59 protein-coding genes (1 of these 59 only partly in view) are annotated in these 54,879 nt (G+C 60.3%); 34 read left to right on the forward strand and 25 right to left on the reverse strand.

Annotation, left to right across the window (positions count from 1 at the left end; all coding sequences use genetic code 11):
* Nucleotides 1-273: 273 nt before the first annotated feature.
* Nucleotides 274-711 (reverse strand): Z-ring associated ZapG family protein, encoded by a 438-nt coding sequence (locus tag J1G34_RS04375; RefSeq protein ID WP_003171734.1) that lies wholly within the window; start codon nt 709-711, stop codon nt 274-276.
* Between the two features lie 146 nt (nt 712-857).
* On the opposite strand from J1G34_RS04375, the gene J1G34_RS04380 reads away from it, so the two are divergent.
* The 3 genes from J1G34_RS04380 (at nt 858) to zapE (ending at nt 4,037) form a co-directional block, all read left to right on the forward strand.
* Entirely contained in the window at nt 858-1,487 is a 630-nt protein-coding gene (locus J1G34_RS04380; RefSeq protein ID WP_065883666.1) for an alpha/beta hydrolase, read from the forward strand.
* 16 nt (nt 1,488-1,503) lie between these two features.
* Nucleotides 1,504-2,859 carry a tryptophan--tRNA ligase gene (locus J1G34_RS04385; RefSeq protein ID WP_122737681.1) on the forward strand — a complete coding sequence of 452 codons (1,356 nt, stop codon included), beginning with the start codon at nt 1,504-1,506 and terminating at the stop codon, nt 2,857-2,859.
* Nucleotides 2,860-2,942: 83 nt separating this feature from the next.
* Nucleotides 2,943-4,037 carry a cell division protein ZapE gene (gene zapE, locus J1G34_RS04390; protein ID WP_057724535.1) on the forward strand — a complete coding sequence of 365 codons (1,095 nt, stop codon included), beginning with the start codon at nt 2,943-2,945 and terminating at the stop codon, nt 4,035-4,037.
* Between the two features lie 128 nt (nt 4,038-4,165).
* Here the strand turns inward: zapE and J1G34_RS04395 are convergent, their stop codons facing one another.
* The gene (locus tag J1G34_RS04395; RefSeq protein ID WP_170827557.1) at nt 4,166-5,086 is read right to left on the reverse strand and encodes a GlxA family transcriptional regulator; all 921 of its coding nucleotides are present in this window, start codon (nt 5,084-5,086) and stop codon (nt 4,166-4,168) included.
* Nucleotides 5,087-5,306: 220 nt separating this feature from the next.
* On the opposite strand from J1G34_RS04395, the gene J1G34_RS04400 reads away from it, so the two are divergent.
* Nucleotides 5,307-6,443, forward strand: coding sequence for an acyl-CoA dehydrogenase family protein (locus tag J1G34_RS04400; RefSeq protein WP_065893635.1), 1,137 nt, complete (start codon nt 5,307-5,309; stop codon nt 6,441-6,443).
* A 162-nt stretch (nt 6,444-6,605) separates the two neighbouring features.
* Here the strand turns inward: J1G34_RS04400 and J1G34_RS04405 are convergent, their stop codons facing one another.
* The gene (locus J1G34_RS04405; RefSeq protein WP_128875779.1) at nt 6,606-7,646 is read right to left on the reverse strand and encodes an NADP(H)-dependent aldo-keto reductase; all 1,041 of its coding nucleotides are present in this window, start codon (nt 7,644-7,646) and stop codon (nt 6,606-6,608) included.
* Nucleotides 7,647-7,896: 250 nt separating this feature from the next.
* Between J1G34_RS04405 and rplM the strand changes: the two genes are divergently transcribed.
* The 8 genes from rplM (at nt 7,897) to J1G34_RS04445 (ending at nt 13,692) form a co-directional block, all read left to right on the forward strand.
* Nucleotides 7,897-8,325, forward strand: a complete 429-nt coding sequence (gene rplM, locus J1G34_RS04410; protein ID WP_003171742.1) for a 50S ribosomal protein L13 — start codon at nt 7,897-7,899, stop codon at nt 8,323-8,325.
* Nucleotides 8,326-8,339: 14 nt separating this feature from the next.
* A complete protein-coding gene (gene rpsI / locus J1G34_RS04415) occupies nt 8,340-8,732 on the forward strand; it encodes a 30S ribosomal protein S9 (RefSeq protein ID WP_002555064.1) in 393 nt (130 codons plus the stop codon).
* Between the two features lie 266 nt (nt 8,733-8,998).
* Nucleotides 8,999-9,592, forward strand: coding sequence for a ubiquinol-cytochrome c reductase iron-sulfur subunit (petA, locus tag J1G34_RS04420; RefSeq protein WP_065883673.1), 594 nt, complete (start codon nt 8,999-9,001; stop codon nt 9,590-9,592).
* Nucleotides 9,592-10,803, forward strand: coding sequence for a cytochrome b (locus tag J1G34_RS04425; protein ID WP_003188526.1), 1,212 nt, complete (start codon nt 9,592-9,594; stop codon nt 10,801-10,803). The genes petA and J1G34_RS04425 overlap by 1 nt, the downstream gene beginning before the upstream one ends.
* Nucleotides 10,803-11,582: a cytochrome c1 gene (locus J1G34_RS04430; RefSeq protein ID WP_065893633.1), complete on the forward strand. Its 780-nt coding sequence runs from the start codon at nt 10,803-10,805 to the stop codon at nt 11,580-11,582. Before J1G34_RS04425 ends, J1G34_RS04430 begins: the two co-directional genes overlap by 1 nt.
* A gap of 147 nt (nt 11,583-11,729) precedes the next feature.
* On the forward strand, nt 11,730-12,347 hold the full coding sequence (locus J1G34_RS04435; RefSeq protein WP_065883677.1) for a glutathione S-transferase N-terminal domain-containing protein: 618 nt from the start codon (nt 11,730-11,732) through the stop codon (nt 12,345-12,347).
* Between the two features lie 17 nt (nt 12,348-12,364).
* Nucleotides 12,365-12,784 (forward strand): ClpXP protease specificity-enhancing factor, encoded by a 420-nt coding sequence (locus J1G34_RS04440; protein WP_065883679.1) that lies wholly within the window; start codon nt 12,365-12,367, stop codon nt 12,782-12,784.
* A gap of 158 nt (nt 12,785-12,942) precedes the next feature.
* On the forward strand, nt 12,943-13,692 hold the full coding sequence (locus J1G34_RS04445; protein WP_065896481.1) for a FadR/GntR family transcriptional regulator: 750 nt from the start codon (nt 12,943-12,945) through the stop codon (nt 13,690-13,692).
* An 8-nt stretch (nt 13,693-13,700) separates the two neighbouring features.
* Here J1G34_RS04445 and J1G34_RS04450 read toward each other — a convergent pair whose 3' ends face one another.
* A complete protein-coding gene (locus J1G34_RS04450; RefSeq protein WP_065893630.1) occupies nt 13,701-13,904 on the reverse strand; it encodes a hypothetical protein in 204 nt (67 codons plus the stop codon).
* Nucleotides 13,905-14,347: 443 nt separating this feature from the next.
* Here J1G34_RS04450 and kdgD point away from each other — a divergent pair, with 443 nt between their 5' ends.
* From kdgD to garD, 4 genes are all read left to right on the forward strand, one after another.
* Complete coding sequence (gene kdgD, locus J1G34_RS04455) at nt 14,348-15,259, forward strand: 5-dehydro-4-deoxyglucarate dehydratase (protein WP_065883685.1); 912 nt, start codon at nt 14,348-14,350, stop codon at nt 15,257-15,259.
* 54 nt (nt 15,260-15,313) lie between these two features.
* Nucleotides 15,314-16,759 (forward strand): aldehyde dehydrogenase family protein, encoded by a 1,446-nt coding sequence (locus J1G34_RS04460; protein ID WP_222993433.1) that lies wholly within the window; start codon nt 15,314-15,316, stop codon nt 16,757-16,759.
* 178 nt (nt 16,760-16,937) lie between these two features.
* Nucleotides 16,938-18,302, forward strand: a complete 1,365-nt coding sequence (locus tag J1G34_RS04465) for an MFS transporter (RefSeq protein ID WP_065883689.1) — start codon at nt 16,938-16,940, stop codon at nt 18,300-18,302.
* A 10-nt stretch (nt 18,303-18,312) separates the two neighbouring features.
* Nucleotides 18,313-19,866, forward strand: a complete 1,554-nt coding sequence (gene garD / locus J1G34_RS04470; RefSeq protein ID WP_222993435.1) for a galactarate dehydratase — start codon at nt 18,313-18,315, stop codon at nt 19,864-19,866.
* 14 nt (nt 19,867-19,880) lie between these two features.
* On the opposite strand, the gene J1G34_RS04475 is transcribed toward garD, so the two are convergent.
* The 4 genes from J1G34_RS04475 to J1G34_RS04490 all read right to left on the reverse strand — a co-directional run bounded on the left by J1G34_RS04475 (nt 19,881) and on the right by J1G34_RS04490 (nt 22,073).
* The gene (locus tag J1G34_RS04475) at nt 19,881-20,585 is read right to left on the reverse strand and encodes an HAD-IB family phosphatase (protein WP_065893627.1); all 705 of its coding nucleotides are present in this window, start codon (nt 20,583-20,585) and stop codon (nt 19,881-19,883) included.
* Nucleotides 20,582-21,346: a lysophospholipid acyltransferase family protein gene (locus J1G34_RS04480; protein WP_222993437.1), complete on the reverse strand. Its 765-nt coding sequence runs from the start codon at nt 21,344-21,346 to the stop codon at nt 20,582-20,584. The genes J1G34_RS04475 and J1G34_RS04480 overlap by 4 nt, the downstream gene beginning before the upstream one ends.
* Before the next feature lie 127 nt (nt 21,347-21,473).
* Nucleotides 21,474-21,857 (reverse strand): GNAT family N-acetyltransferase, encoded by a 384-nt coding sequence (locus J1G34_RS04485; RefSeq protein WP_222993439.1) that lies wholly within the window; start codon nt 21,855-21,857, stop codon nt 21,474-21,476.
* 15 nt (nt 21,858-21,872) lie between these two features.
* Nucleotides 21,873-22,073 (reverse strand): hypothetical protein, encoded by a 201-nt coding sequence (locus J1G34_RS04490; RefSeq protein WP_222993441.1) that lies wholly within the window; start codon nt 22,071-22,073, stop codon nt 21,873-21,875.
* A gap of 307 nt (nt 22,074-22,380) precedes the next feature.
* Between J1G34_RS04490 and J1G34_RS04495 the strand changes: the two genes are divergently transcribed.
* Nucleotides 22,381-23,322, forward strand: coding sequence for an AEC family transporter (locus tag J1G34_RS04495; RefSeq protein WP_065883698.1), 942 nt, complete (start codon nt 22,381-22,383; stop codon nt 23,320-23,322).
* Between the two features lie 3 nt (nt 23,323-23,325).
* Here the strand turns inward: J1G34_RS04495 and J1G34_RS04500 are convergent, their stop codons facing one another.
* From J1G34_RS04500 to gatC, 6 genes are all read right to left on the reverse strand, one after another.
* The gene (locus tag J1G34_RS04500) at nt 23,326-23,709 is read right to left on the reverse strand and encodes a carboxymuconolactone decarboxylase family protein (protein WP_065896475.1); all 384 of its coding nucleotides are present in this window, start codon (nt 23,707-23,709) and stop codon (nt 23,326-23,328) included.
* Complete coding sequence (locus tag J1G34_RS04505; protein ID WP_065883702.1) at nt 23,706-24,785, reverse strand: calcium/sodium antiporter; 1,080 nt, start codon at nt 24,783-24,785, stop codon at nt 23,706-23,708. Before J1G34_RS04505 ends, J1G34_RS04500 begins: the two co-directional genes overlap by 4 nt.
* A 26-nt stretch (nt 24,786-24,811) precedes the next feature.
* Nucleotides 24,812-25,183 carry a septal ring lytic transglycosylase RlpA family protein gene (locus tag J1G34_RS04510; RefSeq protein ID WP_065893621.1) on the reverse strand — a complete coding sequence of 124 codons (372 nt, stop codon included), beginning with the start codon at nt 25,181-25,183 and terminating at the stop codon, nt 24,812-24,814.
* 160 nt (nt 25,184-25,343) lie between these two features.
* Complete coding sequence (gene gatB / locus J1G34_RS04515; RefSeq protein WP_065893620.1) at nt 25,344-26,789, reverse strand: Asp-tRNA(Asn)/Glu-tRNA(Gln) amidotransferase subunit GatB; 1,446 nt, start codon at nt 26,787-26,789, stop codon at nt 25,344-25,346.
* A gap of 10 nt (nt 26,790-26,799) precedes the next feature.
* Complete coding sequence (gatA, locus tag J1G34_RS04520) at nt 26,800-28,251, reverse strand: Asp-tRNA(Asn)/Glu-tRNA(Gln) amidotransferase subunit GatA (RefSeq protein WP_065883708.1); 1,452 nt, start codon at nt 28,249-28,251, stop codon at nt 26,800-26,802.
* A gap of 16 nt (nt 28,252-28,267) precedes the next feature.
* On the reverse strand, nt 28,268-28,555 hold the full coding sequence (gene gatC, locus J1G34_RS04525; protein ID WP_003188556.1) for an Asp-tRNA(Asn)/Glu-tRNA(Gln) amidotransferase subunit GatC: 288 nt from the start codon (nt 28,553-28,555) through the stop codon (nt 28,268-28,270).
* Nucleotides 28,556-28,765: 210 nt separating this feature from the next.
* Here gatC and mreB point away from each other — a divergent pair, with 210 nt between their 5' ends.
* The 8 genes from mreB to tldD all read left to right on the forward strand — a co-directional run bounded on the left by mreB (nt 28,766) and on the right by tldD (nt 39,949).
* A complete protein-coding gene (gene mreB, locus J1G34_RS04530) occupies nt 28,766-29,803 on the forward strand; it encodes a rod shape-determining protein MreB (protein ID WP_002555108.1) in 1,038 nt (345 codons plus the stop codon).
* Between the two features lie 139 nt (nt 29,804-29,942).
* Entirely contained in the window at nt 29,943-31,037 is a 1,095-nt protein-coding gene (gene mreC / locus J1G34_RS04535; protein ID WP_083227368.1) for a rod shape-determining protein MreC, read from the forward strand.
* A complete protein-coding gene (gene mreD, locus J1G34_RS04540) occupies nt 31,037-31,525 on the forward strand; it encodes a rod shape-determining protein MreD (RefSeq protein WP_065885772.1) in 489 nt (162 codons plus the stop codon). Before mreC ends, mreD begins: the two co-directional genes overlap by 1 nt.
* Before the next feature lie 50 nt (nt 31,526-31,575).
* Nucleotides 31,576-32,172 (forward strand): Maf family protein, encoded by a 597-nt coding sequence (locus J1G34_RS04545; protein ID WP_065936828.1) that lies wholly within the window; start codon nt 31,576-31,578, stop codon nt 32,170-32,172.
* Nucleotides 32,173-32,243: 71 nt separating this feature from the next.
* A complete protein-coding gene (gene rng / locus J1G34_RS04550) occupies nt 32,244-33,701 on the forward strand; it encodes a ribonuclease G (protein ID WP_065885774.1) in 1,458 nt (485 codons plus the stop codon).
* A gap of 76 nt (nt 33,702-33,777) precedes the next feature.
* Nucleotides 33,778-37,593: a YhdP family protein gene (locus tag J1G34_RS04555; RefSeq protein ID WP_222993443.1), complete on the forward strand. Its 3,816-nt coding sequence runs from the start codon at nt 33,778-33,780 to the stop codon at nt 37,591-37,593.
* A gap of 48 nt (nt 37,594-37,641) precedes the next feature.
* The gene (locus tag J1G34_RS04560; RefSeq protein WP_222993444.1) at nt 37,642-38,490 is read left to right on the forward strand and encodes a carbon-nitrogen hydrolase family protein; all 849 of its coding nucleotides are present in this window, start codon (nt 37,642-37,644) and stop codon (nt 38,488-38,490) included.
* A 16-nt stretch (nt 38,491-38,506) separates the two neighbouring features.
* The gene (tldD, locus tag J1G34_RS04565) at nt 38,507-39,949 is read left to right on the forward strand and encodes a metalloprotease TldD (RefSeq protein WP_065892647.1); all 1,443 of its coding nucleotides are present in this window, start codon (nt 38,507-38,509) and stop codon (nt 39,947-39,949) included.
* Between the two features lie 45 nt (nt 39,950-39,994).
* Here the strand turns inward: tldD and yjgA are convergent, their stop codons facing one another.
* Nucleotides 39,995-40,516 (reverse strand): ribosome biogenesis factor YjgA, encoded by a 522-nt coding sequence (gene yjgA / locus J1G34_RS04570; protein WP_065885777.1) that lies wholly within the window; start codon nt 40,514-40,516, stop codon nt 39,995-39,997.
* 108 nt (nt 40,517-40,624) lie between these two features.
* Here yjgA and pmbA point away from each other — a divergent pair, with 108 nt between their 5' ends.
* The 6 genes from pmbA to J1G34_RS04600 all read left to right on the forward strand — a co-directional run bounded on the left by pmbA (nt 40,625) and on the right by J1G34_RS04600 (nt 45,877).
* Nucleotides 40,625-41,971 carry a metalloprotease PmbA gene (gene pmbA, locus J1G34_RS04575; protein ID WP_222993446.1) on the forward strand — a complete coding sequence of 449 codons (1,347 nt, stop codon included), beginning with the start codon at nt 40,625-40,627 and terminating at the stop codon, nt 41,969-41,971.
* Nucleotides 41,972-42,117: 146 nt separating this feature from the next.
* Nucleotides 42,118-42,513 (forward strand): FagA protein, encoded by a 396-nt coding sequence (locus tag J1G34_RS04580; protein WP_065892646.1) that lies wholly within the window; start codon nt 42,118-42,120, stop codon nt 42,511-42,513.
* Nucleotides 42,506-43,882: a class II fumarate hydratase gene (locus J1G34_RS04585; RefSeq protein ID WP_065892645.1), complete on the forward strand. Its 1,377-nt coding sequence runs from the start codon at nt 42,506-42,508 to the stop codon at nt 43,880-43,882. The genes J1G34_RS04580 and J1G34_RS04585 overlap by 8 nt, the downstream gene beginning before the upstream one ends.
* A gap of 27 nt (nt 43,883-43,909) precedes the next feature.
* On the forward strand, nt 43,910-44,338 hold the full coding sequence (locus J1G34_RS04590) for a hypothetical protein (protein ID WP_065892644.1): 429 nt from the start codon (nt 43,910-43,912) through the stop codon (nt 44,336-44,338).
* A gap of 1 nt (nt 44,339) precedes the next feature.
* Nucleotides 44,340-44,951: a superoxide dismutase gene (locus tag J1G34_RS04595; RefSeq protein WP_065885782.1), complete on the forward strand. Its 612-nt coding sequence runs from the start codon at nt 44,340-44,342 to the stop codon at nt 44,949-44,951.
* A 32-nt stretch (nt 44,952-44,983) separates the two neighbouring features.
* Complete coding sequence (locus tag J1G34_RS04600) at nt 44,984-45,877, forward strand: ZIP family metal transporter (RefSeq protein WP_065936824.1); 894 nt, start codon at nt 44,984-44,986, stop codon at nt 45,875-45,877.
* Nucleotides 45,878-45,914: 37 nt separating this feature from the next.
* Here the strand turns inward: J1G34_RS04600 and J1G34_RS04605 are convergent, their stop codons facing one another.
* The 10 genes from J1G34_RS04605 to J1G34_RS04650 all read right to left on the reverse strand — a co-directional run bounded on the left by J1G34_RS04605 (nt 45,915) and on the right by J1G34_RS04650 (nt 52,924).
* Nucleotides 45,915-46,187 (reverse strand): HPr family phosphocarrier protein, encoded by a 273-nt coding sequence (locus J1G34_RS04605; protein WP_122560664.1) that lies wholly within the window; start codon nt 46,185-46,187, stop codon nt 45,915-45,917.
* Between the two features lie 16 nt (nt 46,188-46,203).
* Complete coding sequence (gene rapZ / locus J1G34_RS04610) at nt 46,204-47,061, reverse strand: RNase adapter RapZ (RefSeq protein ID WP_065885785.1); 858 nt, start codon at nt 47,059-47,061, stop codon at nt 46,204-46,206.
* A gap of 2 nt (nt 47,062-47,063) precedes the next feature.
* Nucleotides 47,064-47,528: a PTS IIA-like nitrogen regulatory protein PtsN gene (ptsN, locus tag J1G34_RS04615; RefSeq protein WP_065897284.1), complete on the reverse strand. Its 465-nt coding sequence runs from the start codon at nt 47,526-47,528 to the stop codon at nt 47,064-47,066.
* Between the two features lie 10 nt (nt 47,529-47,538).
* On the reverse strand, nt 47,539-47,844 hold the full coding sequence (gene hpf / locus J1G34_RS04620) for a ribosome hibernation-promoting factor, HPF/YfiA family (protein WP_003171804.1): 306 nt from the start codon (nt 47,842-47,844) through the stop codon (nt 47,539-47,541).
* Nucleotides 47,845-47,920: 76 nt separating this feature from the next.
* On the reverse strand, nt 47,921-49,414 hold the full coding sequence (locus J1G34_RS04625) for an RNA polymerase factor sigma-54 (protein ID WP_057724573.1): 1,494 nt from the start codon (nt 49,412-49,414) through the stop codon (nt 47,921-47,923).
* Nucleotides 49,415-49,598: 184 nt separating this feature from the next.
* Entirely contained in the window at nt 49,599-50,324 is a 726-nt protein-coding gene (lptB, locus tag J1G34_RS04630) for an LPS export ABC transporter ATP-binding protein (protein WP_004372092.1), read from the reverse strand.
* Nucleotides 50,324-50,857: a lipopolysaccharide transport periplasmic protein LptA gene (gene lptA, locus J1G34_RS04635; protein WP_065885789.1), complete on the reverse strand. Its 534-nt coding sequence runs from the start codon at nt 50,855-50,857 to the stop codon at nt 50,324-50,326. Before lptA ends, lptB begins: the two co-directional genes overlap by 1 nt.
* Entirely contained in the window at nt 50,844-51,416 is a 573-nt protein-coding gene (lptC, locus tag J1G34_RS04640; RefSeq protein WP_065885790.1) for an LPS export ABC transporter periplasmic protein LptC, read from the reverse strand. Before lptC ends, lptA begins: the two co-directional genes overlap by 14 nt.
* An 8-nt stretch (nt 51,417-51,424) precedes the next feature.
* The gene (locus J1G34_RS04645; RefSeq protein ID WP_003171809.1) at nt 51,425-51,949 is read right to left on the reverse strand and encodes a KdsC family phosphatase; all 525 of its coding nucleotides are present in this window, start codon (nt 51,947-51,949) and stop codon (nt 51,425-51,427) included.
* Nucleotides 51,950-52,924, reverse strand: a complete 975-nt coding sequence (locus tag J1G34_RS04650) for a KpsF/GutQ family sugar-phosphate isomerase (RefSeq protein ID WP_065885791.1) — start codon at nt 52,922-52,924, stop codon at nt 51,950-51,952. It abuts the gene before it with no gap.
* Between the two features lie 310 nt (nt 52,925-53,234).
* On the opposite strand from J1G34_RS04650, the gene J1G34_RS04655 reads away from it, so the two are divergent.
* The 3 genes in view from J1G34_RS04655 to mlaD are tightly spaced (each overlapping or abutting the next) and all read left to right on the forward strand, a layout consistent with a single transcriptional unit that may run on beyond the window.
* Entirely contained in the window at nt 53,235-54,044 is an 810-nt protein-coding gene (locus J1G34_RS04655; protein ID WP_057724577.1) for an ATP-binding cassette domain-containing protein, read from the forward strand.
* The gene (mlaE, locus tag J1G34_RS04660) at nt 54,044-54,841 is read left to right on the forward strand and encodes a lipid asymmetry maintenance ABC transporter permease subunit MlaE (RefSeq protein WP_057724578.1); all 798 of its coding nucleotides are present in this window, start codon (nt 54,044-54,046) and stop codon (nt 54,839-54,841) included. Before J1G34_RS04655 ends, mlaE begins: the two co-directional genes overlap by 1 nt.
* Nucleotides 54,841-54,879: the beginning of an outer membrane lipid asymmetry maintenance protein MlaD gene (gene mlaD, locus J1G34_RS04665; RefSeq protein ID WP_065885792.1), read on the forward strand. It continues 429 nt past the right edge of the window; the window shows 39 of its 468 coding nt (coding positions 1-39); the start codon lies at nt 54,841-54,843; its stop codon lies beyond the right edge, outside the window. The genes mlaE and mlaD overlap by 1 nt, the downstream gene beginning before the upstream one ends.

Consider the following 54,879-nt stretch of genomic DNA (forward strand, 5'->3'; position numbering starts at 1 on the left):
GCTAACCCGGCGTCCTGCCGGGTTACCCACGGATTCAAGCCTGCGTTCGGCCAGCGTGGTTTAACGGGGCGCCTAGGATCAAAAGCAGATCAAGATCAAGAGCGACTCGCTTCGCATCGTGGTTACGTTTGGGTGCTACGCAGGTGTGTAGATGCGTATGGCCATCGGGGGCAAGCCCCCTCCCACATTGGAGCTCGATTGTTCTCTGGAGAGAGTCCACAAAAAAGCCCGGCTGATCATCGATCAGCCGGGCTTTTTAATGGCTTGAATGAATTACTTCTTCAAACCGTAATGCTCATCCAGCATGCCGGGGGCGTTCGGCGTTTTTGGCGCGTAGTCCCGCGGCGGTTCCTGGTTTTCCCGGGGCGGGGTCAGGCGTTCCCGTGGGGTTTGCGGTGCATCGGAATGCAGCGCGGCCAGCAGGCGCTGGCGGGTGATGTCGTCGAGGGCCAGGCGGTTTGCGCCATCGGCGAGATGATCCTGTACTTCCTGGTAGCTTTGGGTGAGCTTCTTGACCAGGGTCGCGGTGCTGTTGAAGTGGGTAACAACCTCGTTCTGATAACTGTCAAAACGTTCCTGAATGTCATCCAACTGACGTTGCGTGCGGTTAGGCGCGGCATTCGGCAGCAGGCGAGCAACCAGGAATCCAATGGCGACACCGGCAACCAGGGCAAGAGTCGGCAACAACCAAACTAAGAGCGAGTGTTCCACGAGTCCTTCCTCTATAAACGGCTTTGCTTTACGTTAACGGCTCAAACCTGCGCTGTATACCGCGATTAAGCTCGCAATGATGCCATGCACAGACTTTTAGCTAGACGAGTCGACCCCTTGAGAGGTCACGGAGTTCATCCTTGCTCATGCGTGAAACCCCCGTTTTGATCGATGGCCCGGTGGGCCAACTGGAAGCCCTGTATCTGGATCACCCCGAACCACGTGGCCTGGCGCTGATCTGCCACCCCAACCCGGTGCAGGGCGGGACCATGCTCAATAAAGTGGTGTCGACCCTGCAGCGCACCGCGCGCGATGCCGGTTTGATTACGTTGCGTTTCAATTATCGTGGTGTCGGTGCCAGCGCCGGTTCCCACGATATGGCCAGCGGTGAAGTCGACGATGCCGAAGCGGCCGCCACCTGGTTGCGCGAAAAACACCCGCAGTTGCCGCTGACCCTGCTGGGGTTTTCCTTTGGTGGGTATGTGGCCGCAAGCCTCGGTGGCCGCCTGGAAGCCAAGGGCGAAAAGCTTGCGCACCTGTTCATGGTCGCCGCCGCCGTGATGCGTCTGCGCGACACCGATGTGCTGCCGCAGGGTTGCCCGTTGACCCTGATCCAGCCGGAAACCGACGAAGTGGTCGACCCGCAAGTTGTCTACGACTGGTCCGCCGCCTTGAATCGCCCCCATACGCTGCTGAAAGTGGCAGAATGCGGACACTTTTTTCATGGCAAGCTGACCGATCTCAAGGATCTGGTGCTGCCACGCCTTTCGAATTGACGACAAGCGATCACCCATGACGACCCGTACCCGCATCCTCACCGGCATCACCACCACCGGCACGCCGCACCTGGGCAACTACGCCGGTGCGATCCGCCCGGCGATCCTTGCCAGCGAAGACGCCAATGCCGATTCCTTCTACTTCCTGGCCGACTACCACGCCCTGATCAAGTGCGATGACCCGCAGCGCATCCAGCGCTCGCGCATGGAAATCGCCGCGACTTGGCTGGCCGGTGGCCTGGATGTGAACCGAGTGACGTTCTACCGCCAGTCCGACATCCCCGAGATCCCCGAGCTGACCTGGCTGCTGACCTGTGTGGCCGCCAAGGGCCTGCTCAACCGCGCCCACGCCTACAAGGCGTCGGTGGACAAAAACGTGGAGAGCGGCGAAGACCCGGATGCGGGCATCAGCATGGGCCTGTACAGCTACCCGGTATTGATGGCGGCGGACATTCTGATGTTCAACGCGCACAAGGTGCCGGTCGGCCGCGACCAGATCCAGCACGTGGAAATGGCCCGTGATATCGGCCAGCGTTTCAACCATTTGTTCGGCAACGGTAAAGAGTTCTTCACCATGCCTGAAGCGTTGATCGAAGAAAGCGTCGCCACCTTGCCGGGCCTGGACGGGCGCAAGATGTCCAAGAGCTATGACAACACCATCCCGTTGTTCACCAGCGCCAAGGACATGAAGGAGTCGATCTCGCGGATCGTCACCGATTCGCGCGCGCCAGGCGAAGCCAAGGACCCGGACAATTCCCACCTGTTCACCCTGTACCAGGCATTCGCGACCAAGGCCCAGGAAGAAGAATTCCGTGGTGAGCTGCTGCAAGGCCTGGGCTGGGGCGAGGCGAAGAACCGTCTGTTCCAACTGCTCGACGGCCAACTCGGTGAAGCGCGCGAGCGTTATCACCAACTGATGTCGCGCCCGTCCGACATGGAAGACCTGCTGCTGGTCGGCGCGAAAAAAGCCCGTGCCGTGGCGGCGCCGTTCCTGGCTGAGCTGCGCGAAGCGGTGGGCCTGCGCTCGTTCGTCAACCAGGCTGCGGCGCCGGTCGCGGCGAAGAAGAAAGCCGCTAAATCTTCTCGTGTTCTCAGTTTTCGCGAAGGCAACAGCTTCCGTTTCCGTGTACTTGCCGCTGATGGCTCGCCATTGTTGCTGTCGAGCGAATTTGCCGATGGCAAAAAGGCTGGCGCGGTGATTAAGCAATTGCAATCCGGTCAAACTTTGGACATTCGCACCGAAGCGTATGGCTTCAATGTTTGGCTCGACGGTGAGTGTGTGGCAGAAAGCTCGGCTATTTACGCGGATGCTGCGCAACGAGATGCCGGTATCGAAGCCCTGCGGGTTGCGTTGAGCCCCCTCGAGGATTAATTAACCCGACCAAGGGTTGATTGCCATTATCCAGGGCCGTCGTTACAGTGACGGCCCGTTTTTGTTGCCTTGCTAACGAAATTATGACGCCCCTAGAACGATATCAAGCTGATCTGAAACGCCCTGACTTCTTCCATGACGCGGCCCAGGAAAATGCGGTGCGTCATTTGCAGCGCCTGTATGAAGACCTGGTCGCAGCCTCGCAAACCAAGCCGGGGATGTTCAGCAAGCTGTTTGGCAAAAAAGACCACACGCCGGTCAAGGGCCTGTACTTCTGGGGTGGCGTCGGCCGGGGCAAGACTTACCTGGTGGACACTTTCTTCGAAGCGCTGCCGTTCAAGGAAAAGGTGCGTACCCACTTCCACCGCTTCATGAAGCGTGTGCACGAAGAAATGAAGACCCTGCCGGGGGAAAAGAACCCGCTGACGATCATTGCCAAGCGTTTCTCCGACGAAGCGCGAGTGATCTGCTTCGATGAGTTCTTCGTCTCCGACATCACCGACGCCATGATCCTCGGCACCTTGATGGAAGAACTGTTCAAGAACGGCGTGACCCTGGTCGCCACCTCGAACATCGTGCCCGATGGCCTCTACAAGGACGGCCTGCAGCGCGCGCGCTTCCTGCCGGCCATTGCGTTGATCAAGCAGAACACCGATATCGTCAATGTCGACAGCGGCGTCGACTATCGTTTGCGTCACCTTGAGCAGGCGGAGCTGTTCCACTTTCCGCTCAACGAAGCGGCCCACGAAAGCCTGAAGAAAAGCTTCCGCGCGTTGACGCCGGAATGCACCCAGGCGGTGGAAAACGACAAGCTGATGATCGAGAACCGCGAAATCATCGCCTTGCGTACCTGCGATGACGTGGCCTGGTTCGAATTCCGTCAACTGTGCGACGGCCCGCGTAGCCAGAACGACTACATCGAACTGGGCAAGATCTTCCATGCGGTGATCTTGAGCGGTGTAGAGCAGATGGGCGTGACCACCGACGACATTGCGCGGCGCTTTATCAACATGGTCGACGAGTTCTACGACCGTAACGTCAAGCTGATCATCTCGGCGGAAGTCGAACTCAAGGACCTGTATACCGGCGGGCGCTTGAACTTCGAATTCCAGCGCACCTTGAGCCGTTTGCTGGAAATGCAGTCCCACGAATTCCTGTCGCGCGGACACAAACCCTAAGATCAATGCAAATCAAACTGTGGGAGGGGGCTTGCCCCCGATAGCGGTGGATCAGTCAACTCATGCAGTGACTGACACCCTGCTATCGGGGGCAAGCCCCCTCCCACATTGGTTTTGTGTATATCCAGTTACGCGGCCTGCTGGAATTGCTGGCGGTATTGATTCGGCGACAACTCCGTGTGCTGCCTGAACAACCGCGCAAAGAAGCTCGCATCGTCGTAACCCACCTCATAGCTGATGGTCTTGATGCTCTTGCGGCTGCCCGACAGCAGGCCCTTGGCGGTCTCGATGCGCAAGCGTTGCAGATAATGCAGCGGCTTGTCGCCGGTGGCGGCCTGGAAGCGGCGCATGAAGTTGCGGATGCTCATGCCGTGCTCCCTGGCGACGTCTTCGAAGCGGAACTTGTCGGCAAAGTGTTCTTCCAGCCAATGCTGGATCTGCAGGATGATCACATCCTGGTGCAGCTTCTGCCCGCCGAAACCGATCCGCCCCGGCGAATAGCTGCGTTGCACCTCATACAGAATGTCGCGGGCCACGGCCTGGGCGATGTTGGCCCCGCAGAAGCGTTCGATCAGATAAATGTAGAGGTCGCAGGCTGAGGTAGTGCCGCCGGCGCAGTACAGGTTGTCGGCGTCGGTCAGGTGCTTGTCCTGGTTGAGCTGCACCTGGGGGAAGCGTTCGCTGAATACAGTGAAGAAGCGCCAGTAAGTGGTCGCTTCCTTGCCATCGAGCAGGCCGGCTTCGGCCAGCCAGAATACCCCGGTGGCTTCGCCGCACAGCACGGCGCCGCGGGCGTGTTGTTCGCGCAGCCACGGCAGCACCTGGGGGTAGCGGGTGCACATGGCGTCGAAGTCGTCCCAGAAGGCCGGCAGCACGATGATGTCGGCATCTTCCAGGCCGCCGTCCACCGGCATGATCACATCGCTGAAACTGCGCACCGATTGCCCGTCGGGGCTGACCAGGCGCGTTTCAAAGGCAGGGGTCAGGCCCAGGCCTTGTTGCTTGCCATAACGCAGGCTGGCGAGGTGGAAAAAATCCTTGGCTTGCATGAGGGTGGAAGCGAATACCCGATCAATGGCCAGAATGCTGACGCGCCGCAGGGGCGTGGAGATTTGGTTAGACATAATTTCATTTATTCTTATAGGGGAAAGTGGTCACCAGACGGCTGGATCGTCTTATTTTTTGTCGCATGTGTCCAGTGTCCCGTGACGCATTCGCGGCATAGGCTCTGTGGGGTCATTTTTGTCCGACAATCCACGCAGGTGACCCATGATTGCCAGAACCTTGTTCAGCCCGGAGCACGAACTCTTTCGCGACAGCGTGGGCACCTTTCTTGAAAAGGAGGCGGCGCCCTTCCATGGGCAATGGGAGAAACAGGGTCATATCGACCGCAGCCTGTGGAACAAGGCGGGGGAGGCGGGGATGCTGTGTTCGCACGTGCCGGAAGAATACGGCGGGCTGGGCGCGGACTTTCTCTACAGCGCGGTGGTGATCGAAGAGATCAGTCGCCTGGGCTTGACCGGCATTGGTTTTTCACTGCATTCGGACATTGTCGCGCCGTACATCCTTCACTACGGCAGCGAAACGCTGAAACACAAATACTTGCCCAAGTTGGTTTCGGGCGAGAAGGTCACGGCCATTGCCATGACCGAGCCGGGGGCCGGCTCCGACCTGCAAGGGGTGAAGACCACGGCAGTGGCGGACGGTGATGACTATGTGATCAACGGCTCCAAGACCTTTATCACCAACGGCTATCTGGCCGACCTGGTGATCGTGGTCGCCAAGACCGATCCCAAGGCCGGCGCGAAGGGCACCAGCCTGTTCCTGGTGGAAGCCGATACACCGGGCTTCGCCAAGGGCAAGCGCCTGGAGAAGGTCGGCATGAAGGCCCAGGACACCTCGGAGTTGTTCTTCCAGGATGTGCGTGTGCCCAAGGAAAACCTGCTGGGCCAGTCCGGAATGGGCTTTGCGTACCTGATGCAGGAACTGCCCCAGGAGCGGCTGACCGTGGCGATTGGCGCGCTGTCTTCAGCGGAGGCGGCGCTGCAGTGGACGTTGGATTACACCCGCGAGCGCAAGGCGTTCGGCAAGGCGATTGCCGACTTTCAGAACACCCGGTTCAAGCTGGCGGAGATGGCCACCGAGATTCAGATCGGCCGCGTGTTCGTGGATAAATGCCTGGCACTGCACCTGGAAGGCAAGCTGGATGTGCCCACTGCGGCAATGGCCAAGTATTGGGCCACGGACCTGCAATGCAAGGTACTCGATGAGTGCGTGCAACTGCACGGCGGCTACGGCTTCATGTGGGAATACCCGATTGCGCGGGCGTGGGCGGATGCGCGCGTGCAGCGCATTTATGCGGGGACCAATGAGATCATGAAGGAGATTATTGCGCGGGCGCTTTGATTGTGTGGTGTGGCTGATGGCCTCATCGGGGGCAAGCCCCCTCCCACATTTTGATCTGTGAACAGGGTCAGGTGGGGTGCAAGCTCCCTCCCACACATTTTGATCTGTGAACAGGGTCAAGTGTGGGAGGGGGCTTGCCCCCGATGGCGGCCTGAAGGTCAATCAGGGCGCCGGATTCGGATGATCCTTCTGAATCGCCTCAATCCCTTCCAGCACTTCCTTGGACAGTTTCAGCTCGGCACTGGCAATGTTGCTGTCCAGCTGCTCCAGGCTCGTGGCGCCGATGATATTGCTGGTCACAAACGGCTGTTGCGTCACAAACGCCAGCGCCATCTGCGCCGGGTCCAGGCCATGTTCCCGCGCCAATGCCACATAACGGCTGCACGCCGCTTCCGACTGCGGATTGAAGTAGCGACTGAAGCGGCTGTACTGCGTCAGACGCGCCTTGGCCGGGCGCGCGCCGCCCTCGTACTTGCCGCTGAGCATGCCGAACGCCAGGGGCGAGTAGGCCAGCAAGCCGCATTGTTCGCGAATCGCGATTTCCGCCAGGCCCACTTCAAAGCTGCGGTTGAGCAGGTTGTAGGGGTTCTGGATCGACACCGCGCGGGTCCAGCCACGGGCTTGGGCCAGGGCCAGGAATTTCATGGTGCCCCACGGTGTTTCGTTGGACAGGCCGATGTGGCGGATCTTGCCGGCCTTGACCTGCTCATCCAGCGCTTCGAGGGTTTCCTCCAGCGGCGTGAGGTCGTCTTCGTCCTTGTGCTTGTAGCTCAATTGGCCGAAGAAGTTGGTGCTGCGCTCCGGCCAGTGCAGTTGGTAGAGGTCGATCCAGTCGGTCTGCAAGCGTTTGAGGCTGGCGTCGAGCGCCTCGGCAATGTGCTTGCGGTTATGGCGCAGATGACCGTCGCGGATGTAATCGATGGTGTTGCCGGGGCCGGCGATCTTGCTGGCGAGGATCCAGTCGGCGCGGTCGCCACGGCTTTTGAAGTAATTGCCGATATAACGCTCGGTCGTGGCATAGGTATCGGCTTTGGGCGGTACCGGGTACATTTCCGCCGTATCGAGGAAGTTGATTCCGGCCGCCTTGGCCCGTTCGATCTGGGCGAAGGCCTCTGCCTCGCTGTTCTGCTCACCCCAGGTCATGGTGCCCAGGGCGATCGCGCTTACGTTCAGATCGGTCCGGCCCAGCTGTCGATAATCCATCGGGTACTCCTTCAGGGGAAAACAATCATAAAAGCAGGTTGAATTTTTTTTCGCAATCTGCATAATTGCCCACCTCTTTCTGCAGTGGAAGTGATGCGCCGCCTGCCGAAGAATCTTGCCGTTGAACGGACGCGCTGACCCGAGCCCCCGATAGCGTCTGTATCCGGCTGCCTTTGACCTTGTCAAAGTACGCACTATTCAGTAAGATCCGCCGTCTAATTTACAGGGCGGCCCCTGAGGCTATTAAAGAATGACAACTTTTACTGCAAAACCGGAAACAGTTCAGCGCGACTGGTTTGTCGTCGACGCCGCTGGTCAGACCCTGGGTCGTCTGGCCACTGAAGTCGCCAGCCGTCTGCGTGGCAAGCACAAGCCTGAATACACCCCGCACGTTGATACCGGTGACTACATTGTCATCATCAACGCTGAGCAGGTACGTGTTACCGGCAACAAAGCGCAAGACAAAATGTACTACCGTCACTCCGGTTTCCCAGGCGGTATCAAGTCTTCCAACTTTGAAGGCCTGATCTCCAAGAAGCCTGAAGCCCCGATCGAAATCGCGGTCAAAGGCATGCTGCCTAAGGGCCCACTGGGTCGCGATATGTTTCGCAAGCTGAAAGTCTATGCGGGCGCTGTACACCCTCATGCTGCTCAGCAGCCCCAAGAACTGAAGTTTTAACGGAATAGTTCATTATGTCGGCGACTCAAAATTACGGCACTGGCCGTCGCAAAACCGCAACCGCACGCGTTTTCCTGCGTCCGGGCACTGGTAACATCTCGATCAACAACCGCTCCCTGGACAACTTCTTCGGCCGCGAAACTGCCCGCATGGTAGTTCGTCAGCCGCTGGAATTGACCGAGACCGTTGAAAAGTTCGACATCTACGTCACCGTTATCGGTGGCGGTGTAAGTGGTCAAGCTGGCGCAATCCGCCACGGTATCACTCGCGCTCTGATGCAGTACGACGAAACCCTGCGTGGCGCTCTGCGCAAAGCTGGCTTCGTAACTCGCGATGCTCGTGAAGTTGAACGTAAGAAAGTCGGTCTGCGTAAAGCGCGTAAGCGTCCGCAGTACTCGAAGCGTTAATTCGCTTTACGTTCCACAAAAACGCCCAGCCTCCTCACGGAGCTGGGCGTTTTTTATTGCCTGGGATTTATGCAGATTTTTCGCCGTGACAACTTGCCACATCCGTAGACCCCCTATACTACAAGGCCTGGGGGTGGAGCTCCGGGTAATTCCCTTGTCATACGTGGGGCTTTTCATTACCATCCGTCAAAATTTTTATAAGTAAAGATTCAACACTTAGTAGACGCCTGATTTAACAGGCCAAAAAGCTGATGGGAGAGGACTGAATGAGCAATGACGGCGTGAATGCAGGCCGGCGTCGCTTCCTCGTAGCAGCCACATCCGTGGTGGGTGCTGCAGGAGCGGTGGGGGCTGCGGTCCCGTTCGTGGGGTCATGGTTTCCCAGTGCCAAGGCGAAAGCCGCAGGTGCACCGGTGAAGGTGAATGTCAGCAAGATCGAGCCAGGGCAGCAGATGATTGCTGAATGGCGCGGCCAGCCGGTCTTCATTGTTCGTCGTACCGAGGAAATCCTGGGGAATCTCAAGAAGATTGAAGGCCAGTTGTCTGACCCCCAATCCGAGAAGTCCGACCAACCCGCCTACGCCAAGAACGAAGCACGTTCGATCAAGCCGGAGATCCTGCTGCTGGTGGGGCTGTGTACCCACCTGGGTTGCTCGCCTACGTTTCGCCCGGAAGTCGCGCCCGCTGACTTGGGCAAGGACTGGGTTGGCGGTTACTTCTGCCCCTGCCACGGTTCCCATTACGACCTCGCCGGCCGTGTCTACAAGTCCCAGCCTGCACCCTTGAACCTGCCGGTTCCTCCGCACACCTACGAAACTGACGACCTTATTGTCATTGGCCTCGATAAGGAGAACGCGTGATGAGCAAGTTCATGGATTGGGTGGATGCGCGCTTCCCCGCCACCAAAATGTGGGAAGACCATCTCAGCAAATATTACGCGCCAAAAAACTTCAACTTCTTCTACTTCTTCGGCTCCCTGGCACTGCTGGTGCTGGTCAACCAGATCGTCACCGGTGTCTGGCTGACGATGAGCTATACGCCTTCGGCGGAAGAGGCGTTTGCCTCTGTCGAGTACATCATGCGTGACGTCGAGTACGGCTCGATCCTGCGCCTGCTGCACTCTACCGGCGCATCGGCGTTCTTTATCGTGGTCTACCTGCACATGTTCCGTGGCCTGCTCTACGGTTCGTACCAGAAACCCCGCGAGCTGGTGTGGGTGTTCGGCATGCTGATCTACCTGGCGCTGATGGCCGAAGCCTTCATGGGTTACCTGCTGCCATGGGGCCAGATGTCGTACTGGGGCGCCCAGGTGATCATCTCGCTGTTCGGTGCCATCCCGGTGATCGGCAACGACCTGACCCAGTGGATTCGCGGCGACTACCTGATCTCGGGCATCACCCTGAACCGCTTCTTCGCCTTGCACGTGGTGGCCTTGCCGATCGTGATCCTGGGCCTGGTGGTACTGCACATCCTGGCGCTGCATGAAGTCGGCTCCAACAACCCGGATGGCGTGGATATCAAGAAGCACAAGGACGAGAACGGCATCCCGCTGGACGGCATTCCATTCCACCCGTACTACACCGTAAAAGACATTGTCGGCGTGGTCGTGTTCCTGTTCGTATTCTGTTCGATCGTGTTCTTTTTCCCGGAGATGGGTGGTTATTTCCTGGAGAAGCCTAACTTTGAACAGGCTAACGCCTTCAAGACGCCCGAGCATATTGCCCCGGTCTGGTACTTCACGCCGTTCTACGCCATCTTGCGTGCGATCCCCGACAAGCTCATGGGCGTCATCGCCATGGGCGCGGCGATTGCGGTGCTGTTCGTGCTGCCGTGGCTCGACCGCAGCCCGGTCAAGTCCATGCGCTACAAAGGCTGGCTGAGCAAGATCTGGCTGTGGGTGTTCTGCATTTCATTCGTGATTCTGGGCGTGCTGGGCGTACTGGCGCCGACCCCCGAGCGCACGTTGCTGTCGCAGGTCTGCACCTTCCTGTACTTCGCCTACTTCATTCTGATGCCGTTCTACACCCGGCTCGAGAAGACCAAACCGGTTCCGGAAAGGGTGACTGGCTGATGAAAAAATTATTCGTTGCATTAGTGCTTGCGGCCCTGCCGCTCCTGTCTCTGGCCGCCGAGCATGGCGCGCAGCTGGAAAAGGTCGACATCGACGTCTCCGATAAAGCCGCTTTGCAGGATGGTGCGCGCACGTTCGCCAACTACTGCATGGGCTGCCACAGCGCCAAGTTCCAGCGCTACGAGCGGGTGGCCGACGACCTGGGCATCCCCCATGAGTTGATGCTGGAAAAACTGGTGTTCACCGGGGCCAAGATCGGCGACCACATGAACATCGGCATGAAGCCGGCGGACGCCAAGGCCTGGTTCGGTGCGGCACCGCCGGACCTGACCCTGGTAGCACGTGTGCGGGGCACCGACTGGCTCTACGGCTACCTCAAATCCTTCTACGAAGACCCGACCCGGCCCTGGGGCGTGAACAACAAAGTGTTCCCGAACGTCGGCATGCCCAACGTTCTGGTCGGCCTGCAGGGTCGCCAGGTGGTAGGATGCAAGCAGGTTCAGGTCGTTGAAGACGGCAAGAAGCAATATGATCCGTTGACCGGCACGCCGCTGACCCATGAAGCGTGCGATCAACTGACCATCGTGCCCAAGACCGGTACGCTGAACGAAGAGCAGTTCGACGAGAAGGTCAAGAACCTGGTGACCTTCCTGGCCTACTCGGCCAACCCGGTCAAACTGCAGCACCAGCGCATCGGTACGTACGTCTTGCTGTACCTGGCTTTCTTCTTCGTATTCGCCTATCTGCTCAAACGCGAGTACTGGAAGGATGTGCATTGATCCAACCGTAAGCAATTGCTGTTAATCTTGCGCGCCCAGCGGCATCTCTGAACACGTAGCGCCGGTTTTACCGGACGTTACAGGGATGCTCTCTGGGCGCGCTCGTTTTTGAGCTTTCGATAATTTCAACAAGCGAGGAGGACCGCCATGGGCGTGACCAACCGGTTGGCCTGTTACTCCGACCCCGCCGACCACTATTCCCACCGAGTACGCATCGTGCTCGCAGAGAAGGGTGTCAGCGCCGAGATCATCAGTGTGGAGGCGGGCCGTCAGCCGCCGAAGCTGATCGAAGTGAACCCTTACGGCAGCTTGCCCACCCTGGTCGATCGTGACCTGGCGTTGTGGGAGTCAACCGTGGTGATGGAATATCTGGATGAGCGTTACCCGCATCCGCCTTTGCTGCCGGTTTACCCGGTGGCGCGTGCCAACAGCCGCCTGCTGATCCATCGGATCCAGCGTGACTGGTGCGGGCTGGTGGATGTGATTCTCGATACCCGCAGTAAAGAGGCCGCGCGCGTACAGGCGCGTAAGGAATTGCGCGAAAGCCTGACCGGCGTTTCGCCGCTGTTCGCCGATAAACCTTTTTTCCTCAGTGAGGAACAAAGTTTGGTCGATTGCTGCCTATTACCCATACTCTGGCGCTTGCCGGTTCTGGGCATTGAACTGCCACGGCCGGCCAAGCCGTTGCTTGATTACATGGAGCGCCAATTTGCGCGTGAGGCTTTCCAGGCGAGTCTGTCTGGTGTCGAACGCGATATGCGCTAAGGCTTAAGGAGCCGCTGATGAACTCCAGTCGACCCTACCTGGTCCGCGCGCTCTATGAGTGGATTGTGGACAATGATTGCACCCCGCACATGCTGGTCAACTCCGAATTTCCTGCGGTGCAGGTTCCGCAGGGTTTTGCCAGTGACGGACAGATTGTATTGAACGTATCGCCCAGTGCGGTGCGCCACCTGCACATGGACAACGAAGCGGTCAGTTTCGAAGGGCGTTTCGGCGGTGTGCCGCATACGCTGTTCGTGCCGATCGGCGCCATCCTCGGGATTTACGCCCGTGAGAACGGCCAGGGCATGGTGTTCGATTTGGAGTCGCCTTTCGAGGACGACGAAACGATCGAAGGGCAAGGCGGCGATGATGTGCCGCCGCCGGATAACGAGCCGCCGCGCCCTACTGGCCGGCCGAGCTTGAAAGTGGTGAAGTAAGCGGCTGCCGCCTCCGGGCGAGCCTGAAAAATGCCTCGGCGGTTGCCGGGGCTTTTTTTTGCCTGCCGCACAGGCATGAAAGTCGCGACAGGGACGGTGATCGTACAACCGCCATGGGCTATGATGCGTCTTCAGTTCACCGAGAAAGATGACTCATCATGGAAAACGCCAACCCCGTCCCACGTCTTCCCCGCAAGCGTCGCAGCCTTGCCCAGGAATTGGTCACGGTGTTGTCCGAACAGATCCGCGACGGCCAGCTCAAGCGTGGCGACAAGCTGCCTACCGAGTCGGCAATCATGGAGGCCCATGGCGTCAGCCGGACCGTGGTGCGCGAGGCGATTTCGCGCTTGCAGGCGGCGGGGCAGGTGGAGACGCGGCACGGTATCGGTACGTTCGTATTGGACACGCCGAGCCCGAGCGGTTTTCGCATCGACCCGGCCACCGTGGTGACGCTGCGCGATGTGTTGGCGATCCTCGAGTTGCGGATCAGCCTGGAAGTGGAGTCCGCAGGCCTGGCCGCCTTGCGCCGCAGCGAGGAACAACTGGCAGCCATGCGTGCCGCCCTCGACGCGCTGAATGAAAGTGCGGCCCATGCCGGTGATGCGGTAGCGTCAGACTTTGCATTCCACCTGGAAATTGCGCTGTCCACCGGCAACCGTTACTTCACCGACATCATGACCCACCTGGGCACCAGCATCATTCCGCGTACCCGCTTGAATTCGGCGCGCCTGGCCCATGACGACCAGCAGCATTACATGGGGCGCCTGAGTCGCGAGCATGAAGAGATTTATGAGGCCATCGCGCGTCAGGATTCGGACGCGGCGCGTGCGGCGATGCGCTTGCATTTGACCAATAGCCGAGAGAGGCTGCGCCATGCCCATGAAGAGGCGCAAGCGCAGCGCGGGTAGACGCTCGGTCAAGGATAGGGATTTTGCGACGGTTCGAGGTAGATGACAATTTCGCCAATCGTCTCGTCGTAGATTTTGCGTACGACTTTTTCCAGCGCAGGGTTACCCCCTATATCGTCGTAGTAGATCTCGTCACCAATGTTTGGCTCGTAATCAAGTGAGCGCTTTTTACTGCCTTTCTTGACGGTATTCGTTTTCCAGGTCTTGGACATGGTGTACCTCCAAAAATCGTGAGAGTTGGCATGCTTTCCGATATCGCAGTGCTTCTAGATGGCTCTGCACTGAGCTATTTGAAAGTAGGAGGTAACTTATGAGCGTAGCGAACAGCGCGCTACTGTCAGAATTGACAGTAGCGACAGACGGTTCAAGTCAGTTACTCCTCCCCTCAACGGTGTGTCTGGTCTGCGTGCAGTCCCCTGGCAGATAAATACCCCGCCCTCACCAATCGTCCGTCTTCGGACAACGTATACCCCAGCACGTCATAGACCCATGGCGTTGTCTCCCGTCCCTGATCACCTGATTCAGCGCTGAGCTTGAGATGAGGCCTGATGAATTGCAGTTGACGAATCTTTTTATAGTTGTACGATGACGTACGACATCATTTAAACCAACAACAATGCTTTCCTCAGAAAGTCTTCGCCAGGGTGTTCGAATAATGAATCCACAAGAACTGAAGTCCATCCTCTCCCACGGTCTGCTGTCTTTCCCGGTGACCGATTTCAATGCCCAGGGTGACTTTCACCAGGCGGGCTATATCAAGCGCCTGGAATGGCTGGCCCCGTACGGCGCCACTGCGCTGTTCGCCGCAGGCGGCACCGGTGAGTTTTTCTCCCTGGCCGCCAGCGAATATTCCCAGGTGGTGAAGACCGCTGTTGATACCTGCGCCACCAGCGTGCCGATTCTGGCCGGTGTCGGCGGCGCGACCCGCCAGGCCATCGAATACGCTCAAGAGGCCGAACGCCTGGGTGCCAAAGGCTTGCTGCTGTTGCCGCACTACCTGACTGAAGCCAGCCAGGACGGGGTTGCCGCCCACGTTGAAGCGGTGTGCAAATCGGTCAAGATCGGCGTGGTGGTGTACAACCGCAATGTCTGCCGCCTGACCGCGCCGCTGCTGGAACGCCTTGCCGAGCGCTGCCCGAACCTGATCGGCTACAAGGATGGCCTGGGTGACATCGAGTTGATGGTGTCGATCCGCCGTCGTCTCGGCGATCGTTTCAGCTACCTCGGCGGCCTGCCGACTGCAGAGGTTTACGCCGCTGCCTACAAGGCCCTGGGCGTGCCGGTGTACTCCTCGGCGGTGTTCAACTTCATTCCCAAAACCGCAATGGATTTCTACCACGCGATTGCCAGGGATGATCACGCCACCGTTTCCAGAATCATTGACGATTTCTTCCTGCCTTACCTCGACATCCGTAACCGCAAGGCCGGTTATGCCGTGAGCATCGTCAAGGCCGGTGCGAAAATCGCCGGCTACGACGCAGGCCCGGTGCGCACGCCGCTGACCGATCTGCTGCCGGAAGAATACGAAGCCCTGGCCGCGCTGATCGACAAGCAAGGCGCGCAATAACTTATCAACAAGGCCGCTGAGCAATCAGCGGCCTTTTGCGTCAGGAGAAGATTCGTGTCCCAAGCCAAGCGTTTTGACAACTACATCAACGGTGACTGGGTAACCGGCGCCGACTATTGCACCAATATCAACCCGTCGGACCTGTCCGATGTGATCGGCGAATACGCCAAGGCTGACGTCGCCCAGGTCAACGCCGCTATCGACGCCGCCCGCGCCGCGTTTCCGGCCTGGTCCACCTCGGGTATCCAGGCGCGCCACGATGCGCTGGATAAAGTCGGCAGCGAAATCCTCGCCCGCCGCGAAGAGCTGGGCACGCTGCTGGCCCGGGAAGAGGGCAAGACCCTGCCCGAAGCCATCGGCGAGGTGACCCGCGCCGGTAACATCTTCAAATTCTTCGCCGGTGAATGCCTGCGCCTGTCTGGCGAGTATGTGCCGTCGGTGCGCCCCGGCGTCAACGTTGAAGTCACCCGTGAAGCCCTTGGCGTGGTCGGCTTGATCACGCCGTGGAACTTCCCGATCGCCATCCCTGCCTGGAAAATCGCCCCGGCCCTGGCCTATGGCAACTGCGTGGTGATCAAGCCGGCCGAGCTGGTACCCGGTTGTGCCTGGGCCCTGGCCGACATCATTTCCCGCGCCGGTTTCCCGGCCGGTGTGTTCAACCTGGTGATGGGCAGCGGTCGCGTGGTGGGCGATGTGCTGGTCAACAGCCCGAAAGTCGATGGCATCAGCTTTACCGGTTCCGTCGGTGTGGGCCGTCAGATCGCCGTCAGTTGCGTAGCGCGCCAGGCCAAGGTGCAGTTGGAAATGGGCGGCAAGAACCCGCAGATCATTCTCGACGACGCCGACCTCAAGCAGGCCGTCGAGCTGTCGGTGCAGAGCGCGTTCTACTCGACCGGCCAGCGTTGCACCGCTTCCAGTCGCCTGATCGTCACCGCCGGGATCCATGACCAGTTCGTCGCGGCCATGGCCGAGCGCATGCAGTCGATCAAGGTCGGCCACGCGCTCCACAGCGGTACCGACATTGGCCCGGTGGTTTCCCAGGCTCAGTTGGACCAGGACATGAAGTACATCGACATCGGCCAGAGCGAAGGCGCGCGGCTGGTCAGCGGCGGCGGCCTGGTGACCTGCGACACCGAGGGCTACTACCTGGCGCCGACGCTGTTTGCCGACAGCGAAGCGGCCATGCGCATCAGCCGTGAAGAGATTTTCGGCCCGGTGGCCAACGTGGTGCGGGTGGCCGACTACGAGGCGGCGCTGGCCATGGCCAACGACACCGAGTTCGGTCTCTCGGCTGGTATCGCCACCACCTCGTTGAAACATGCCAACCACTTCAAGCGCCATTCCCAGGCCGGGATGGTCATGGTCAACCTGCCGACCGCCGGCGTGGACTATCACGTTCCGTTCGGTGGCCGTAAGGGTTCGTCCTACGGTTCGCGTGAGCAGGGCCGCTATGCGCAAGAGTTCTACACCGTGGTGAAAACCAGCTACATCGGGTCGTAACACCCGTTTCACTGTAGGAGCGAGCTTGCTCGCGAAAAACCCAAGGACACCGCGTGCACCCTGAATGCCTGCGTATTCGTTGACGTTTTTCGCGAGCAAGCTCGCTCCTACAAGAGGCGGCACCCAGCAAGACATAACCATTACCCGCAAAAAAAATAATTAGTGGGAGTACTTCTACATGCAAGCGACCAAGCCGACTCACGTCCGCTATTTGATCCTGCTCATGCTGTTCCTGGTGACCACGATCAATTACGCCGACCGTGCAACTATCGCCATCGCCGGTTCCAGCCTGCAAAAAGACCTCGGCATCGACGCGGTCACCCTCGGCTACATCTTCTCTGCATTCGGTTGGGCCTACGTCGCCGGGCAAATCCCCGGCGGCTGGCTGCTCGACCGGTTCGGTTCGAAAAAAGTCTATGCCCTGAGCATCTTTACCTGGTCACTGTTCACCGTGCTGCAAGGCTACGTCGGTGAGTTCGGTGTCTCGACCGCCGTGGTTGCGCTGTTCATGCTGCGCTTTATGGTGGGCCTGGCCGAAGCGCCATCCTTCCCGGGCAACGCACGGATTGTGGCGGCCTGGTTCCCCACGGCCGAGCGCGGTACGGCGTCGGCGATCTTCAACTCGGCGCAGTACTTCGCTACCGTGTTGTTCGCACCGCTGATGGGCTGGATCGTTTATCGCTTCGGCTGGCAGCATGTGTTTATCGTGATGGGCGTGATTGGCATTGTGTTTTCGCTGATCTGGCTGAAAGTTATCCACAGCCCGCGCCAGCACCCGATGATCAACGAAGCGGAGCTCAATCACATTGCCGCCAATGGCGCCATGGTGGATATGGACCAGGACAAGGGCCAGGGCAAGAAAACCGATGGACCGAAATGGGATTACATCCGCCAGTTGCTGACCAACCGCATGATGCTGGGTGTGTACCTGGGCCAATACTGCATCAACGGCATCACCTACTTCTTCCTGACCTGGTTCCCCGTGTACCTGGTGCAGGACCGTGGCATGACCATCCTCAAGGCCGGTTTCATTGCCTCGCTGCCGGCGATCTGCGGCTTTATCGGCGGCGTGCTGGGCGGGGTGATTTCCGATTACCTGCTGCGCAAGGGCCATTCCCTGACCTTCGCCCGCAAGGCGCCGATCATTGCCGGCCTGCTGGTGTCCAGCAGCATCATTGCGTGTAACTACGTCGATGTTGAATGGATGGTGGTGGGCTTCATGGCGCTGGCCTTCTTCGGCAAGGGCGTTGGCGCACTGGGCTGGGCGGTGGTGTCCGACACCTCGCCGAAACAAATCGCCGGCCTCAGTGGTGGCTTGTTCAATACCTTCGGTAACCTGGCCTCCATCACCACGCCCATTGTCATCGGCTACATCATCAGCACCACCGGCTCGTTCAAATGGGCCCTGGTGTTCGTCGGCGCCAACGCGCTGGTGGCGGTGTTCAGCTATCTGGTGATCGTCGGCCCGATCAAGCGCGTGGTGCTCAAGGACCCGCCAAGCAAGGGCCCTGAGTTGACCCACCTTTCCCAAGCGCATTCCTGAGGTTCATGTGATGCAGTTGATTGAACATGCCGACTCGCCGCGCTCGATTCGCCTGCACGAGCGCGACAATGTGGTGATCGTGGTGAACGACCAGGGCGTGCCGGCCGGGACCGAGTTCCCGGACGGCCTGGTCACCGTGGACTTCATCCCTCAAAGCCACAAAGTGACCCTGGAAGATATCCCCGAAGGCGGCCGGATCATTCGCTACGGCCAGACGATCGGCTATGCCCTGGCGCCGATCCCGCGTGGCAGCTGGGTGCAGGAAGACCAGTTGCGCATGCCCACCGCGCCGCCGCTGGACAGCCTGCCGCTGTCCACCGAGGTGCCCGAACCCCAGGCGCCGCTGGAGGGGTTCACCTTCGAGGGGTATCGCAACGCCGACGGCACCGTGGGTACGCGCAATATCCTGGGCATCACCACCACCGTGCAGTGCGTGACCGGCGTGCTGGATCATGCCGTCCAGCGCATCAAGGATGAATTGCTGCCCAGGTACCCGCACGTCGATGATGTGGTGGCGCTGACGCACAGCTACGGCTGCGGCGTGGCGATCACGGCCACGGATGCCTACATTCCGATCCGTACCGTGCGCAACCTGGCGCGCAACCCGAACCTGGGCGGCGAAGCCCTGGTGATCAGCCTGGGCTGCGAGAAATTGCAGGCCGGGCAAGTGATGCACGACAACGACAGCTCCGTCGACCTGAGCGAGCCCTGGCTGTACCGGTTGCAGGATTCCAGCCACGGCTTTAGCGAAATGATCGAGCAGATCATGGCGCTGGCCGAAGTCCGCTTGAAAAAGCTCGACCAGCGCCGCCGCGAAACGGTGCCCGCGTCCGAGCTGATCCTGGGCATGCAATGCGGCGGCAGTGATGCGTTTTCCGGCATCACTGCCAACCCGGCGCTGGGTTATGCATCCGACCTGTTGCTGCGGGCCGGGGCGACGGTGATGTTTTCCGAAGTGACGGAAGTACGCGATGCCATCTACCTGCTGACTTCTCGCGCAGAGACGAAGGAAGTTGCCGAAGCGTTGGTGCGTGAAATGGACTGGTACGACCGTTACCTGGCCAAGGGCGAGGCGGATCGCAGCGCCAATACCACGCCGGGCAACAAGAAGGGCGGGCTGTCGAATATCGTCGAGAAGTCCCTGGGCTCCATCGTCAAGTCCGGCAGCAGCGCGATCAACGGCGTGCTCGGCCCAGGCGAGCGCTTCAAGACCAAGGGCCTGATTTTTTGCGCAACCCCGGCCAGTGACTTTGTATGCGGCACCTTGCAACTGGCGGCGGGGATGAACCTGCATGTGTTCACCACGGGGCGGGGTACGCCGTATGGGTTGGCGATGGCGCCGGTGGTCAAGGTGTCGACGCGCACCGAACTGGCCCAGCGCTGGCCAGACCTGATCGATATCGACGCCGGGCGCATCGCCACCGGACGCGCGAGCATCGAGGAGTTGGGCTGGGAGTTGTTTCACTTCTACCTGGATGTGGCCAGCGGCAGGAAGCAGACGTGGGCGCAGCGGCACAAACTGCATAACGACATCACCTTGTTCAACCCCGCGCCAATCACCTAGGGCTGTCGTTTCCGTCAGCAACGCTCGTTCAGCAACGTCTGGATGTGCGCGTGAACCTGTATGGGCGTGTCAGCTCGAAGGATGTGCCCGGACATCTCGGGCATGGGCTGCCTGGTGTAATAGTCGGCGCAAACGAAACCGTCGACCCAACCATCGGCATACACCTGATAGTCGGATCTGGCGTCTCCGACTATCAGGGCTCGACCCGTCAGCCGGCCTTCCTTGCGCCATCGCTGCACGATGCTACTTTTCCCTCTGCCGGGGTTTATCAACGGTGATGGCCTGGGGCACATTGCGCGCGAACCGGCCCAGAAAAGACGGTTGGCGATGACATTATGGGCTTGGATGTTCAGTGATCGAGCAATTGGGGTAATGCACTCCGTATACCCTCCGGAGAGGATGTACACGTGCGTGCCCTCGCGTTGCAGGTTGTGCACTGTCTGCTCCAGGGACGGGTCGAGGCTGCCAATGATGGTATCGACATAGCGTTGAATATGATGCCTGCGGATATACGGGATCATTTTCATCACACACAGCATTTCCCAGAAGCTGGCCTTGCCCGTCAACGCCTTGGGCGTGATCAGTTGCAGTTGCTCCAGCATTGGCTGGGCGTTCGGGCTTTCGCCAATGGCTGACTTGACGATCTCCAGGGTGCTTTCGTGGTTCACCAGGGTCTGGTCGAAGTCGAAAATGACATGGGTGTCGCGGCTCGTTGTCATGGGTGTGCCTGCGCATCTGTGCGACGGTAGTGGTGTTTGTCTTCTCGGGTCCACTGGGTTGCTGCGATGCCCAGGTGCGCGGCGATACGTGCTTGTATCAAGTCCGAAAATGCCTGGCCGCTTTGGTGTTCATTGCGCTCCAGCGGTTCCAGATAGGTCATTTCGACGGTCATCCAGGGCATAGCCAGCAGGCGCAGAAAGCACGCCAGACCTGATGCATGAAGCGGGCTCGGCACCAGGCCAAAGGGCAGGATCAAGCGTCCCGCAAGTGGCACCACAGGCAACCCGCGGCTCAGCAGCCCGGGGCGGAAGCGATACAAGCCACGGCCATTGTTGATGGTTGCTTCGGGATTGGTGTAAAGGGCGGTGCCTTGGGGGGCGTCTCGCAGACTACGCAGGTTACGTGAGAACGTCTTTTTATCCGCGCCGTTCCAGACGCGGCCACCCGCGCACTTGATCAAAAGGAATGCCGTTAGGCTGATAACCCTGTTGTAGCCGCTCGAGGCCACAAGTGTTGCGCCAGGCATCGCCAGTATGGCGAACGGATCAATAACGCTTACGTGATTGGCGGCCACCACACAACCGTCGGTCAGTGTTGCGATTTGTCGCGGTGAAAGTGCGCACCTGACCCTCAGGCCCATTATCCAGAGAATACCTCGGTATATGACGCGCCTGACGGCAAGTGGAAATGGCCAGGCTAACAGGCTTAGTACAACTATCAAGAACATGCGAAGGACGGCCAGCATGTAGCCGAAGGGCATATAAAGTTGCCTGGGGAAACTAGGATAAGCCCAGGTTTCTCGACTACAGAGGTCCGCTACGGATTGCAAAGGGCAAGCGGGAGCCGGTTGTGTTTTCAAGGGAGCGAATACTCAATGGTGATTTTCGTCAAGCGGACTGGGTGTGTTCAGGCTTTTTCATGCGGCGCGAGAACCGTGTGATTCGCTCGAGATTTGCCAGGCTTATTTCCTGGAACCGCTCACGTGTAAGATCAATTTTTATGTGAGGACCATAGGCGGTATCGATGACTTCTCCCGCCACTGCAGGCATATGCAAAAATGCTCTGTTCATTTCCAGCGCACGGTGATGATGGATATTGGTAAGCGTGTAGACCTGCTCAAATCCCAGGCGTTGGAAACCGTATTCGAGCGCCAGATGAATCGCAATAAAGGGGTAGGGCGTGCCCCAGTATTTCCTGAGGAAACGGTTGCCGAAGTTGATGCCATATTCTTTTTTTGCGAATCCTGCATAACCGATAAATGATCCTTCCACGCCCAGGCTTACAGCCTAGCGTGACCAGTCCTGATCGATAAGTTCTTTTGTGAATACCGAAATTTCATTGGCGGCGGCGTCTCTGCCCCGTGTAGTGCCGGCCGAAATGAACTTCATTGCCTCCGGATCAGCGAGCAGGTCGGCATAGCCTTCAATGTCCTGATCGTCCCAGCTCCTGATATGCACATTGTGCAATTGACTGAAGGATCTACGCATAGTCACCCCTTGTGTTTCGAACACATGATGGTTCGCTACCGGATAATTAAAATGTTACAGGGAGGATTTTCAGGGGAGATGTCGATAATGCAGAGGCGCGGATTCTTATCAGTGTGTAGGAGCTTGTGTAGCGTTTTGTGGGATGGGCTGAGCTTAGCCAAGAACTCTGAGTTACATCCTACAAATGGATGCAGTTCTCCGATCCTGGATTTTATTTGCAGGCCTATTGTTAAATGAAATGTCAGCCGCGCACCCCAGTGCTTTATTATTACGACTCCCTGATAACAGGACTCAAGGCTAATACAGCATGCTCGCCATTTTTCTTACGACGCTCACCATCACCGCGCCGGTGTTCGCCATGCTGTTCCTCGGGGTGCTGCTCAAGCGTATCAACTGGATCAACGACAACTTTATCCATACCGCCTCATCCCTGGTGTTCAATGTCACCATGCCGGCGCTGCTGTTCCTGGGCATCCTGCATGCCGACCTGCATTCGGCGCTCAAGCCGGGGTTGCTGATTTACTTTGCCGTGGCCACGCTGGTGAGCTTTGCCATGGCGTGGGGCTGGGCGATTTTTCGCTGCAAGCGCGAAGACCGGGGCATCTACACCCAGGGCGCGTTTCGCGGCAATAACGGCGTGATCGGCCTGGCGCTGGCTGCCAGCATGTACGGCGACTACGGGATTTCCCTCGGTGCGATTCTCGCCGCGCTGGTGATCCTGTTCTACAACACCCTGTCGACCATTGTGCTGGCGGTATACAGCCCGGTGATCAAGTCCGACCCGTGGAGTATCTTCAAGAGTGTGGTGGCCAACCCGCTGATCATCAGCGTGATCGTTGCCGCGCCGTTTGCGTACTTTCAGATCGGCCTGCCCGGCTGGCTGGAAAAATCCCTGGGCTATCTTGCGGACACGACACTGCCCCTGGCGCTGATCTGCATCGGCGGCACCTTGTCCCTGGCGGCGCTGCGCAAGAGCGGCAACATGGCCTTGAGCGCGAGCCTGATGAAGATGATCTGGTTGCCGGTGATCGCCACACTGGGCGCGTGGCTGCTGGGGTTCCGTGGGCCGGAATTGGGGATTCTGTTTCTGTACTTCGGCGCGCCAACGGCGGCGGCGAGCTTCGTGATGGCCCGGGCGGCCGAGGGTAATCATGAGCTGGCGGCGGCGATTATCGTGATCACCACCCTGATGGCGGCGGTGACCACGAACATCGGCATCTTTGTATTGCAGGCGGGCGGCTGGATCTGACCGTTACGGCTGGTCCGCCTGATACGCCTCAATCACTTCCTGCGCCGCGCGAAACGCATCAATGGCCGCCGGTACGCCGGCATACACCGCGCAATGCAGCAGCGCTTCGCGGATCTCTTCAACCGTACAGCCGTTGTTCAACGCGCCGCGCACATGGCCCTTGAGCTCCTGCGGGCATTTGAGCGCGGTCAGGGCGGCGAGGGTGATCAGGCTGCGCGTCTTGAGCGGCAAGCCCTCGCGATTCCACACACTGCCCCAGGCGTGTTCATTGACGAAGTCCTGCAGCGGCTGGCTGAACTCGGTGGCATTGCCCAGGGCACGGTCGACGAATGCATCGCCCATCACCTGGCGACGCATTTCAACCCCTGGTTTTTTCTGACCGGTCATTGCGATTCCCTCTTGTGTTGACGGTGCCAGGCGCGCAGCGACGTGAACAACAGCACCACCACCAGCGCCGGCAAGACGTAAAACAGCATCAATTGTTCAAGTTGGGTGGCCAGCGGCATGCCGGTAGTAAATGCCATCACATGCAGCCCATACGCAAGGTACAGCCCCAGCAACACCAGCCCTTCGGCGCGGGTGACGCGGTAGCCGGTATAGAACACCGGCAGGCACAGGGTGATGGCGCCGAGCATGACCGGCAGGTCGAAGTCCAGGGCATTGGGCGAGACCGACAGCGGCGACGGTGCCACCAGCGCGGTAAACCCCAGCACGCCCAGCAGGTTGAACAGGTTGCTGCCGATCACATTGCCCACGGCAATCTCACGCTCGCCACGCAAGGCGGCGATCAGCGACGTGGCCAGGCAGGGCAGCGAGGTGCCGACGCCGATCAACGTCAGGCCGATAATGCGCTCCGACAAGCCCAGGTCGCTCGCCACCGCCACGGCCGCACCCAGCAGCAAGTGCCCGGCCAGCACCAGCACGAGCAACCCGCCAAGCATCAACAGCACGCTGCTCAGCCAGGGCGCCCGGGTCACGGTGGCCAGCGTTCGCGGACGCCGCGAGTGACGCGTCTGGTAGTGCAGCACGCCGAGGTAGGCCACCAGCGCAACCAGCAGCACCAGGCCGTCAAACGGCGTCAGGGCCTCATTGGCGGCGAGGATGAACACCAGCAGGCCGGCGACGATCATCACCGGGATATCCAGGCGCACCAGTTGTCGTGAGACCCGTAACGGAATGATCAACGCAGACAAGCCCAGGGTGACGAGGATATTGAAGATGCTGCTGCCGATCACACTGCCCACGGCGATATCGGTGTTGCCGGCCAGGGTGGCTTGCAGGCTGACGGCCATCTGTGGCGCGCTGCTGCCGAAGGCGACGATGCTCAGGCCGATGATCAAGGGCCGCACCTTGAGGCTGGCCGCCAGGCGCACCGCAGCACGCACCAGGATTTCAGCGCCGACGATCAGCAGCAGCAAGCCGCTGACCAGTTCGAGCAGGCTCCAGGGCGAGAGGGCGTTCAATCCGAAAATACTCAAGGCGGCCTCGATCAGTTGTTCAGGGCTTGCACGCGCACCCGTGCGGTGCCGCTGCCCAGCATACGCAGTTGCTCGGCGGCCTTGCGTGAAAGGTCGATCAGGCGCCCGCGGCCATGCGGACCGCGATCATTGATACGGACCACCACAGAGCGGTTGTTGGCGAGATTGGTCACCTTGACCTGAGTGCCGAAGGGCAGGCGCCGATGGGCGGCGGTCATGGCGTTCTGGTTGAAGGCTTCACCGCTGGCAGTGCGTTTGCCGTGGTGCTTGGCGCCGTAGTAGGAGGCGGTGCCGGTTTCGTCATAACCATTGGGGTCGATGAGGCCGCTGGCGCAACCGGTCAGCAGGGAAGACAGGGCCAGCAGGCCGAGTAGACGCTTCATTTTTTTGGATATCCCCCTGACAAATGTGGGAGGGGGCTTGCCCCCGATAGCGGTGCAGCAGTCAATACATGTGCCGACTGACACACCCTCATCGGGGGCAAGCCCCCTCCCACATGGGTCCGAGTCGAGCATGAAACCCCACTCGGACCGTTCTGCGCTATCAGCCTTCGAGCTTGCTTTTGAGCAGCTCGTTGACTTGTTGCGGGTTGGCCTTGCCCTTGGACGCTTTCATCGCCTGGCCGACAAAGAAGCCGAACATCTTGCCGCGCTTGGCTTCGTCCGCCGCACGGTATTGTTCGACTTGCTCGGCGTTCGCCGCGAGCATTTCATCGAGCACCGCCGAAATCGCGCCGCTGTCGGTGACTTGCTTGAGGCCACGCTTGTCGATGATGTCATCGGCGCTGCCTTCACCGGCGGCCATCGCTTCGAACACAGTCTTGGCGATCTTGCCGGAGATGGTGTTGTCCTTGATGCGCAGCAGCATGCCGCCCAGTTGCTCGGCGCTGACCGGCGCTTCGTCGATTTCCAGGCCCTGTTTGTTCAACAGGCTGCCCAGTTCGACCATGACCCAGTTGGCCGCCAGCTTGGCGTCGCCGGCGATGCTCACGACCTTCTCGAAGTAGTTGGCCTGTTCACGGCTGGAGGCCAGGACGCTGGCATCGTAGACCGACAGGCCGAACTGCGCCTGGAAGCGTTCGCGTTTTTGCTGCGGCAACTCCGGCAGGGTGGCGCGGATATCGTTGAGGAACGAATCTTCCAGCACCACCGGCAACAGGTCCGGGTCGGGGAAGTAACGGTAGTCGTTGGCTTCCTCCTTGCTGCGCATGGCGCGGGTTTCGTCTTTGTTCGGATCGTACAGGCGCGTTTGCTGGATGACCTTGCCGCCGTCCTCGATCAGCTCGATCTGGCGACGCACTTCGCTGTTTATCGCCTTCTCGATGAAGCGGAACGAGTTGACGTTCTTGATCTCGCAGCGGGTGCCGTATTCGGCCTGGCCCTTGGGACGGATCGACACGTTGCAGTCGCAGCGCAGCGAGCCTTCGGCCATGTTGCCGTCGCAGATGCCCAGGTAGCGCACCAGTGCGTGGATCGTCTTGACGTAGGCCACGGCTTCCTTGGCGCTGCGCATGTCCGGCTCGGAGACGATTTCCAGCAGCGGCGTGCCGGCGCGGTTCAGGTCGATACCGGTGGCGCCGGGAAACTCTTCATGCAGGCTCTTGCCGGCGTCTTCTTCAAGGTGCGCACGGGTCACGCCGACACGCTTGATGGTGCCGTCTTCCAGGGGGATGTCCAGGTGCCCCTTGCCGACGATCGGCAGCTCCATCTGGCTGATCTGGTAGCCCTTGGGCAGGTCCGGGTAGAAGTAGTTCTTGCGCGCGAACACGTTGTGCTGACCGATCTGGGCGTCAATCGCCAGGCCGAACATCACCGCCATGCGTACCGCTTCCTGGTTCAGCACCGGCAGCACGCCGGGCATGCCCAGGTCCACCAGGCTCGCCTGGGTGTTGGGCTCGGAGCCGAACGTGGTGGCGCTGCCGGAGAAAATCTTCGATTGGGTGGCGAGCTGGGTATGAATCTCCAGCCCGATCACAACTTCCCATTGCATAGTGTTCTCCTCAGAAGCCGGTAGGGGTGCGGGTGTGCCAGTCGGTGTGCAACTGGTACTGGTGCGCCACATTGAGCAGGCGGCCTTCCTGGAAATACGGGGCGAGCAATTGCACGCCGACCGGCAGGCCATCGACGAAACCGGCGGGCATGGACAAGCCCGGCAGGCCCGCGAGGTTGGCGGTGATGGTGTAGAGGTCTTCCAGGTACTCGGCAATCGGGTCGCCGGTCTTGGCGCCGATCTTCCAGGCCGGGTTCGGCGTGGTCGGGCCGAGGATCACGTCGACTTCTTCAAAGGCCGCCATGAAGTCGTTCTTGATCAGGCGACGGATCTTCTGCGCCTTGAGGTAGTACGCGTCGTAGTAGCCGGCGGACAGGGCATAGGCACCGACCATGATCCGGCGCTGGACTTCACTGCCGAAGCCTTCGCCACGGGAGCGTTTGTACAGATCGGTCAGGTCCTTGGGGTTTTCGCAGCGATAGCCGAAGCGCACACCGTCGAAACGCGACAGGTTGGAGGACGCTTCCGCTGGTGCGATCACGTAATAGGCAGGAATCGCGTGCTGGTTGTTCGGCAGGCTGATTTCCTTGATCACCGCGCCGAGCTTTTCCAGCTCTTTGATGCTGTTGTGCACCAGGTCGGCGATACGCGGGTCGAGGCCGGCGCTGAAATACTCTTTTGGCACGCCGATGCGCAGGCCCTTGATCGACTCGTTCAGGCCGGCGCTGTAGTCCGGTACCGGCTCATCGATGCTGGTGGAGTCCTGTTTATCGAAGCCTGCCATGCCTTGTAACAAAATTGCGCAGTCTTCAGCGGTACGCGCCAGCGGGCCACCCTGATCGAGGCTCGAGGCGTAGGCGATCATGCCCCAGCGGGAAACGCGACCGTAGGTCGGCTTCAGGCCGGTGAGGTTGGTGAAGGCGGCCGGCTGGCGGATCGAACCACCGGTGTCGGTTGCCGTCGCGGCGGGCAGGAAGCGTGCGGCCACGGCCGCAGCCGAGCCGCCGGAGGAACCGCCGGGTACGTGATCCAGGTTCCATGGGTTTTTCACTGCGCCGTAGTAGCTCGACTCGTTGGCCGACCCCATGGCGAACTCGTCCATGTTGGTCTTGCCCAGGGTCACGGCCCCGGCGGCGGCCAGTTTGGCGACCACGGTCGCATCGTAGGGCGCCTTGAAGTTGTCGAGCATCTTCGAGCCGCAGCTGGTGCGAATACCCTGGGTGCAGAACAGGTCCTTGTGGGCGATCGGGGCGCCCAGCAGTGCGCCGTCTTCACCGTTGGCGCGCCGCTCGTCGGCGGCCTTGGCCTGGCTCAGGGCCAGCTCCTGGGTGAGGCTGATGAAGCTGTTGACCTTGGGATCGTGCTCGGCGATACGCGCCAGCAGGGTCTTGGTCAGTTCTTCGGAAGAAAACGTTTTGTCGGCGAGACCGCGGGCGATCTCGGCCAGAGTCATGTGATGCATGAAAGGCTCTTTCCCTTTAGTCGATGACTTTCGGAACCAGGTACAGGCCGTTTTCGACCGCTGGCGCGATGGACTGGTAGGCCTCGCGGTTATTGCGCTCGGTCACGACGTCTGCGCGCAGGCGCTGACTGGCTTCCAGCGGGTGAGCCAGGGGCTCGATGCCGTCGGTATTGACGGCCTGCATTTGGTCAACCAGCCCGAGAATGCTGTTCAGGGCTGCGGTGGTCTGTGGAAGATCGGCGTCATTGAGGCCAAGCGAGGCCAGATGCGCGATTTTTTCCACGTCGGAGCGTTCAAGCGCCATGGGATTCTCCAGTGGAAAACAGAACGGAAGGCGTCCGTGTGTTAGATTGTCGGAACACTACCGCATTTCTACGGTCATATGGCCGCGATTGTGGGGGTTGGTGCACAGAAAGTCGGCCAATTTAGCACATTGGCGCCTTGCCCAAAATCCCTGTCGTTGTTAGAGTTTGCCGCACTTTTTTACCCACGCGTTGCCTAGGGTCCCTTTCCCATGTTCAAGAAACTGCGTGGCATGTTTTCCAGCGATCTTTCCATTGACCTGGGCACTGCCAACACCCTTATTTACGTGCGCGAGCGCGGTATCGTTCTGAATGAGCCATCGGTTGTGGCCATTCGGACCCATGGTAATCAGAAAAGTGTCGTTGCCGTTGGCACCGAGGCCAAGCGCATGCTCGGCCGTACACCAGGCAATATTGCTGCCATTCGTCCGATGAAAGACGGCGTGATCGCCGACTTCAGCGTCTGCGAGAAGATGCTGCAGTACTTCATCAACAAGGTTCACGAAAACAGTTTCCTGCAGCCCAGCCCTCGTGTGCTGATCTGCGTTCCGTGCAAATCCACCCAGGTGGAGCGTCGTGCCATCCGTGAATCGGCCCTTGGCGCCGGTGCCCGCGAAGTATTCCTGATCGAAGAGCCGATGGCCGCCGCAATCGGCGCCGGCCTGCCGGTTGAAGAAGCGCGCGGTTCGATGGTGGTGGATATCGGTGGCGGTACCACCGAGATCGCCCTGATTTCCCTGAACGGTGTGGTGTATGCCGAATCCGTACGCGTTGGCGGCGACCGCTTCGACGAAGCGATCATCACCTATGTGCGTCGTAACTACGGCAGCCTGATCGGCGAATCCACCGCCGAGCGCATCAAGCAGGAAATCGGTACTGCCTACCCGGGCGGCGAAGTTCGCGAAGTCGATGTTCGCGGTCGCAACCTGGCCGAAGGTGTACCACGCGCGTTCACCCTGAACTCCAATGAAGTGCTGGAAGCGCTGCAAGAGTCCCTGGCCACCATCGTCCAGGCGGTGAAGAGCGCCCTGGAGCAGTCGCCGCCGGAACTGGCTTCCGATATCGCCGAGCGTGGCCTGGTACTGACCGGTGGTGGCGCCTTGTTGCGTGACCTCGACAAGTTGCTGGCCCAGGAAACCGGCCTGCCGGTGATCGTCGCCGAAGACCCGCTGACCTGCGTTGCCCGTGGCGGTGGTCGTGCACTGGAAATGATGGATAAACACACCATGGACCTGCTCTCCAGCGAATAAGATCGCCTGGACGGTTCATGCTGGGTCGGCAGGCAGCACTTTGCAGTGCTGCCTGTTGGCGTTTATCTTCTTCAATCTGCATCCAGGCCGGTTTGATGCCGTATGAATAAAGAGAACATTTGCCTGGGAGGAGCGGCCTATTAAACCGCTCTTTGCCAAAGGCCCCTCATTGGGCGTGCGCTTGTTGGTGCTGACCGTGCTTTCGGTCGCGCTGATGGTGGTCGATGCGCGCTTTTCGCTGCTCAAGCCTGTGCGTAGTCAGATGTCGCTGGTATTGATGCAGACTTACTGGATCACCGACCTGCCGCAACGTCTCTACCAGGGCGTGGCCAGCCAATTCGGCAGCCGCACCGAACTGGTCGCCGAGAACGAAAAACTCAAGACCGAAAACCTGCTGTTGCAGGGCCGCATGCAAAAGCTTGCCGCCCTCACCGAGCAGAACGTTCGGCTGCGCGAGTTGCTCAATTCCTCCGCGCTGGTCAACGAAAAGGTCGAAGTGGCCGAGTTGATCGGCATGGACCCCAATCCCTTCACCCATCGCATCATCATCAACAAGGGCGAGCGTGACGGCGTGGTGCTCGGCCAACCGGTGCTCGATGCCCGTGGCCTGATGGGCCAGGTGGTCGAGTTGATGCCCTACACATCGCGCGTCCTGCTGCTGACGGACACCACCCACAGCATCCCCGTGCAGGTCAATCGCAACGGCTTGCGCGCCATTGCCAGCGGCACCGGGAACCCGGAACGCCTTGAACTGCGGCACGTAGCCGATACCGCTGATATCAAGGAGGGTGACCTGCTGGTCAGCTCCGGCCTCGGCCAGCGCTTCCCGGCCGGCTACCCAGTGGCCACGGTCAAGGAGGTCATCCATGATTCCGGCCAGCCGTTTGCCATTGTGCGTGCCGTCCCGACTGCCGCGTTGAACCGCAGCCGCTACCTGCTGCTGGTGTTCAGCGACAACCGCACGCCGGAAGAGCGCGCCAATGACGCGGCGCAGGCTCAGGAGGCGGAAGACAAGCAGAACGGCACCGCCCCCGTGATTCCTGCCACCGTGCCGAAACCGGCGTTCGTGGGACCGCCCGCGCCTGCGGCCGTCCCCGCCACCGCAGCACCTGTCGCCACGCCGGCCAAGCCCGCTGCACACAACGCCCGCCCGGCGAAACCGGCGGCGACCACCACGCCTGCCGCGAGGCCCGCGACCACCGCCCCGGCCACAACGCGGCAGAGGGAGGAATAATGGCCAGCACTCAATCGCGCAATGGCTGGATTGTCTGGCTGACCTTTGCCATCGGCTTGCTGCTCAGCGTTTCACCGCTGCCGCAATTCATGGAAATCCTGCGGCCGCTGTGGCTGGCCCTGCTGTTGGCGTTCTGGTCGTTGAACCTGCCGCACAAAGTGGGCATGGTCACGGCGATGTGCCTGGGCTTGGCGGAGGATGTGCTCTATGGCACCTTGCTGGGCCAGAATGCACTGATCCTGACCCTGATTACGTTCCTGGTGCTGTCGTTGCAGCAGCGCTTGCGCATGTTCCCGATGTGGCAGCAGTGCCTGGTGATCCTGGTGATCTTCGGTCTGGCGCAGCTCGTTCAACTCTGGCTCAGTGCCTTGACCGGCAATCGCCAGCCCACCCTGGCACTGGTGTTGCCGGCGCTGGTCAGCGCATTGCTGTGGCCCTGGGTCAGTTTCGGCCTGCGTGGGTTACGTCGTCGCTATAAAATCAATTGATGGATTGCGAGGCTCTGCCTGGTTATCGAACCCTACAGGGAGAGTCTGCAGTGAATATGCTTTATCTGGCCTCGGGCTCCCCGCGGCGACGTGAGTTGTTGACCCAGATCGGTGTGCCTTTCACCGTGGTCAGCGCCGCCATCGATGAAACGCCTCTCACACACGAAACCCCTGTGGCTTATGTCGAGCGCCTCGCGCGAAGCAAGGCCGCGGCGGGTTTGGCTGCGCTCGAGCAAACCATAGGCATCTGCGTATTGGGCGCCGACACGGCGGTTATCGTCGATGGCAAGATCCTTGGCAAGCCGGTGGATCAGGCCGATGCCTTGGCCATGTTGATGGCCCTGGCAGGGCGTGAGCATGAAGTCCTCACGGCCGTTGCCCTGACCGACGGCCAGCGCTGTGAAACCCGGTGTGTCAGCAGCCGAGTCATTTTTCGCGACATTTCTGTCCAAGAAGCGACGGCCTACTGGCACAGCGGCGAACCCCGGGACAAGGCTGGCGGCTATGCTATCCAGGGGCTTGGCTCGGTGTTCGTGAGCGGGCTCAATGGCAGCTATTCCGCCGTGGTCGGCCTGCCGGTGTGCGAAACCGCGCAACTGCTGGGCCAATTCGGCATACCCTGTTGGCAAAACCTTAACGCGTGCTGAGCGCTTCTACTTTCGCGCCAAGCCATTAGCGGTCGGTCACTATTGTGAAAACGCCTGAACGAGACCCAGCCATGAGTGAAGAGATTCTGATCAATATCACGCCGATGGAATCGCGCGTGGCGGTGGTAGAGAACGGTGTTCTGCAAGAAGTGCATGTGGAACGTACCCAGAAGCGCGGGATCGTCGGCAATATCTATAAAGGCAAGGTGGTACGCGTATTACCGGGCATGCAGGCGGCCTTCGTCGACATCGGCCTGGACCGCGCCGCGTTTATCCATGCCTCGGAAATCTCCCTGCGCGAAGGCCCGGCGGTGGAAAGCATCAGCGCCCTGGTGCACGAAGGGCAGAGCCTGGTGGTGCAGGTCACCAAGGACCCCATCGGCTCCAAGGGCGCCCGGCTCACCACTCAACTGTCGATTCCTTCGCGGTATCTGGTGTATATGCCGCGTACCGCCCATGTGGGGATTTCCCTCAAGATCGAAGATGAGGCCGAGCGCGAGCGCCTGAAGAAGGTGGTCAGCGACTGCGTGGCCGCCGAAGGCATCAAGGAAGCCGGTGGTTTTATCCTGCGCACCGCCGCCGAAGGCGCAGGCGCCGATGAAATCCTGATGGATATCCGCTACCTGCGGCGGCTGTGGGACCAGATCGCGGCGCAGATCCAGACCATCGGCGCGCCCAGCGTGATCTATGAAGACCTCGGCCTGGCGTTGCGTACCTTGCGCGATCTGGTCAGCCCGAAGATCGAGAAAATTCGCATCGACTCGCGGGAAACCTTCCAGCGCACCACACAATTTGTCGCCGAGCTGATGCCGGAAATTGCCGACCGCCTGGAGCACTATCCGGGCGAGCGGCCGATCTTCGACCTGTATGGCGTCGAAGACGAAATCCAGAAAGCCCTGGAGCGCAAGGTCCCGCTCAAATCCGGCGGTTATCTGGTGGTGGACCCGGCGGAAGCCATGACCACCATTGACGTCAACACCGGCGCGTTCGTGGGCCACCGCAACCTCGAAGAAACCATCTTCAAGACCAACCTCGAAGCGGCCACCGCGATTGCGCGCCAACTGCGCCTGCGCAACCTGGGCGGCATCATCATCATCGACTTCATCGACATGGAAGATGGCGAGCATCAGCGCCAGGTCCTGCGCACCCTCGAAAAGCAGCTGGAGCGCGACCACGCCAAGACCAACATCATTGGCATCACCGAGCTGGGCCTGGTGCAGATGACCCGCAAGCGCACCCGCGAAAGCCTTGAACAAGTGCTGTGCGAGCCCTGCAGCAGTTGCCAGGGCCGCGGCAAATTGAAGACCCCGGAAACGGTTTGCTACGAGATTTTCCGCGAAATTCTACGGGAAGCACGCGCCTACCAGGCCGAAGGTTATAGAGTGCTCGCCAACCAGAAAGTGGTAGACCGCCTGCTGGATGAAGAGTCGGGTAACGTCGCTGAACTGGAGGGCTTTATCGGGCGCACCATTCGTTTTCAGGTCGAAACCATGTACTCCCAGGAACAATACGACGTGGTGCTGCTCTGATCCCCATTCGCTTTCTCTTTTCGAGACCGACAGGCGCAGACCTGCGGTCCGACCACTGCCTTGAGGGTCGCCTGACATGGAGCGTCTGATACGCTTTTTTGCCGCTTTGACCCGTTGGGGACTGGGCCTGTGTGCGTTGCTGCTGGTAGTGGCGGCGGTGTACGTGAGCCTGGGCCGTGAATTGACCCCGCTGGTGGCCGAATACCGCGCTGAAGTCGAAGCCAAGGCCCAGGTTGCCGTACAGATGCCTGTGCATATTGGCAGCCTCGAAGGCCGCTGGAGCGGATTTGCGCCAATACTGCTGGCCCATGACGTGATGGTCGGTGAGGGCAGCAGTGCGTTGCGGCTGGACCAGGTTGAGGTGGTGCCCGACCTCTGGGCCAGCCTGATGGCCCGTGAAGTGCGCATCGCCCACCTGCAAGTCAGCGGCTTGCAGTTGAGCGTCAAGGAAGACAAGGACGGTCGCTGGGCGCTGCAAGGCTTGCCCATACAGGACGACCAGCCACTGGACCCGGAGCAACTGCTCACCCGCATGCAAATGGTCAAGCGCGTATCGGTGCTCGACAGCCAGGTGACGCTGCAACCGTTCGACCGCGCGCCGGTGACCGTGACGTATGTAGGCCTGAACCTGCACACCGGCACGACCCGGCAACGCGTGGACGCGCGCCTGACATTACCCGACGGCCAACCGCTGGCCTTGAGCCTGCGCAGCCGCATGCGCGCCAGCCAATGGAAAGACGCCGAGGTCGAGGCCTACCTGAGCCTGCCTCAAAGCGACTGGGCCAAGTGGATTCCGTCCCGGCTGACCCAGCAATGGAAGCTCAGCCAGCTCAAGGCCGGCGGTGAGTTCTGGCTCAATTGGGCCAACGGCACCGTACAGAGCGCCGTGGTGCGCCTCGATTCACCGCAAGTCAAGGGCAGCTACGCCGAGCGTAAGCCGGTACACATCGAGAACCTCGCCCTGACCGCTTATGTGCAACGCAGCGACGGCGGCCTCAAGGTGCTGTTTGATTCGCTGGCGATGAATATCGGCGAAACCCGCTGGGAATCACGCCTGCAACTGCAGCAGAACCTGGCGACCGATAAAGATCAGGAAGTGTGGAAACTTCAGGCCGACCGGCTCGACCTGACCCCCATCACGCCCTTGCTCAATGCCCTGGCACCGCTGCCGGAAGGTTTCGCCAAGGCCGTCGAGCACCTCAAAGCCACCGGCCTGTTGCGCAATGTGCTCGTGGACTTCCGCCCACAGGACAGCACCGATCGGAAAGTCAGTTTTGCCGCCAACCTTGAGCGTGTCGGTTTTGACGCGTATTTCGGCGCACCGGCCGCGCGCAATGTGTCCGGCAGCATCAGCGGCGACCTGGGCCATGGCGAGTTGCGCATGGACAGCAAGGACTTTTCCCTGCATCTGTCGCCGATCTTCGCCAAGCCCTGGCAGTACATCCAGGCCAATGCGCGCCTGACCTGGACGCTGGACAAACAGGGCTTCACGCTCATCGCACCGTATATCAAGGTGCTGGGGGAGGAAGGCAAGGTCGCTGCGGACTTCCTGATTCGCCTGCATTTCGACCATAGCCAGGAGGACTACATGGACCTGCGGGTCGGCATGGTCGATGGCGATGGTCGTTTCACCCCCAAGTATCTGCCCGCCGTGTTGAGCCCGGCGCTGGATGAGTGGTTGCGCACGGCGATCCTCAAAGGCGCGGTAGACGAAGGATTCTTCCAGTACCAGGGCTCGCTGAGCCACAACGCGCTGCCGGCTTCACGCAATATCAGCCTGTTCTTCAAGGTGCACGATGCCGAGTTGGCGTTCCAGCCGGGCTGGCCCCATGTGAGCAAGGTCAAGGGTGAGGTATTTGTCGAGGAGAGCGGCGTGCGCATCCTGGCCAGCAAGGGTCAGTTGCTCGATACCCAGGTCAAGGACGTCTACGTCAATATCCCTCACGCGCCGGCCGGCCAAGACAGCCACCTGCTGCTCACCGGCGGATTCTCCGGTGGGTTGGGCGATGGTCTGAAAATCCTCCAGGAAGCCCCGATCGGCACCGCCTCCACCTTTGCGGGCTGGAAGGGCGAGGGCAACCTGCAAGGCAGCCTGGACCTGGATGTGCCGCTGGCCAAGGGCACCGAACCCAAAATCGTGGTCGACTTCAAGACCGACAAGGCGCGCCTGCAATTGGCGGAGCCCACCCTGGACCTGACCCAGCTCAAGGGCGATTTCCGTTTCGACAGCGCCAAAGGCTTGAGCGGCCAGAATATTTCGGCCCAGGCGTTTGACCGCCCGATCACCGCGCAGATTTTTGCCGAAGGCAAGCCCGGCGCCATCAGCACCCGCGTCACCGCCAAGGGGCAGGTCACGGTCAAGCGGCTCACGGACTGGCTGAAAATCAGCCAGCCGCTGCCGGTGTCCGGCGATATCCCGTACCAGTTGCAAGTCATCCTGGACGGCGCGGACAGTCAGCTGATGGTCGACTCCAATCTCAAGGGCGTTGCGGTTGATTTGCCGGCGCCATTCGGCATGCCGGCGAGCCAGGGCCGTGACAGTACGTTCCGCATGACCTTGCAGGGCGCTGAGCGGCGTTACTGGTTTGATTACGGTGAGCTGGCCAATTTCACCTTTGCGGCGCCGTCGGATAATTTCAATGATGGACGCGGCGAATTGTTCCTCGGCAATGGCGATGCGGTATTACCCGGCGCCAAGGGGCTGCGCGTTCGCGGGGTGCTCTCAGAACTGGATATCGACCCGTGGAAAAAACTCGCGAACCGTTACGCGGGTAACGATCCGGGCGGCAGTGCCAAGCAACTGCTCAGTGGCGCCGATTTCAAGGTGGGCAAGCTGACCGGCTTTGGTACTCAATTCGACCAGGTCAAACTGCAGCTGGATCGCAAGCCCGTGGCCTGGGGCCTGCAGTTCGACAGCCAGCAAGCCAAGGGCACGGTGAATCTGCCGGATGCCAAGGGCGCGCCCATTGCCGTCAACCTGCAATACGTGAAGCTGCCCGCCGTGGACCCTACCGTGCAGGCTGACGAGAACGCGCCGGACCCGTTGGCCGATGTCGACCCCAAGGAAATTCCTGCGCTGGATATCACCATCGACCAACTGTTCCAGGGCCCGGACCTGGTGGGCGCGTGGTCGCTGAAAATCCGCCCGACCGCCAGGGGCATGGCCTTCAACAACCTGAACCTGGGCCTCAAGGGCATGCAACTCAACGGGGCCGGTGGTTGGGAAGGCGCGCCGGGGGCCAGCAGCAGTTGGTACAAAGGACGACTGGACGGCAAGAATATCGCTGACGTGCTCAAGGGGTGGGGGTTTGCGCCCACGGTGACCAGCGAGGACTTTCATCTGGACGTGGATGGTCGCTGGCCGGGCTCGCCCGCCTGGGTCGGGCCCAAGCGGTTCTCCGGTAGCCTGGACGCAGCGTTCCGTAGAGGCCAGTTTGTGGAAGTGGAGGGTGGCGCCCAGGCGCTGCGGGTGTTCGGCCTGCTTAACTTCAATTCCATTGGCCGCCGTTTGCGCCTGGACTTCTCCGACTTGCTCGGCAAGGGCTTGAGCTATGACCGGGTCAAGGGTTTGCTGGCGGCCAGTGACGGTGTGTTCGTGACCCGTGAGCCCATCACCATGACCGGGCCGTCCACCAACCTGGAACTCAATGGCACCCTGGACCTGGTGGCGGATCGCGTCGATGCCAAGTTGCTGGTGACCCTGCCGGTCACCAACAACCTGCCCATTGCGGCGTTGATCGTCGGCGCGCCGGCCATCGGCGGTGCGTTGTTCCTGATCGACAAGTTGATCGGCGACCGGGTATCGCGCTTCGCCAGTGTGCAGTACACCGTGCAAGGCCCCTGGAAAGACCCGAAAATCACCTTCGACAAGCCATTTGAAAAGCCAAACTGAGAGGCTGTGGAGTAGCATGGTCGCATGCCCTTTACGGAGTGTCGGCCCATGTCCTTTGCGGTAATTCAAATGGTCAGCCAGAGTGATGTGCCGGCTAACCTGGCCCAGGCACGCCGCCTGCTGGAACGCGCGGCCGCGGATGGCGCCAGGCTCGCGGTACTGCCGGAGAACTTTGCCGCCATGGGCCGCCGTGACATGGCCGATATCGGTCGCGCCGAGACAATGGGTGAAGGTCCGATCCTGCCCTGGTTGAAACAGACCGCCCGCGACCTCACCTTATGGATAGTGGCGGGCACAATACCGTTGCCACCCAGGGATCAACCGGACGCAAAGCCCAACGCCTGCTCGCTGCTGATCGACGACCGCGGTGAAATCGTCGCTCGTTACGACAAGCTGCACTTGTTCGATGTGGACGTGGCGGACGCCCGAGGTCGCTATCGCGAATCCGACGACTATGCTTTCGGAAGCAATGTGGTCGTGGCGGATACGCCCGTGGGGCGCTTGGGGCTGACGGTGTGTTACGACCTGCGCTTCCCTGAGTTGTACAGCGAGTTGCGTGCGGCGGGGGCTGAATTGATCAGTGCGCCGTCGGCGTTTACGGCGGTAACCGGCGCCGCGCATTGGGATGTGCTGATTCGCGCGCGGGCCATCGAAACCCAGTGTTACCTGCTGGCGGCCGCCCAGGGCGGTGTGCACCCGGGGCCACGGGAAACCCATGGGCACGCAGCGATTATCGATCCCTGGGGGCGCGTGCTGGCCCGGCAGGATCAAGGCGAAGCGGTGCTGGTGGCCGAACGCGACAGCAGTGAACAGGCGTCGATACGGGCGCGCATGCCGGTGGTCAACCACCGGCGCTTTTTCTCGCAGGGCGCACAGCGACCTGCTTCAGAACGATGAATTTAAGGCCAAACCTATGAGCGAGTTGTTGTCCTCAGTCAGTGAACATCTCCTGGCACCCGGTGGCGTGACCATCGAAAATCTGCAAACCGTGCTGGGCGATCTGGCCGGGCCAGGGATCGACGCGGCCGACCTGTATTTCCAGGGGCAGATTTCCGAGTCCTGGGCGCTGGAAGACGGCATCGTCAAGGAAGGCAGTTTCAACCTTGATCAGGGTGTAGGGGTTCGCGCGCAATCGGGCGAAAAAACCGGTTTTGCCTACAGCAACGCGATTACCCTGGAGGCCCTGGGCCTGGCGGCGCGTGCGGCGCGTTCGATTTCCCGCGCGGGCCAGAACGGCACGGTGCAGGCGTTCAGTACCCAGGACGTGGCGCAGTTGTACGCGCCGGATAATCCGCTGGAAGTGATCAGCCGCGCGGAAAAGGTCGAGCTGCTCAAGCGTGTTGACGCGGCTACTCGTGCCCTCGACCCGCGTATCCAGCAGGTCACCGTGAGCATGGCCGGTGTGTGGGAGCGCATCCTTGTCGCGTCCACCGACGGCGGGCTGGCGGCGGATGTACGGCCACTGGTGCGTTTCAACGTCAGTGTGATCGTCGAGCAGAACGGTCGCCGCGAACGCGGTGGCCATGGCGGCGGCGGGCGTACCGACTACCGTTATTTCCTCGCTGAAGACCGCGCCATGGGTTACGCCCGTGAAGCGCTGCGCCAGGCACTGGTCAACCTGGAAGCGATTCCTGCGCCGGCCGGTACCTTGCCGGTGGTGCTGGGCTCGGGCTGGTCCGGTGTGTTGCTGCACGAAGCCGTAGGGCATGGGCTGGAAGGCGACTTCAACCGCAAGGGCAGTTCGGCCTACAGCGGGCGCATGGGCGAGATGGTCGCATCCAAGTTGTGCACCATTGTCGATGACGGCACCCTGGCCGGTCGCCGGGGTTCGTTAAGTGTGGATGACGAGGGCACGCCGACGGAGTGCACCACCCTGATCGAAAACGGCGTGCTCAAGGGCTACATGCAGGACAAGCTCAACGCCCGGCTGATGGGCGTGGCGCGCACCGGCAACGGTCGCCGCGAATCCTATGCCCACCTGCCGATGCCACGCATGACCAACACCTACATGCTCGGGGGTGAAAGCGATCCGGCAGAAATCATTGCCTCGGTGAAGCGCGGCATCTACTGCGCCAACCTCGGTGGCGGGCAGGTGGATATCACCAGCGGCAAGTTCGTGTTCTCCACCAGCGAGGCGTACTTGATCGAAGACGGCAAGATTACTGCACCGGTCAAGGGCGCTACATTGATCGGTAATGGGCCGGAGGCCATGAGCAAGGTGTCGATGGTCGGTAACGACCTGTCGCTGGACAGCGGCGTGGGCACGTGCGGGAAGGATGGGCAGTCGGTGCCGGTGGGCGTGGGCCAGCCAACCTTGAAAATCGATGCGATCACCGTGGGTGGCACGGGGTCGTAAGCCGTGGAGCTTCGGGTGGCGAAGGTCGCCACCCGGGGAAGAGGATCAGCGCAGACCGCGTTGAGTCTCGTCCAGCTCACGGATGTATTTGAAGATTTTACGGCTGGTGGCAGGCGCCTTGTTATGCGCCTGTTCGTGTTGGGCCTGACGGATCAGGGAGCGCAATTGCTGGCGGTCCGCTTCCGGATAGTCCAATACGAATTTTTCCAGCACGGCGTCATCGCCCGAGATCAGGCGGTCACGCCAGCGCTCCAGGTTATGGAAGCGTTCGTTGTACTGGCGAGTGGAGGCATCGGTTTGATCGAGCAAGGCCAGAATGGCGTCAGTGTCCTGATCGCGCATCAGCTTGCCGATAAACATGATGTGCCGTTTGCGCGCGATATTCGCGGTGTGCTTAGGCGCATCGGCCAAGGCCCGACGCATTTCGTCGGTCAGTGGCAGTTTGGCAATCAAGTCTTTCTTGAGCGTTGTAAGGCGCTCGCCAAGGTCAACCAGAGCATGCAGCTCGCGTTTGACCTGGGTTTTGCTTTTCTCCCCATCGAGGGAGTCGTCGTAAGAATCAACCATGGTGGCAGTCCGCAAAGAAACGCCGCCATGATAACCAGTCGGGGGCCGCTTGTCCGGCCCGGTCGCTCGACGGCCTTAACCGAGAGCAGAATTTGAGTGGAGAACACCATGAGTGCAGCCCAAAGCGTCGGTCCGCAAGCGTTACCGGCACTGCAGGAACAAGTCGAGCAGATCCTTGCCGAGGCCAAGCGCCAGGGGGCCAGCGCCTGTGAAGTAGCGGTGTCGCTGGAGCAGGGGCTGTCGACGTCGGTACGTCAGCGGGAAGTGGAAACCGTCGAATTCAACCGCGACCAGGGGTTCGGCATTACCTTGTACGTGGGCCAGCGCAAGGGCTCGGCCAGCACGTCGGCCAGCGGCCCGGAGGCGATTCGCGAGACCGTCGCCGCTGCTTTGGCAATCGCCAAGCACACCTCTGAGGATGAAAGCTCGGGCTTGGCCGACAAAGCGTTGATGGCCAAGGACTTGCAGGATTTCGATCTGTTCCACGCCTGGGACATCACGCCCGAGCAAGCCATCGAGCAGGCGCTGACCTGCGAAGCGGCAGCGTTCGACGCCGATGCTCGCATCAAGAACGCCGACGGCACCACGCTGAGCACCCATCAGGGTTGCCGTGTGTACGGCAACAGCCATGGTTTTATCGGGGGCTATGCGTCCACCCGTCACAGCCTGAGCTGCGTGATGATCGCTGAAGTCAATGGCCAGATGCAGCGGGATTACTGGTACGACGTGAATCGTCAGGGTGAGTTGCTGGCAGACCCGGTAAGCATTGGCCAGCGCGCTGCGCAGCGTGCTGCCAGTCGCCTGGGCGCCCGCCCGGTACCCACGTGCGAGGTGCCGGTGCTGTTTTCCGCCGAATTGGCCGGTGGCCTGTTCGGCAGTTTCCTCGGGGCGATTTCCGGCGGCAACCTCTATCGCAAGTCTTCGTTCCTGGAAGGCGCGATCGGCCAGCAGCTGTTCCCTGAATGGCTGACCATCGATGAGCGTCCGCACCTCATGCGCGCCATGGGCAGCGCCTCGTTCGACGGCGATGGCCTGGCCACTTACGCCAAGCCGTTCGTCGAGAAAGGCGAGTTGGTGTCTTATGTATTGGGCACCTACGCGGGCCGCAAGCTTGGCCTGCCCAGCACCGCCAACTCCGGCGGCGTCCATAACCTGTTCGTGACCCATGGCGATGAAGACCAGGCGGCCCTGTTGCGTCGCATGGGCCGCGGCCTGCTGGTGACCGAATTGATGGGCCACGGCCTGAACATGGTGACGGGTGACTATTCCCGTGGCGCGGCGGGATTCTGGGTGGAAAACGGCGAGATTCAGTTCGCCGTCCAGGAAGTGACCATCGCCGGCAACATGCGCGATATGTTCAAGCAGATCGTTGCCGTGGGTAACGATCTGGAGCTGCGCAGCAATATCCGCACCGGCTCCGTGTTGATTGAACGGATGACTGTCGCCGGCAGCTGACCTGCGACGCTTCACCAAAAAGGCGCGCCATCTCGATGATGGCGCGCCTTTTTTTGTGGCTCTGTGAGGCAGGATCGACCCACTGTTCTTGTTTTGATTCTCAATATCATTTAATAATGAATATCATTACTGGATGAGTGTGGATCATGAGTTCTGTCTTGCGTGAGGACCCGTACCTGGAAAGTTGGCGCTGGATGAGTCGGCAGATCCGCTGCGGGCTCGACCCCAATGAACCTCGCCTGATCGAACATTACCTCAATGAGGGGCGGTACCTGGCGTGTTGCACCGCAACGCACCCGTGGACAATCGCCGAAACCTCATTTCGCCTGCTCATCGACACCGCCAACGATGTCGCGCTGCCGTGGCATTGGCGCGCCCTGTGTCTGGACCAGGCCTGGCGCCCGCTGCGTGACCTGGAAAAACTCTCCCACTGCGCCTGCCGGCTCAAGCGCTGGCAGGCGTTTGCCTGGCAGTTGGCGACCTGCCAATTGCTGCCATCCCTCTCTTTCTCCGACCTGGTGCAAGGATCAAATGATGAGTAACACCCGTATCGAACGCGACAGCATGGGCGAACTGCAAGTCCCCGCCGAAGCCCTGTACGGCGCGCAAACCCAGCGCGCGGTGAACAACTTTCCGATCAGCCATCAGCGCATGCCGGCGCAATTCGTTCGCGCGCTGATCCTGGCCAAAGCCGCCGCAGCCAGGGCCAACGTCGACCTCAAGCAAATCAGCGAAGGGCAGGGCAAGGCCATTGTCGATGCCGCCCAGGGTCTGTTGGAAGGCGACTACATGCAGCACTTCCCGGTGGATATTTTCCAGACCGGCTCCGGTACCAGTTCCAACATGAACGCCAACGAAGTGATTGCAACCCTGGCCAGTCGCTTGCTGGGCGAGGTGGTAAACCCCAACGACCACGTCAACTGCGGGCAAAGCAGTAACGACATCATTCCTACCACCATTCATGTCAGCGCCGCGCTGGTGCTGCACGAGCAGACGCTGCCGGCCTTGCTGCACCTGGTGCAGGTGATCGAGCAAAAAGCCGAAGCGGTTCACCCGTTCATCAAGACCGGGCGCACCCACTTGATGGATGCCATGCCTGTGCGCATGAGCCAGGTGCTCAATGGTTGGGCGCAGCAACTCAAGGCCAATATCGGCCACTTGCAGGACCTGTTGCCGGCACTGCAGGCGCTGGCCCAGGGTGGCACGGCCGTAGGCACCGGCATCAACGCCCACCCTGAGTTTGCCGCACGCTTCAGCGGGCACCTGAGCCACCTGACCCAGGTGAAGTTCACGCCGGGCAAGAACCTGTTTGCGTTGATTGGCTCCCAGGACACCGCCGTCGCCGTCTCCGGCCAGTTGAAAGCCACTGCGGTGTCGCTGATGAAGATCGCCAATGACCTGCGCTGGATGAACTCCGGTCCACTGGCAGGCCTGGGCGAAATCGAACTGGAGGCGCTGCAGCCGGGTTCTTCGATTATGCCGGGCAAGGTCAATCCGGTAATCCCCGAGGCCACGGCCATGGTGGCCGCGCAAGTCATCGGCAACGATACGGTGATTACCGTGGCCGGCCAATCGGGCAACTTCGAACTGAACGTGATGCTGCCGATCATCGCCCAGAACCTGCTCAGCAGCCTGGAGCTGCTGGCCAACGCCAGCCGTTTGCTGGCAGACAAGGCCATCGCAAGCTTCAAGGTCAACGAAGCGAAGCTCAAGGAAGCATTGTCGCGCAACCCGATTCTGGTCACCGCCCTCAACCCGATCATTGGTTACCAAAAGGCCGCCGAAATCGCCAAGCAGGCTTATCAGCAGGGCCGTCCGGTGATCGATGTCGCCCTCGAACACACCGACTTGCCGCGCAGCCAACTGGAAGTCCTGCTGGACCCGGAAAAGCTCACGGCAGGCGGCGTGTGATCATCGACCCCGCTTTGGAGGTTCACCATGGAGCACTGGAAACGCACGATCGAACGGGCCAATCGCTGCTTTATGGCAGGCGAGCTGGTTGACGCCCGTGAGGCCTACCTGCAAGCCCTGGCCCTGGCCCAAGTGTTGTTCGAACGCTGGGCGGATGCCGACGAAGCGGTGGCGGCTTGCGTTATCTCCCACCACAACCTGGCAGACCTGCACCTGCGTCTCAACCAGCCTGAGGAAAGCGCGGAATACCTCTGCGCCATTCACCAACGGCTGCTGCAGACCATGCAGGACCCACGGCTCAGTCCGCAGTTGCGTGAGGCAGCGCTGCGCCAGAGCAGCAAAACCTATGTCGAACTGTTGAATTTCATCAGCGATCACGGCGAATACCCGCGCACCCATCGTTTGCTGGGCGGTGCTGCGACGCAACCGACCCCCTCTCAATATGGAGCACATTGATATGACCTACACCCTGCCGGCCCTGCCTTATGCCTTTGACGCCCTCGAACCCCATATCGATGCGCAAACCATGGAAATTCACTACACCAAGCACCACCAGACGTACATCAATAATCTCAATGCTGCGGTCGAGGGCACTGAGTTTGCGGGCTGGCCGGTGGAGAAGCTGGTGTCCAGCGTTGAAAAACTCCCGGAGAAACTGCGCACTGCCGTGGTCAACCAGGGAGGCGGCCATGCCAACCACTCGCTGTTCTGGGCGGTCATGTCGCCGACGGGTGGCGGAAAACCCGAGGGTGTTCTGGGCCGGGCCATCGACGAGCAGTTGGGGGGCTTCGACAGCTTCAAAGAGGCTTTTACCAAGGCGGCGTTGACCCGCTTCGGCAGCGGCTGGGCTTGGTTGAGTGTGACCCCGCAAAAGACCCTGGTGGTGGAAAGCAGCGGTAACCAGGATAGCCCGTTGATGAGCGGCAATACGCCGATCCTCGGCCTGGACGTCTGGGAACACGCCTACTACCTGCTGTATCAAAACCGACGACCGGAGTACATCAATGCATTCTATAGCGTCATCAACTGGCCCGAGGTTGCCGCACGCTATCAGGCTGCATTGGCCTGATATTCACTCCATCACAAGATCTAAGGCCGACCATGGGCACTGAAACACTGGCGATCAGCAGCGTGCGATTATTTCGCTACGCGTTTGGCTCCCTGCTTCTATTAGTCGGTACGGCATTGCTGGTGGCTCATGGCCTGGCTTGGCTCGACCTGGAGCCGCGCATCTTGCGAGCGCTTCAGGGCGGGGGCATCTGTGCGCTCGGTACTGCGCTGGGCGCGGTTCCGGTGCTGGTGATTCGCCGTATGCCGGCGGCGTTGAGCGACACTCTGCTGGGTTTTGGTGCGGGGGTCATGCTGGCGGCGACCGCCTTTTCGCTGGTGGTGCCGGGTATTGCCGCCGCAGAAAACCTGGGGCTCACGCCCTGGGGGGCGGGAGGCTTGATCAGCTTCGGCATCATGCTGGGTGCGTTCGGGCTGTATCTTGTCGACCGCAAGGTCTCGGGCGCCAGCCCGGAAATGCTGGTGGGCACGCCGGATAAGCCGGTGATCCCGCCGCGTATCTGGCTCTTTGTGTTCGCCATCATTGCCCACAACATCCCGGAAGGCATGGCCGTGGGTGTTTCTGCCGGCGGCGGCATGGCGGATGCCGACAGCCTCGCCATGGGCATTGCCCTGCAGGACGTACCGGAAGGCCTGGTGATTGCGCTGGTATTGGCAGGGGCGGGGATGTCGCGGATCAAGGCGTTTCTGATTGGCGCCGCGTCGGGATTGGTCGAGCCCGTCTTTGCCGTGTTATGCGCGTGGTTGGTGAGCCTTGCCGAAGTGCTGCTGCCCTTGGGCCTGGCACTCGCTGCAGGGGCGATGCTGCTGGTGGTGACCCATGAGGTCATCCCTGAGTCACGCCGCAACGGTCACGACAAGCTCGCCAGTCTGGGATTGTGCATCGGGTTTTGCTTGATGATGGTGATGGATACGGCGTTGGGATAGCAGGAGCGAGCCAGTTCGCTCCCGCAAGAGGAAGGCGTTATTCGCCCTCGTCGAAGTAGTTGTTGATCAGCTCGACTAACGCGTCCATCGCTTCCTGCTCTTGTTCACCCTCGGTTTCCAGATGGATTTTAGTGCCCTTGCCTGCGGCGAGCATCATCATTGCCATGATGCTCTTGCCGTCGACCATCGATTCAGGGTCACGCCCGGCGCGGATCTGGCAGGGGAACCGCCCGGCGACACCGACAAACTTGGCTGATGCGCGGGCGTGCAAGCCCAGCTTGTTGATGATTTCAATTTCCCGAGCCGGCATCGCAGTGGTGTTCCTTTCAGCTAAGGTCGCGGTGGCGAACCTGGACGTTCTTGAGGGTTTGTTGCAGCACCTGGCCCAGTCGCTCCGTCAGGTAGACGGAACGGTGGTGGCCGCCGGTGCAGCCGATGGCAATGGTGACATAGGCGCGGTTGCTGGCAGCAAAGCGCGGCAACCATTTGAGCAGGTAGGTGGAGATGTCCTGGAACATATCTTCCACATCCGGTTGTGCCGCCAGGTAGTCGATCACGGGTTGGTCAAGCCCGGACTGATCGCGCAACTCCGGTTTCCAATAGGGATTGGGCAGGCAGCGCACATCGAACACCAAGTCGGCATCCACCGGCATGCCACGCTTGAAGCCAAACGACTCGACCAGAAACGCCGTGCCAGGCTCCGGCTGGTTCAGCAATCGCAACTTGATCGCATCGCGCAGTTGGTAAAGGTTCAGGTTGGTGGTGTTGATCTTGAGGTCGGCCAGATCGATGATCGGCCCCAGCAGTTTGGTTTCGTCCTCGATGGCTTCGGCCAGGGAACGGTTGGCGCTGCTGAGCGGGTGACGTCGACGGGTTTCGGAGAACCGCTTGAGCAGGGTTTCCTCGTCGGCGTCCAGGTACAGCACGTCGCAATGAATATGCTTGGCGCGCACCTCCTCAAGCAGTTCGGGGAACCGTGAGAGGTGGCTGGGCAGGTTGCGGGCGTCGATCGACACAGCGACCAGCGGTTGCGCCAGTTCGGTGTGGATCAGGGCGCGCTCCGCCAATTCCGGCAGCAAGCCGGCGGGCAGGTTGTCGATGCAATAGAAGCCGCTGTCTTCAAGAACGTTAAGCGCAGTGCTCTTACCCGAGCCGGAACGGCCGCTGACGATGATCAAGCGCATGATTACTGCCCGTTTTGCTCATCCAGGACGACCTGATACAGCGCCTCGTTACTGCCGGCGCTGCGCAATTTATCGCGCACTTCCTTGCGGTCGAGCATGCTGGCGATCTGCCGGAGCAGTTCCAGGTGGGCATCGGTGGCGGCTTCCGGGACCAGCAAGACGAACAGCAGGTCAACCGGGGCACCGTCGATGGCGTCGAAATCGATAGGGTGATCCAGGTGCAGCAGAGCGCTGACCGGTGTTTCGCAGCCTTTTAGGCGGCAGTGGGGGATGGCGATGCCGTTACCAAAACCGGTGGAGCCGAGTTTTTCACGTGCAATCAATGCCTCATATACAGCTTGCGTATCCAGCTCGGGCACTTCACGCCCAATCAGATTAGCAATTTGTTCAAGGGCGCGCTTTTTACTGCCGCCCGGCACGTTCACGAGGGAACGGCCGGGGGTCAGGATGGTTTCAAGTCGGATCATGGGGGGAGGGTTAACGACCTGTACCTTGCATCAGGTGCAGATTCTTTTCCTTATGCTTTATGAGTTGGCGGTCGAGCTTGTCGTAGAGCGAGTCAATCGCCGCGTACATATCTTCATGTTCCGCATTGGCGACGAGTTTGGCATTCGGTACGTGCAGGGTGGCCTCGATTTTCTGTTTGAGCTTGTCGACCTCCATGATGACCTGCACGTTGGTGATCTTGTCAAAGTGCCCCGCAAGCTTGTTCAGCTTGCTCTCGGTGTATTCACGCAGGGGCTTGGTGACTTCCAGTTGGTGTCCACTGATGTTGACTTGCATACAGCTTCTCCTTCGTTGCCAGTGCATAAAGCGGCAGGCGAAAAGCGCCTGCCACTGGAACGCTATGCCCCGCCCGTCACATCAAACGCTTACGCTCGCTGGAAGGCGCGATCCCGAGGGACTCGCGGTACTTGGCGACGGTTCGACGGGCGACCTGAATGCCTTGTGCCTCCAGTAAACCAGCGATCTTGCTGTCACTCAACGGCTTTTTCTGATTTTCCGCGGCAACCAGTTTTTTGATGATCGCGCGGATCGCCGTGGACGAGCATTCGCCGCCTTCGGAGGTGCTTACGTGGCTGGAGAAAAAGTATTTCAGCTCATATATGCCCCGTGGGGTATGCATGAATTTTTGCGTGGTCACCCGTGAAATCGTCGATTCATGCATGCCGACCGCCTCGGCGATGTCATGCAGCACCAGCGGTTTCATGGCTTCGTCACCATATTCCAGGAAGCCGCGCTGGTGCTCGACGATCTGGGTGGCGACTTTCATCAGGGTTTCGTTGCGGCTTTGCAGGCTCTTGATGAACCAGCGCGCTTCCTGCAACTGGTTGCGCATGAAGGTGTTGTCGGCGCTGGTATCGGCGCGGCGCACGAAACCGGCGTATTGCGGGTTGACCCGCAGGCGTGGCACCGACTCCTGGTTCAATTCCACCAGCCAGCGCTCGTTGTCCTTGCGCACGATCACGTCAGGTACGACGTACTCGGCTTCGCTGGACTCGATCTGCGAGCCCGGGCGCGGGTTGAGGCTCTGCACCAGCTCGATGACCTGGCGCAACTCGTCTTCCTTGAGTTTCATGCGACGCATCAGCTGGCTGTAGTCGCGGCTGCCCAGCAGGTCGATGTAGTCGCTGACCAGGCGCTTGGCTTCAGCCAGCCAGGGGGTCTTGGCCGGCAGTTGGCGCAGTTGCAGCAACAGGCACTCGCTGAGCGTACGGGCGCCAATCCCGGCGGGCTCGAATTGCTGGATGCGGTGCAGGACGGCTTCGATCTCGTCCAGCTCGATATCCAGCTCCGGGTCGAACGCCTCAAGAATTTCTTCCAGCGTCTCGTCCAGATAGCCCTGGTTGTTGATGCAATCGATCAGGGTGACGGCGATCAGGCGATCGGTGTCGGACATCGGCGCCAGGTTCAGTTGCCACAACAGGTGACTCTGCAGGCTTTCGCCCACGGACGTACGGGTGGTGAAGTCCCATTCGTCATCATCATTGCTGGGCAGGCTGCTGGCGCTGGTCTGGTACACGTCTTCCCAGGCGGTATCCACGGGAAGCTCGTTGGGAATGCGTTCGTTCCATTCGCCGTCCTCGAGGTTATCCACCGTAGGGGCGGTTTCCTGATAGGACGGTTCCTGCACGTCGGGATTGGGCTTTTGCTCGATGTTGTCGGCCAAAGGGTCTGTGTTGTCGAAGTCGTCGCCTTCTTCCTGGCGTTCGAGCATCGGATTGGACTCCAGGGCCTCCTGGATTTCCTGTTGCAGGTCCAGGGTCGACAATTGGAGCAGGCGGATGGCCTGTTGCAGCTGCGGTGTCATCGTCAGCTGCTGGCCCATTCTCAGGACTAGCGATGGTTTCATGGCAGGGGCTTAACACCTTATTCGCCGGCGCAATGCGCCATCCACGACAGGGCGCGTGAGCGCCAAACATAAGCAAATTATATGCCTGAAATCAGGGCCTTTGCCTAGAGCGCGGTAACAATAAAAAAACCGAGGTTTTCATTGACTCGCTCGCACTCTTGCCAATGGCCCGATATCACCGTGTCTACAGGCGGAACTCGTGACCGAGGTAAACTTCTTTCACCAGCTCGTTGGCCAGGATCGTCGCGGAATCACCTTCGGCGATCAGTTGCCCATCGTTGACGATGTAAGCGGTTTCGCAGATATCCAGGGTTTCACGCACGTTGTGGTCGGTGATCAACACACCAATGCCCTTTGCCTTGAGGTGATGGATGATCTGCTTGATATCGCCCACCGAGATCGGGTCGACACCGGCAAACGGTTCGTCCAGCAGGATGAATTTCGGCGCGGTTGCCAGGGCGCGGGCGATCTCCACACGACGACGCTCACCCCCGGACAGGCTCATGCCGAGGTTGTCGCGAATATGGTTGATGTGGAATTCCTGCAGCAGGCTTTCCAGCTCCTGGCGGCGGCCATCGCGGTCGAGTTCCTTGCGGGTCTCGAGGATCGCCATGATGTTGTCGGCCACCGACAGTTTGCGGAAGATCGACGCCTCCTGGGGAAGATAGCCGATACCTGCGCGGGCACGGCCGTGCATTGGCTGGTGGCTGACGTCCAGGTCGTCGATCAATACGCGTCCCTGGTCCGCCTGGACCAGCCCGACGATCATATAGAAGCAGGTAGTCTTGCCGGCGCCGTTGGGGCCGAGCAAGCCGACGATCTGGCCGCTGTCGATCGACAGGCTCACATCGCGTACCACCTGACGGCTTTTATAGGCCTTGGCCAGATGCTGGGCTTTCAGGGTTGCCATTACTCGGCCTTCTTCTTCGGCTGGATGACCATGTCGATCCGTGGGCGAGGTGTGCTGAGCTTGTTGCCATTGGCGCGACCGGCCTGGGCGACCTGGGTCTTGGTGTTGTAGACGATTTTCTCGCCTTCGGTCGAGTTGCCGTCGGCACTGAGTACCTTGGCCTGGTCAATCAATACGATGCGATTTTGCTGGGCATGGTATTGAATGGTCTTGCCGTAGCCCTTCATCGGGCCTGGGTCTTCTGCCTTTTGCTGCTGCTCGAAGTAAGCCAGGTTGCCCACCGAGGTCACGACATCGATATCGCCGGCCTGGGTACGCGTCAGGGTCACCGTGTTACCGGTGATCTTCATCGAGCCCTGGGTGATGATGACGCCACCGGTGTAGGTCGCGACGCCTTGTTTGTCATCCAGCTGCGCATCGTCAGCCGAGATGTGGATCGGTTGCTGGCTATCGTTCGGCAGAGCCCAGGCGCTCACGCTTCCCAGTGCTGCGCCCAGACCGAGCAAAATAGGGAGGGTTTTAACGAGCCTCATACTGTCCTCTTACGTTCGATAGCAGGTGTATCCTGCTTTCTTTCAAATACGCTTTCATTCCCTTGCCAGTCGATACACCGCCAGCGCCGTCGATTCTAACGTCTTGCTCGGTCTGCGCATATTGCTGTTGTGGGAATACCGTCATGCGACTGCTGGTAATGATGGTGTCACGCTTCTGCGCGTCTGTACGTGCGACGCGTACCGAGTCGATCAGTTCGATCTGGGTGCCGTCCGGATTGACCTCGCCACGCAGGCTGGTGACATGCCACGGCAGTTCGGTGCCACGGTAGAGGTTCAGGTCCGGATTGGTCAGCAGGCTGACTTCCGAGGCCTTCAAGCGCTCGACCTTGTCGGAGGCCAGCACGTACTGCACCTTGCCATCGGGCAGGAACTGCACGGTGTGGGTGTTGGTGGCGAAGTTATCGATGATGCTTTCATCAACCTGCACGACAGGTTTGTCGAGAAAGCGCTCCGGGCTGATATTCCAGTAGCCCACCGCGAGGAACAGCGCGGCGATGACCCCGAATAACAGAAAGTTGCGAATCTTTTTGCTCAGCATATAAGGCTCTATAAGTAGGCGGCGTGGGCCGCTTCAAGACTGCCCTGGGCACGCAGGATCAATTCGCAGAACTCGCGGGCGGCACCCTCGCCGCCACGGGCGGTGGTAATGCCATGGGCGTGTTCACGCACAAACGCTGCGGCATTGGCGACGGCCATGCCCAGGCCTACCCGGCGGATCACCGGCAGGTCAGGCAGGTCGTCACCCAGATAGGCGACCTGTTCATAGCTTAGGTTGAGTTGGCCAAGAAGCTCGTCCAGCACCACCAGTTTATCCTCGCGGCCCTGATACAGGTGAGCAATCCCCAGGTTTTGTGCGCGGCGTTCCACAACGGGGGTCTTTCGACCACTGATAATCGCGGTTTGCACGCCGGCGGCCATCAACATCTTGATGCCCTGGCCGTCGAGTGTATTGAAAGTCTTGAATTCGCTGCCGTCTTCGAGGAAGTACAGGCGGCCATCGGTCAGCACGCCATCGACGTCGAATATCGCCAACTTGATGTGTTTACCGCGTTGCAACAGGTCGCTGGTCATTTACATCACTCCTGCACGCAACAAGTCGTGCATGTTCAGGGCGCCGATCGGGCGGTCATTGTCATCGACCACCACCAGCGCGCCGATCTTGTGGTCTTCCATGATCTTCAGGGCTTCGGCCGCCAGCATCTCGGGGCGGGCGGTCTTGCCGTGGGGCGTCATCACGGCATCGATGGTCGCGGTGTGGATGTCGATGGTGCGGTCCAGGGTACGACGCAAATCGCCGTCGGTGAACACGCCGGCCAGTCGCCCGTCGGCTTCCAGGATCACGGTCATGCCCAGGCCCTTGCGGGTCATTTCCATCAGCGCATCCTTGAGCAGGGTGCCGCGTTGTACGTGGGGCAATTCATCGCCCGCATGCATGACGTTTTCCACTTTCAGCAGCAAGCGACGGCCCAGGGCGCCGCCGGGGTGGGAAAAAGCAAAATCTTCAGCCGTGAATCCGCGGGCTTCCAGCAAGGCCACCGCCAGGGCGTCGCCCATGACCAGTGCGGCGGTCGTGGAGGAGGTGGGCGCCAGGTTCAGTGGGCAGGCTTCATGGGCGACATGAACGTTCAGGTTCACTTCGGCGGCCTTGGCCAGCGTCGAGTCCGGGTTGCCGGTGACGCTGATCAGCTTGATGCCCAGGCGCTTGATCAGCGGCAGCAGGGTCACGATTTCGTTGGTGGTGCCCGAGTTGGACAGTGCCAGAATCACGTCATCCCGGGTGATCATGCCCATGTCGCCGTGGCTGGCCTCGGCCGGGTGCACGAAGAACGCCGTGGTGCCGGTGCTTGCCAGCGTCGCGGCGATCTTGTTGCCGATGTGGCCGGATTTGCCCATGCCAACCACGACAACGCGGCCTTTGCTGGCCAGAATCATCTCGCAGGCGCGTACGAAATCTGCGTCGATATGGGCCAGCAAACCTTCTACGGCTTCCAGCTCGAGGCGGATGGTGCGTTGTGCGGATTGAATAAGGTCGCTGGATTGGCTCATGTCTGAAATCGTATAGCCTGACGAAAAGTCGGCGATTATAGCGGTAATGATCAATTCCCTCACGCAAGTTCGTCAGGCTTTATTCCGAAGGCCTCCCGGATTCGTCTCAATATCACAACCCGCTACGTTTTTTTCGCTGTCCTGAATCTGAACAAGCACTGTTCCGGCCTTGGGGGCGCTGTACCAGCAGTGATATAGTTCGCGGCCAGTTCGGTCCTTCCAACCCATGGCGCAAACATTTGCGCATCCGCGGTAAACGAAAGTCGCATACATGGTGTCTGAGTGAAAGGCTGCATCCCAAGGAGATTAGATGAGTGCCGATAACGCCTACGCGGTCGAGCTGAAGGGCCTTTCCTTCAAGCGCGGTACGCGCAGCATCTTCAATAACGTCGATATTCGCATTCCTCGCGGAAAAGTCACGGGCATCATGGGGCCTTCCGGTTGCGGCAAGACCACCTTGCTGCGCCTGATGGGCATGCAATTGCGCCCCAGTGCCGGCGAAGTGTGGGTCAACGGCCAGAACCTGCCGACCCTGTCGCGCAGCGATCTGTTCGATGCGCGCAAGCACATGGGGGTCCTGTTCCAGAGCGGCGCGCTGTTTACCGATCTCGATGTGTTCGAAAACGTTGCGTTCCCGCTGCGGGTGCACACCCAGCTGTCCGATGAGATGATTCGTGACATTGTGCTGCTCAAACTGCAGGCGGTAGGGCTTCGCGGGGCCATCGACCTGATGCCTGACGAATTGTCCGGCGGCATGAAGCGTCGCGTCGCCCTGGCGCGAGCCATCGCGCTGGACCCGCAGATCCTCATGTATGACGAGCCTTTCGTGGGCCAGGACCCGATCGCCATGGGCGTGCTGGTGCGCCTGATCCGCCTGCTCAACGACGCATTGGGGATCACCAGCATCGTGGTGTCCCACGACCTGGCCGAAACCGCGAGCATCGCCGACTACCTCTATGTCGTGGGGGATGGCCAGGTGCTGGGGCAGGGCACGCCGGAAGAGCTGATGAACGCCGATAACCCGCGCATTCGTCAATTCATGACCGGCGATCCCGATGGCCCGGTGCCTTTTCACTTTCCGGCAGCGGACTACCGCGCAGATCTCCTGGGGAAGCGCTGATGCGCAAAACATCTATTATCGAGAAGGTTCGCCTTTTCGGTCGCTCGGGCATCGACATCGTCGAAGTCCTCGGGCGTTCGACTATTTTTCTGTTCCACGCCCTGCTCGGTCGCGGCGGTATCGGTGGCGGCTTTGGCTTGCTGCTCAAGCAACTGCATGCGGTTGGCGTGATGTCCCTGGTGATCATCGTGGTCTCCGGGGTGTTCATCGGCATGGTGCTGGCGCTGCAAGGCTTCAACATTCTGTCCAGCTACGGTTCCGAGCAGGCGGTAGGGCAGATGGTCGCCCTGACGCTGTTGCGTGAACTGGGGCCGGTGGTCACCGCGTTGTTGTTCGCCGGGCGTGCCGGTTCGGCGCTGACCGCCGAAATCGGCAACATGAAGTCCACCGAGCAGCTGTCCAGCCTGGAAATGATCGGCGTGGACCCGCTCAAGTACATTGTTGCCCCGCGCCTGTGGGCCGGCTTCATTTCCCTGCCGTTGCTGGCGATGATCTTCAGCGTGGTCGGAATCTGGGGCGGTTCGTGGGTGGCGGTGGACTGGTTGGGCGTCTATGACGGTTCCTACTGGGCCAACATGCAAAACAGCGTGACCTTCACGGGCGACGTGCTCAACGGCATCATAAAGAGCATCGTCTTCGCCTTTGTAGTGACCTGGATCGCCGTATTCCAAGGCTATGACTGTGAACCCACTTCAGAAGGGATCAGTCGCGCCACCACCAAGACCGTTGTGTACGCCTCGCTGGCGGTACTGGGCCTTGACTTCATTTTGACTGCCTTGATGTTTGGAGATTTCTGATGCAAAACCGCACTGTGGAAATCGGTGTCGGCCTTTTC

The sequence above is a fragment of the Pseudomonas sp. Wu6 genome, assembly GCF_019891515.1.
GTDB lineage: Bacteria > Pseudomonadota > Gammaproteobacteria > Pseudomonadales > Pseudomonadaceae > Aquipseudomonas > Aquipseudomonas orientalis_A.

What these genes read in the sequence shown, in the direction of transcription:
- J1G34_RS04655 (WP_057724577.1), top strand. Translation starts at nt 53,235, where the DNA reads ATGAGTGCCGATAACGCCTACGCGGTCGAGCTGAAGGGCCTTTCCTTC.
- rpsI (WP_002555064.1), top strand. Translation starts at nt 8,340, where the DNA reads ATGTCGGCGACTCAAAATTACGGCACTGGCCGTCGCAAAACCGCAACC.
- J1G34_RS04395 (WP_170827557.1), bottom strand. Translation starts at nt 5,086, where the DNA reads ATGCAAGCCAAGGATTTTTTCCACCTCGCCAGCCTGCGTTATGGCAAG.
- gatC (WP_003188556.1), bottom strand. Translation starts at nt 28,555, where the DNA reads ATGGCGCTTGAACGCTCCGACGTGGAAAAAATCGCGCATCTGGCCTCG.
- J1G34_RS04625 (WP_057724573.1), bottom strand. Translation starts at nt 49,414, where the DNA reads ATGAAACCATCGCTAGTCCTGAGAATGGGCCAGCAGCTGACGATGACA.
- rapZ (WP_065885785.1), bottom strand. Translation starts at nt 47,061, where the DNA reads ATGCGCTTGATCATCGTCAGCGGCCGTTCCGGCTCGGGTAAGAGCACT.
- rng (WP_065885774.1), top strand. Translation starts at nt 32,244, where the DNA reads ATGAGTGAAGAGATTCTGATCAATATCACGCCGATGGAATCGCGCGTG.
- lptA (WP_065885789.1), bottom strand. Translation starts at nt 50,857, where the DNA reads ATGAGGCTCGTTAAAACCCTCCCTATTTTGCTCGGTCTGGGCGCAGCA.
- J1G34_RS04560 (WP_222993444.1), top strand. Translation starts at nt 37,642, where the DNA reads ATGTCCTTTGCGGTAATTCAAATGGTCAGCCAGAGTGATGTGCCGGCT.
- rplM (WP_003171742.1), top strand. Translation starts at nt 7,897, where the DNA reads ATGACAACTTTTACTGCAAAACCGGAAACAGTTCAGCGCGACTGGTTT.
- lptC (WP_065885790.1), bottom strand. Translation starts at nt 51,416, where the DNA reads ATGCTGAGCAAAAAGATTCGCAACTTTCTGTTATTCGGGGTCATCGCC.
- J1G34_RS04595 (WP_065885782.1), top strand. Translation starts at nt 44,340, where the DNA reads ATGACCTACACCCTGCCGGCCCTGCCTTATGCCTTTGACGCCCTCGAA.
- J1G34_RS04650 (WP_065885791.1), bottom strand. Translation starts at nt 52,924, where the DNA reads ATGAGCCAATCCAGCGACCTTATTCAATCCGCACAACGCACCATCCGC.
- J1G34_RS04465 (WP_065883689.1), top strand. Translation starts at nt 16,938, where the DNA reads ATGCAAGCGACCAAGCCGACTCACGTCCGCTATTTGATCCTGCTCATG.
- J1G34_RS04385 (WP_122737681.1), top strand. Translation starts at nt 1,504, where the DNA reads ATGACGACCCGTACCCGCATCCTCACCGGCATCACCACCACCGGCACG.
- J1G34_RS04605 (WP_122560664.1), bottom strand. Translation starts at nt 46,187, where the DNA reads ATGCCGGCTCGGGAAATTGAAATCATCAACAAGCTGGGCTTGCACGCC.
- zapE (WP_057724535.1), top strand. Translation starts at nt 2,943, where the DNA reads ATGACGCCCCTAGAACGATATCAAGCTGATCTGAAACGCCCTGACTTC.
- J1G34_RS04510 (WP_065893621.1), bottom strand. Translation starts at nt 25,183, where the DNA reads ATGAAGCGTCTACTCGGCCTGCTGGCCCTGTCTTCCCTGCTGACCGGT.
- J1G34_RS04440 (WP_065883679.1), top strand. Translation starts at nt 12,365, where the DNA reads ATGAACTCCAGTCGACCCTACCTGGTCCGCGCGCTCTATGAGTGGATT.
- J1G34_RS04585 (WP_065892645.1), top strand. Translation starts at nt 42,506, where the DNA reads ATGAGTAACACCCGTATCGAACGCGACAGCATGGGCGAACTGCAAGTC.
- mreD (WP_065885772.1), top strand. Translation starts at nt 31,037, where the DNA reads ATGGCCAGCACTCAATCGCGCAATGGCTGGATTGTCTGGCTGACCTTT.
- mreB (WP_002555108.1), top strand. Translation starts at nt 28,766, where the DNA reads ATGTTCAAGAAACTGCGTGGCATGTTTTCCAGCGATCTTTCCATTGAC.
- petA (WP_065883673.1), top strand. Translation starts at nt 8,999, where the DNA reads ATGAGCAATGACGGCGTGAATGCAGGCCGGCGTCGCTTCCTCGTAGCA.
- garD (WP_222993435.1), top strand. Translation starts at nt 18,313, where the DNA reads ATGCAGTTGATTGAACATGCCGACTCGCCGCGCTCGATTCGCCTGCAC.
- J1G34_RS04475 (WP_065893627.1), bottom strand. Translation starts at nt 20,585, where the DNA reads ATGACAACGAGCCGCGACACCCATGTCATTTTCGACTTCGACCAGACC.
- J1G34_RS04500 (WP_065896475.1), bottom strand. Translation starts at nt 23,709, where the DNA reads ATGACCGGTCAGAAAAAACCAGGGGTTGAAATGCGTCGCCAGGTGATG.
- J1G34_RS04450 (WP_065893630.1), bottom strand. Translation starts at nt 13,904, where the DNA reads ATGTCCAAGACCTGGAAAACGAATACCGTCAAGAAAGGCAGTAAAAAG.
- gatA (WP_065883708.1), bottom strand. Translation starts at nt 28,251, where the DNA reads ATGCATCACATGACTCTGGCCGAGATCGCCCGCGGTCTCGCCGACAAA.
- J1G34_RS04435 (WP_065883677.1), top strand. Translation starts at nt 11,730, where the DNA reads ATGGGCGTGACCAACCGGTTGGCCTGTTACTCCGACCCCGCCGACCAC.
- lptB (WP_004372092.1), bottom strand. Translation starts at nt 50,324, where the DNA reads ATGGCAACCCTGAAAGCCCAGCATCTGGCCAAGGCCTATAAAAGCCGT.
- J1G34_RS04555 (WP_222993443.1), top strand. Translation starts at nt 33,778, where the DNA reads ATGGAGCGTCTGATACGCTTTTTTGCCGCTTTGACCCGTTGGGGACTG.
- gatB (WP_065893620.1), bottom strand. Translation starts at nt 26,789, where the DNA reads ATGCAATGGGAAGTTGTGATCGGGCTGGAGATTCATACCCAGCTCGCC.
- yjgA (WP_065885777.1), bottom strand. Translation starts at nt 40,516, where the DNA reads ATGGTTGATTCTTACGACGACTCCCTCGATGGGGAGAAAAGCAAAACC.
- J1G34_RS04430 (WP_065893633.1), top strand. Translation starts at nt 10,803, where the DNA reads ATGAAAAAATTATTCGTTGCATTAGTGCTTGCGGCCCTGCCGCTCCTG.
- hpf (WP_003171804.1), bottom strand. Translation starts at nt 47,844, where the DNA reads ATGCAAGTCAACATCAGTGGACACCAACTGGAAGTCACCAAGCCCCTG.
- J1G34_RS04445 (WP_065896481.1), top strand. Translation starts at nt 12,943, where the DNA reads ATGGAAAACGCCAACCCCGTCCCACGTCTTCCCCGCAAGCGTCGCAGC.
- J1G34_RS04590 (WP_065892644.1), top strand. Translation starts at nt 43,910, where the DNA reads ATGGAGCACTGGAAACGCACGATCGAACGGGCCAATCGCTGCTTTATG.
- ptsN (WP_065897284.1), bottom strand. Translation starts at nt 47,528, where the DNA reads ATGATCCGACTTGAAACCATCCTGACCCCCGGCCGTTCCCTCGTGAAC.
- tldD (WP_065892647.1), top strand. Translation starts at nt 38,507, where the DNA reads ATGAGCGAGTTGTTGTCCTCAGTCAGTGAACATCTCCTGGCACCCGGT.
- J1G34_RS04480 (WP_222993437.1), bottom strand. Translation starts at nt 21,346, where the DNA reads ATGCCCTTCGGCTACATGCTGGCCGTCCTTCGCATGTTCTTGATAGTT.
- J1G34_RS04600 (WP_065936824.1), top strand. Translation starts at nt 44,984, where the DNA reads ATGGGCACTGAAACACTGGCGATCAGCAGCGTGCGATTATTTCGCTAC.
- J1G34_RS04645 (WP_003171809.1), bottom strand. Translation starts at nt 51,949, where the DNA reads ATGACCAGCGACCTGTTGCAACGCGGTAAACACATCAAGTTGGCGATA.
- mlaE (WP_057724578.1), top strand. Translation starts at nt 54,044, where the DNA reads ATGCGCAAAACATCTATTATCGAGAAGGTTCGCCTTTTCGGTCGCTCG.
- J1G34_RS04490 (WP_222993441.1), bottom strand. Translation starts at nt 22,073, where the DNA reads ATGCGTAGATCCTTCAGTCAATTGCACAATGTGCATATCAGGAGCTGG.
- pmbA (WP_222993446.1), top strand. Translation starts at nt 40,625, where the DNA reads ATGAGTGCAGCCCAAAGCGTCGGTCCGCAAGCGTTACCGGCACTGCAG.
- J1G34_RS04425 (WP_003188526.1), top strand. Translation starts at nt 9,592, where the DNA reads ATGAGCAAGTTCATGGATTGGGTGGATGCGCGCTTCCCCGCCACCAAA.
- kdgD (WP_065883685.1), top strand. Translation starts at nt 14,348, where the DNA reads ATGAATCCACAAGAACTGAAGTCCATCCTCTCCCACGGTCTGCTGTCT.
- J1G34_RS04380 (WP_065883666.1), top strand. Translation starts at nt 858, where the DNA reads ATGCGTGAAACCCCCGTTTTGATCGATGGCCCGGTGGGCCAACTGGAA.
- J1G34_RS04405 (WP_128875779.1), bottom strand. Translation starts at nt 7,646, where the DNA reads ATGGATTATCGACAGCTGGGCCGGACCGATCTGAACGTAAGCGCGATC.
- J1G34_RS04580 (WP_065892646.1), top strand. Translation starts at nt 42,118, where the DNA reads ATGAGTTCTGTCTTGCGTGAGGACCCGTACCTGGAAAGTTGGCGCTGG.
- J1G34_RS04400 (WP_065893635.1), top strand. Translation starts at nt 5,307, where the DNA reads ATGATTGCCAGAACCTTGTTCAGCCCGGAGCACGAACTCTTTCGCGAC.
- J1G34_RS04495 (WP_065883698.1), top strand. Translation starts at nt 22,381, where the DNA reads ATGCTCGCCATTTTTCTTACGACGCTCACCATCACCGCGCCGGTGTTC.